Genomic DNA, 57,501 nt, shown 5'->3' with positions numbered 1-57,501 from the left:
GTCGGTTTCTAGCCAGTTTTGTACGGCGATCATGGCGAGTTTGATCAGGTCGGCGGCGGTGCCTTGCATTGGGGCGTTGATCGCTGCGCGTTCTGCGCCTTGGCGGCGGGGGCCGTTGGGGCTATTGATTTCTGCTAACCATAGGCGGCGGCCGAAGACGGTTTCTACATAGCCTTGAGCTTTGGCCTGGGTGCGTGTGTCGGCCATGTATTGGGCGACGCCTGGGTAGCGTTGGAAGTATTTGTCTATGTAGCTTTGGGCGGCGCTACGTTCTATACCTAAATTGCCTGCCAAGCCAAACGCGCTCATGCCATAGATCAGACCGAAGTTGATGACCTTGGCATAGCGACGCTGTTCGCTGGTGACTTCTGGCAGGGTGACGCCGAAGATTTCTGATGCGGTTGCGCGGTGTACATCTTCGCCAGCGGCAAAGGCATTCAGCAAGCTGGCGTCGCCGGAGATGTGCGCCATGATGCGGAGTTCGATTTGCGAATAATCGGCAGATACGATGTGGCTACCGGTCGGTGCGACGAAGGCTTCGCGGATGCGGCGGCCTTCGGCGGTACGGACTGGGATATTTTGCAAGTTGGGATCGTTGGATGCCAGACGGCCTGTGACTGCGACTGCTTGTGCGTAGTTGGTGTGGACGCGACCGGTGCTTGCGTTGACCATCTTTGGCAGCTTGTCGGTATAGGTCGATTTAAGTTTGGCGAGGCCGCGATATTCGAGCAACACTTTGGGTAGCGGATAATTTTCTGCCAGTTTTTGTAAGACTTCTTCGTCGGTCGACGGCGCACCGGAAGGCGTTTTTTTGACGACGGGTAGACCCAGTTTGACGAAGAAAATTTCACCTAATTGTTTGGGTGAATTTAGGTTGAAGGGTTGCTCTGCCAGCTCGTAGGCTTTTTGTTCCAGCTCAAGTAAGCGGATACCAATTTCATGTGATTGTGTGGCTAATAAATCTTTGTTGATGAGTACACCGTTGCGCTCGATTTTTTGCAACACGATCGAGGTCGGCAATTCGATCTCGTGATAAATGCGGGTGAGTTTGGCATCGGGTTCTATCTGTGGCCACATTGCCAGATGGAGTTGCAGCGTGATATCGGCATCTTCTGCCGCGTATTGTGTAGCGCGTTCCAGATCAACTTGATCGAAACAAATTTGCGATGCACCTTTGCCGCAGACTTCTTCAAAGCTGATGGTTTTTCTGCCTAGATGGCGCAAGGCCAGGCTGTCCATGTCATGCGATTTGTGCGATTCAAATACATACGATTCCAGCAGCGTGTCGTGTTGTATCCCTAGCAAATGAATGCCGTGATTAGCGAAGATATGGCTGTCGTATTTGAGGTTTTGGCCGACCTTGGGTTTGCTGGCATCTTCCAACCATGGCTTGAGTTTTGCCAGCACCACCTCGCGGCTGAGTTGCGCCGGCGCGCCGGGGTAGTTGTGTGCTAGCGGGATATAAGCGGCTAATCCCGGCTCGCAACATAAAGAGATGCCGACCATTTGCGCCGTCATCGGCTCTAGAGACGTAGTTTCGGTATCGACAGAGGTGAGGGCGGCTTGATTGATTTTTGCCAGCCATTGATCCAGCGCGGCTTCGGTCAGAATCATGTCGTACTGAGTTACTGCTGGCGCTGCCGGAATGTCAGCAGGGCTGGTGATTGAGGCTGTAGATGAGGCTGCAGAAGTCGCGTTGCTAGCCTCATGGCCAAACAAGCCCGCTTGTGCGTTGTTTGTATTGGATGCTGTTTTAAGTGGCGTTGTACCAGCAGTTGGATCGCCCGATAATTCACGCAGCCAGCTTTTAAAACCATAACGTGTGAAGAAGGCGAGCATGGCTTCTTTGCTCTCTTCTTTGGCAACTAGTGATTCGTCGATGGAAATATGCTGTGCCGACAAGTCGCAATCTGTTTTGACGGTGATCAAAACCCGGCCTTGCGGCAACCAGTCTAATGCCTGACGTAGGTTGTCGCCAACGACGCCTTTAATCTTATCGGCATTGGCGATAACGCCATCCAGGCTGTCGTATTCTGCCAGCCATTTGACGGCAGTTTTGGGACCGCATTTGGCGACACCTGGCACGTTATCGACGGTATCGCCAATCAAGGTAAGGTAGTCGATGATGCGGTTTGGCGGTACGCCAAACTTGGCGATGACACCAGCTTCATCGAGCTTCTCATTACTCATGGTGTTGATCAGTGTGACATTGGCGTTGACCAGTTGTGCCAGATCTTTATCGCCGGTCGAGACGATGGTGTTCATGCCGCGTGATGTTGCTTCTACCGCGAGGGTACCAATCACGTCGTCTGCTTCGACGCCTTCGACCATCAGTATCGGCCAGCCCATGGCGGTGACGGCTTCATGAATGGGAACAATTTGCAGGCGCAGGTCGTCGGGCATCGGTGCGCGTTGTGCTTTGTATTCTGGATAGAGGTCGTCGCGAAAGGTTTTACCTTTAGCATCAAACACGCAGGCGATGTAGGCGGCCGGATAATCGTAGCGTAATCGGCGTAACATATTGATCATGCCGTAGATCGCGCCTGTTGGTTCGCCTTGCGCATTGCGCAGATCGGGCATGGCATGGAAAGCGCGGTATAGGTAGCTGGACCCATCGACTAATAACAAGGTTTTTTGCATAAGGATAATGGTAATGAGTGACAGCGGAAAAAGGATATTGAAGTTGCGCCAAATGGTCAACGGCGAAAAAGCCACGGCGCTCAAAGCGCGCGAATCTTGGCATATGTTCACGATTATGGCAGAGTTTATTGAGTCTACCGAACGTCTCTCGGGCGTCGGTCCCGCCGTGACGATTTTTGGTTCTGCCAGAACGCCGGTTGAGCATACTGATTATTTGATGTGCGTCGATCTGGCGCGGCGTTTATCGGATGCAGGTTTTGCGGTGATTTCTGGCGGTGGTCCGGGGATTATGGAGGCGGCTAATAAAGGTGCCTTTGAGGGTACATCGTCATCGGTGGGCTTAAACATTGAGCTACCGCATGAGCAGAAAAATAACCCTTGGCAAAATATCTCGCTGACCTTCCGGCATTTTTTTGCACGCAAAGTCGCCTTTGTAAAATACGCCGATGCTTATGTGGTTTTTCCCGGTGGTTTTGGTACTTTGGATGAATTGACCGAGGTGCTGACATTGATCCAGACCGGCAAGACTCGGCATATTCCGGTGATTTTGGTCGGTAGTAGTTTTTGGCGTGGCTTACTGGATTGGATTAAAACCCAGCTAGTCGGCAATGGCACGATAGACGCAAGCGATTTAAATCTGGTGCAATTGATTGACGAGCCTGCCAATATCGTGGACGCGATTTTTGCGTTTTATGAGGCAAGAGATATCGAACCTTCGGACGAAGAGCGGCAGAAAATGCTGTATTTGTAGTGCTTGGTGTTAGATCGCTAACAGCATTAAACATGGCGGATGCGGTGTGCGTTGCGGGTTGCATTGCTGGCTGATATGTTGATTCGATAAAATATATACTCCATATTAGTATATTTAAGTGTCCATAGATTACTTGGTCTGTAAGGCATATTTATGAAAATAATGGGGGAGTATATTTATTTCAGACTGTTATTGGCAGCTTGGAGCTGACTAGTTAAGTGATCAGACTTGATTAGTGAGCCGAACTAAGCAGCCATTGCAGACAGTCGTTTAAATGCGGATTCGTATCGATCGTGGTTGCGCATATTGCTATCGTCGTTCTGAAATATTTCAGCGTCATCAGCCTGGGTATAAGCTTTGCGTCGACCTCCTGGTATTTTTGTCGCTGTAGCGCTCGCACTCAAATCGCGGTCGTGCTATCCCGCTGAACACCGCATGCCCTCTGCGTTTTTTGCGAAGTAGTAGTGGTCTAATGGAAAATCTGGGTTAAATCCTTGCCAGATAATCTGGATATAACTGTGAGTAGTTGCAGCCCTTTGCTACAATGGCAGCACGATTCCACAAGCCTGAAGTGACTATCATGAAAAAATTTTCCAAGCCATCTACGCTCGTTTTGTTTTGCTTAAGTGCAGTAATTTTGCCTTTTAGTGCAATGGCACAGACTAAGTCAGTCTCGTCAGCCCCGCCTTCCGCTGCATCAGTAGCATCTGCAGCAGTACCTTTAGAGCGCATTGAAGAAGCGCCAGATAGTGGTGTCAAACTGATTAAACCGGGACCAAAGGCCAGCACGCCAAGCAAGATCGTAGAAAAGCGTGCTGTGGGCGGTAAAGTGACAGAGGCTGAAGTGACTGCTGCAGGTAGTAATTACACCATCAAGGCTAATCCAGAAATTGGTAATGCACCCCGAGGCACAGTACAAGGCGATGCAAACCGTGGCGCGCAGTGGAAGGTAATGGAGTTCGGCGGCAAAAAAGAAGCAAAAGAAGTGGAAGAGATTCCGACTTTGGCTCCAGCGCCGAAAGTCTCTTCCCCACCGGTCTCTGCACCAGCGTCTTCAGCGGCGACAAGTTCAGCGACAAAAAAATAATTCATAACAGCCTCACTCTCTTTTCTTGATATGGCAGTATTTACATCGGTAAGTCTGGACGATCTTCGTCCGTGGATGACGCAATTCCCATTGGGGAACGCGTTATCAATTAAAGGCATCGCCTCCGGCATTGAAAACAGTAATTTTTTTATCAATACCGATGCAGGTGAATTTGTTCTGACGATTTTTGAAAATCTGAGTTTTGAACAACTGCCGTTTTACCTCAAGTTAATGCGCCATCTGGCAGATCGCGGTGTTTTGGTACCAGCGCCAATTGCAAATGATCAAGGGGAATTAGTCTCTTCCTTGCACGGCAAGCCAGCAGCAATTGTCAGCAAATTAGAAGGCAGTTCGCAAATGGCACCCGCCGCATCCCATTGCGCAGAAGTAGGTGCAATGCTGGCGCGTATGCATGTGGCGGCCAAAGATTTTGAAATACGCCAGCCTAATTTACGCGGTCTTGAATGGTGGAATCAGACTACCCCCGCGGTATTGCCGTTTTTATCTGAGACTAACCAGCATCTGTTGTGCGCAGAGATGCATTATCAAGAGACATTTGCCACTACCGCGATTTATAAAGCATTGCCGGGCGGACCTGTGCATGCAGACTTGTTTCGTAATAATGTGATGTTTGACGGTGAGCGGCTGACAGGTTTTTTTGATTTTTATTTCGCCGGTTGCGACACCTGGTTATTTGATGTCGCTGTAACGGTCAACGACTGGTGTATTGACGTAGCGACTGGTGAGCTGGATTTGCCCAGAGTCCATGCTCTGCTGACTGCCTACCATGCGGTGCGAGCATTTACTGCCGATGAGCAAATTGCCTGGCAGCCGATGCTACGCGCTGCGGCGCTGCGATTTTGGTTATCCCGATCTTATGATTTTTATTTGCCGCGTGATGCTGAAATGCTGACGCCGCATGACCCCGGCCATTTTGAGCGTATTCTTCGCCTACGCGAGGCGAATAACGCTCCTCCTTTACCGATCCCTGTACCCCTAGCCGCCACGTAACACAAACAATGAATCAGCCTAATGTAGAGTTATCCCCCAATTCCAATCCCGCGCCAATGATGGGATGGGCTTGGGTTAAAGCTGGATTTCAGCTTTTCCGTAAACAGCCTGTAGAAATGTTGACGCTGTTTTTTGCGTATATGTTTTTGACGATGGCAATTGGCCTGATTCCCTTCGTCGGGCAGTTTTTGCCGATGATACTGGTGCCGGTCTTTTCTATGAGTTTCTTACAAGCTTGTCGCCATATCGAAAACGGACAAAGAGTTCATCCTAATCTTTTACTGCTGGGTTTTCGTTCGCCTGCATTTTCTCGGTTGCTGACGCTAGGTTCTCTTTATCTGATCGCTGCGATGCTGGCAATCGGCGCATCGACTTTGGTTGACGATGGCGCATTCTGGAATTATTTGACGACCCAAAAACCGATAGACCCAAAAGACACTCAAAGTTTGCCGGATCCCGGTATGTTTTGGGGCATGCTGTGTTCTGCAGTGGTGTATATCCCTGCATTAATGGCATTTTGGTTCGCTGCGCCGCTGATCGTCTGGCAGGAAATGGGCTTGGGCAAGTCCGTGTTTTATAGCTTTTTTGCGGTACGCGGTGCTGGTAAGGCGTTCGTGATTTATGGATTGTCCTGGTTATTAATAGGGGTGATGTTGCCAACCGTATTGAGCTTAATCATCGTCCTTATCGTAGGCAAACCAATTTTAGGCGTGATTATTATGTTGCCGGTATCACTGATGTTGACAGTGGTGATGTACTGCTCATTTTATCCGACGTATATTTCGATTTTTGGCAGGCCGCAAGACAAACCAAGCACCGCCGTCGATCAGGTCACAGACGCTACCGCAAACACTCCGCCAAGGGAGCCAGCAGAGGGCGATTCTGCCGATCCTGATCATACCAAGCCTGGCGGAAATTAAAGCCTGACCGCTTATATACTAATGAAAACAAGGCACCCGGTTTAAGCCTCAAGCTGTACATGCTCTGGGGCTAAATCCAAATCCTCGATGATTTCATAAGTGTGTGTCATAGCCGCAGTTTTCTCTAACATGATCGAGGCAGAGCAATATTTTTCATGCGAGAGTTTAATCGCGCGTTCCACCAGGTTAGGTTTCAAGTTACGACCGCGAACGATAAAGTGGAAATTGATCTTAGTGAAAACCTTAGGCTCGGTTTCTGCCCGCTCTGCTTGTAATTTGACTTCGCAGCCACGTATATCTTGTTTGCTTTTGCGCAATATCAACACCACATCGTAAGCAGAGCAGCCGCCAGTCCCTAGCAACACCATTTCCATCGGGCGCGGTGCCAGATTGCGGCCGCCGCCATCGGGCGCGCCATCCATCATGACTGCATGGCCAGAGCCGGTTTCTGCTAAAAACGACATACCCGATAAGCCAGTCCAACGTACTGTTGCTTCCATGTGTTACCTCCAAAATATAGGTTTTACGCAAAACTATTCCGGCTACGTTGTAGTGACTAGTCATACTTGAGTACGGCCTCAGTCGCTACGCTTTACGGGAACAATTTTGCCTAAGCCCTAAAATAATATAACCAGGCCGCCATTGTAACGCAGCGCTAAGTTTGGGATTTCTCCGCAAAAATAGTAAAAAATGCTGCACATAATCATCACCCCAGTCCGATAATCAGAAATAAGTGCTTCTGCTATAAAAAACTTGTAAAAAAATGAGTTTAAAAGGCACTATTTTTAAAAAAATTACATAGATTATCTTGCACTGCACAATTTATTGTTCTATTATTGACTCATCGGTTATTTAAGTATTGCTTTTAAGTAACCACGCAATTGTCTCCTCTGCCTCCTTAGGTGGATTCAACCCGAAGCCAAGTCTTCGGGTTTTTTTTGTTCATTTTTTGCGCTTGTTTAATCAAGATATGGTCGATCTATTTGCTCATTTTTTAAACAGTGCTTGCACTAAGTCCTTGAAAATACTATAATTTCCGACTCTCTGTTAGCCCAAGAGGGAAGTTACAAGGGAGAGTCTGCCAATTAATTGTCGGCAGAACCACCAAAGTACCAAGAACACAGGGCGTTTTTAACTCTTACTAGGATTCATCATGAAAACCTTTTCCGCAAAAGCACACGAAGTGCAGCGCGACTGGTTCGTGATTGACGCGACGGACAAAATACTCGGACGTGTTGCCAGCGAAGTGGCACTCCGTTTGCGCGGCAAACACAAACCTGAATTTACTCCCCACGTTGACACGGGCGATTTCATCGTCGTAATCAATGCAGGTAAACTGCGTGTTACAGGTACTAAAGCTCTGAATAAGACTTACTACCGTCACACTGGCTACCCAGGCGGTATCTACGAAACTAATTTCCAGAAAATGCAAGCGCGTTTTCCAGGCCGTGCACTCGAGAAGGCAGTTAAAGGCATGTTGCCTAAAGGCCCACTCGGTTACGCGATGATCAAGAAGCTGAAAGTGTACGCTGAGGCAACTCATCCGCACACTGCGCAGCAACCTCAAGTACTCGACATCTAAGGATTAGCCATGATCGGTAATTACAACTACGGTACTGGCCGTCGCAAGAGCGCAGTTGCTCGCGTCTTCCTGAAAACCGGCAGCGGCAAGATCGTTGTGAACGGCAAGCCAGCGAACGAATACTTCTCTCGTGAAACAGGTCTGATGGTTATTCGTCAGCCTTTGGAATTGACTAACCATCTCGAAACTTTCGATATCATGGTCAACGTACACGGCGGCGGCGAGTCCGGCCAAGCTGGTGCGGTTCGTCACGGTATTACTCGTGCATTGATCGACTACGAAGCAACATTGAAGCCAGAGCTGTCAAAAGCTGGTTTCGTTACTCGTGATGCTCGTGAAGTTGAACGTAAAAAAGTCGGCTTGCGTAAAGCACGTCGCGCTAAGCAGTTCTCCAAGCGTTAATCTCGCGGACTCTGTTTCAAAAAGCCGTCAGGTTATCTACCTGGCGGCTTTTTTCATTTGGAACTGTATTAAGAGTCTAATTTATGTCAGAGTCTTATTTACAATTTTTTGTCAGTTCTACTGCTAAAATACGAACAAAATTTCTGTCGAGGAATATACGATGATCAAAATAGGTATAGTTGGTGGCACTGGTTACACTGGGGTAGAGCTGCTACGTTTGCTCGCAACTCACCCGCAGGCGCAAATCGTTGCAATCACTTCACGTAAGGAAGATGGATTGCCAGTGGCGGACATGTATCCGTCTCTACGTGGACATCTTGATATCGCATTTTCTTCCCCTGATAAAGCAAAATTAACTGAATGCGATGTGGTGTTTTTCGCGACGCCACACGGTGTCGCCATGGCACAAGCGCCTGAGTTGCTGGCTGCGGGTGTCAAAGTAATCGATCTGGCAGCGGATTTTCGCCTAAAAGATGTTAATCAGTTTGAAAAATGGTACGGCATTCCCCATAGCTGCACAGACGTGTTGACTGAGGCCGTGTATGGTTTGCCTGAGCTGAATCGTGCCGCGATCAAAACAGCACGTGTTATTGGTAATCCCGGCTGCTATCCAACAACCATGCAGCTCGGCTTTTATCCGCTGCTAAAGGCTGGTGTAATTGATGCAGGCAATCTGATTGCCGATTGCAAGTCCGGTGTCTCTGGAGCGGGTCGCAAAGCAGAAATCAGTTTGTTGTTTACTGAAGCGGGCGATAATTTCAAAGCGTATAGCGTGTCGGGTCATCGCCATCATCCAGAGACTGTCGAGCAACTGCAATATGTGACAGACGACAAAATTGGATTGCTATTTACGCCTCATCTGGTGCCAATGATACGTGGCATGCATTCGACTTTATATGGTCGGCTGAATAGGGAAATAAGTAATGAGCACTTGCAGGCATTATTTGTTGATGCCTATAAAGATGAACCTTTTGTGGATGTGATGCCATTTGCTAGCCATCCAGAGACCCGGTCTACCCGTGCATCAAATATGCTACGTTTGGCTTTGCATAGGCCAAATAACGGGAACACAGTGATCGTTTTGGTGGTGCAAGATAATCTGGTTAAGGGCTCAGCTGGTCAAGCTGTGCAATGTATGAATATTATGTTTGATCTGGATGAACGCACGGGCTTACAGCACGTCGCTGTTCTGCCTTAAGGCATGGCTAAGTCACGTTCTTCGTTACGACGTCTTAGCGCGTCGAAAATGACGATACGCCAAGACCAGCCTTGGACGATCAAAGCGGCGCTGATCGTTTTGATTCTTGGTTTAGGCGGTGCCGTTGCGCTGTGGACTTACGATTTAGGTCGCAGTTTTGCGTTTGGGCCGAAAATTAAACCAGAGCAGGTTGAGCAACTACATGTACAGATAGAACAGATCACCGCCGAACGCGACAAACTGGCTGCACAAGTAAACACGGTAGATAGTCAGCAAAATATTGAGAAATCTACGCAAAAGCAATTAACCGATCAGGTCAAAAATTTGACGGCAGAAAATCTGAAGCTAAAAGATGATTTGGCTTTTTTTGAAAGCCTGATGCCATCTGCTACTGGCGCAGAAGGCATTACTGTGCAGCGAGTTAAAGCAGAAATGGTTGCGCCAAATCAAATGCGTTATCGTATTTTGATTATGCAAGGCGGTAAAGGCGGGCGCGATTTTGTTGGTGACGTGCAGCTATCGCTATCTTTAGTACAGGCTGGCAAACCTGTTATGATGCAATTCCCCGATCCTAAAATGGGTGATGCTGGCAAATTAAAGTTATCGTTTAGATACTATCAGCGTTTAGAGGGTGTAGTTACTTTGCCAGAAGGCGCAACGGTAAAATCGCTACAAGCCAAAGTAATGGACAAAGGTCAAATACGCGCTCAGCAGTCGATTAATTTGTAAGGAGTTTATTCATGTTTAATCGCAAAAATAAAAATACGATTGATAGCCTGATTGGCGTTTCCACCAGCATCCAAGGCGATTTGCATTTCAAAGGCGGCCTGCGGATTGATGGTCATGTTACCGGTAACGTCATCGCTAATCCTGAAGAATCCAGCATGCTGGTCATTTCTGAGCAAGCTAAAATTGATGGCGAAGTCCGCGCCGGTCATGTCGTTGTGAATGGCGAAATCAACGGGCCTGTTTTTTCTTCAGAATTGATTGAGTTGCAACCTAAAGCCAGAATTTCAGGCGATGTGCATTATAAGGCGCTAGAAATGATGAACGGCGCTTTAGTCACTGGTAAATTGACACATGAACAAGCTAGCGAGCCCGTATTGAAATTAGCTTCCTCGCACAGCTAAGCTTTATTACAAGCAACCGCGTCACTGAAACATCTAACACCATATAGGTCTATAATAAAGACCTGTCAGAACAGTAGGAGCACGAAATGAATGCAGTAGCCGAAATGCCAGCACCAATTATTTTTAGTGAGAGTGCCGCCGCTAAAGTAGCACAATTGATTGAAGAAGAAGGTAATCCTGATCTGAAACTACGCGTGTTTGTCCAAGGTGGCGGATGCTCGGGTTTTCAGTACGGTTTTACTTTTGATGAAATCATCAATGAAGACGACACCGCAATGACTAAAAATGGCGTGCAGTTGTTGATCGACTCAATGAGCTACCAGTATCTGGTTGGTGCAGAGATCGATTACAAAGATGATTTAGAGGGCGCGCAATTTGTGATTAAAAACCCAAATGCGACAACAACCTGTGGTTGTGGATCTTCTTTCTCTGCATAATATTTGCGAGAGTTGGGATAAAAAAGGATGCTGCGGCGTCCTTTTTTTACGCCTGAAAATTATTCAGCGTAGCGCTTTGCAACAATTCATCACAACGAAGACGACTTTGATTACACTGAATTAAAAACGGAATAACCAAAAGGCCGTCGCTAAAAGCGAGTCGTTAAAAGGGAGCCACTATGACGCAGACAGCAATTGATGACGTGCAGCCAAAAAAAATACTGCCACAAACACTGCCGCAAGTAGCATCGCAATCTACCCAGGCGCATCAGCAGCGCCAGCTCGCTGTAGTCGCTGCATTGCGAAAGGTATTGCCAGAGCGTAGCGTGCTGTATCAGGAAGAAGATACCCGACCGTATGAGTGCGATGGCTTGGCGGCTTATCGTCAATTACCTATGGTCGTTAGCTTGCCTGAAAATGAGCAGCAAGTGATTGCGGTCTTAAATATTTGCCGCGAACTCAACGTCCCTATCGTGCCGCGCGGTGCCGGTACTGGCTTATCCGGTGGCGCGATGCCTATCGTTGATGGCGTGGTATTGTCTACCGCCAGACTAAACAAAATTATCAAGGTGGACGCGTATTCGCGCACGGCGGTAGTCCAGCCTGGCGTACGCAATCTTGCCATCTCAGAAGCCGTATCTAGTTTAGGTTTGTATTACGCACCTGATCCATCTTCCCAAATCGCCTGTACGATAGGTGGTAACGTTGCCGAAAATTCTGGCGGTGTGCATTGTCTCAAGTACGGCCTGACCGTTCACAATGTATTACGGGTTCGCGCAATCACCATTGACGGTGAGGTAATTGAGCTGGGTGGCGAATCATTAGATGCTCCAGGGCTTGATCTCCTCGCCGTATTCATAGGATCAGAAGGTATGCTCGGAGTTGTCACTGAGGTGACCGTTAAATTAGTGCCTAAGCCGCAAGCCGCGCGCGTCATCATGGCCTCGTTTGATGACGTAGTTAAAGGCGGTAACGCCGTCGCGAATGTGATTGCTGCCGGCATTATTCCTGCCGGATTAGAGATGATGGATAAGACCTCATCACGCATGGTAGAGCCGTTTGTAAAAGCAGGTTACGACGTTGACGCCGAGGCGATTTTATTATGCGAATCCGATGGCACCGATGATGAAGTAGAAGAAGAAATCCAGCGCATGTGCGAAGTGCTGGAAAACGCAGGTGCTACCGCCATCGCGGTCTCCCAAAGCGAAGCAGAGCGGCTTAAGTTCTGGTCGGGGCGTAAAAATGCCTTCCCTGCTGCTGGCCGGATTTCCCCTGATTATTACTGTATGGATGGCACGATTCCACGCAAAAATCTGTCCCAGGTATTACTTGGCATTGCGGCTATGGAACAAAAATATGGTTTGCGTTGCGCTAATGTATTCCATGCGGGTGATGGTAATTTGCATCCTTTGATTTTGTTCGATGCGAATAAGGAAGGGGAATTTCATCAGGCTGAATTATTCGGTGCGGAAATACTGGAATTATGCGTAGAAGTTGGCGGCACGATTACTGGTGAGCATGGTGTCGGCATAGAAAAAATCAACTCGATGTGCGTGCAGTTTTCTGCTGCAGAGTTAGATGCATTCCGTGCGGTAAAGCGCTCGTTTGATACTGCATTTTTGCTTAACCCGGATAAGGCAATTCCGACTTTGCGTCGCTGTGCTGAGTATGGTCGTATGCATGTCAAACGTGGACAATTGAAGTTCCCCGATTTGCCTCGATTTTAGACGTCCATATATTCTGCGCCTTCTGGCACGAAAATGGCTGGAGAGCCCCAGAACGTATGGACGACTGATTTTGGAAATGATTCTCTAAAAAATCCGGTATTCATATAAGCAACAAAAATAAAACATGAAAAACACGACGAACCAATATCGCTGATATGGAAAAAATTTTACAAGACTTTCGTGAACGAATTCAGGCGGCATCTGCGCACAAGACCGCGCTACGCATTCAGGGCGGTGCGAGTAAAAGCTGGTATGGGCAGCAAAGCGTCGGCGAGTTGCTTGATACCCGCGCTTACGCTGGCATCGTAGCCTATGAACCAACTGAGCTGGTCATCACGGCGCGTTGCGGTACTCCGCTGGCGCAGATCGAAGCAGCTTTGGATCAGCATCATCAAATGCTGGCATTCGAGCCGCCACGCTTCAATCAGCATGCGACCTTGGGTGGTATGCTGGCCGCGGGTTTATCCGGTCCGCGGCGGGCGACGGTCGGTGCGGTAAGGGATTTTGTGTTGGGTGCCAGCCTGATGGATGGTCGTGGCGAATTACTGCATTTTGGTGGCCAGGTGATGAAGAATGTCGCTGGCTATGACGTCTCGCGGTTGCTGGCGGGGTCGATGGGAACCTTGGGTTTGATTACCGATATCTCGATTAAGGTATTACCTAAACCGTTTGCCGAGACCACGCTGGTATTTGCTTTGTCAGAAGCCGAGGCACTGACTAGACTAAATCAATGGGGAGGACAGGCCTTGCCCATTTCCGCCAGCGCATGGCATGTTGGTCGTCTGATGTTACGTTTGTCTGGTGCTGAAGCGGCAATACGTTCCGCTAAAAAACAGCTTGGTGGTGAAGAGGTTAAGGACGCGGCAAGCTACTGGCATTCTTTACGCGAGCAGACACATGAATTTTTTGCACAGGATGATGAACATGGATTATGGCGCTTGTCATTGCCAAGCAGTGCAGCACCGTCGCAGTTGACTGGCAAATCCATGATCGAATGGGGCGGCGCGCAACGCTGGTTATTCACCGATGAAAACCCGCAGCACATACGCGATGCTGCCAGTCGCGCTGGTGGTCATGCGAGCTTATTCCGCGCTGGCGACAAGTCGGTTGGCGTATTCGCACCACTAACACCTGCGGTTGCCAAAATTCATCGCAATTTAAAAGCGGCGTTTGATCCGGCGGGGATATTTAATCCCGGACGCATGTACTCTGATCTGTAATTAGAAAAACTATGCAAACTAATCTCGCTGATTTTATCAAGAACACTCGCGAAGGCCAGGAAGCCGAAGAGATTTTGCGCAAGTGCGTTCACTGCGGTTTTTGTACCGCTACTTGCCCCACTTATCAATTGCTGGGAGACGAATTAGATGGCCCACGTGGACGCATTTATCTGATTAAGCAAGTATTGGAAGGTAAGCCCGCTACGGTAAAAACCCAGCAGCATCTGGATCGTTGTTTAACATGTCGCAATTGTGAATCGACTTGTCCATCTGGTGTGCAATACGGCCGGCTGATCGACATTGGTCGCAAGGTGGTTGAAGACCAAGTCCCACGACCAATGGCGCAACGCTTAATGCGTGCTGCACTCAAGCAGATACTGCCGCGACAATCTATTTTTAATCCAGCGATGAAGTTGGGACAGGCAGTACGTCCCTTATTGCCAAAAGTCTTACAGAATAAAGTGCCGGTCGCGCAAGCTTCAGGCAACTGGCCGCAAGCACAACATGTGCGCAAGATGCTGCTGCTGGATGGTTGCGTACAACCTGCGATGTCGCCTAACATCAATGCCGCTACTGCGCGCGTGTTGGATGCTTTAGGCGTACAACTGATCGTCGCAGCTAAGGCTGGCTGCTGCGGTGCCATTCGTTTTCACCTCAACGATCAGGATGGTGGTTTGGACGATATGCGTCGCAATATTGATGCATGGTGGACTTATGTAGAGCAGGGTGCAGAAGCTATTGTGATGACGGCATCGGGTTGTGGCGTCACCGTAAAGGACTACGGACATTTACTTGCACATGACAAGGCCTATGCAGAAAAAGCACGACGTGTTTCAGCAATGACGCGAGACTTAAGCGAAATTCTGCCAGAATTTGAAATTGAACTGGCGCGCAAACTTCAAGGAAAAATCACTCAACGTATTGTCTGGCATCCGCCTTGTACTTTGCAACATGGCCAGCAAATTCGCGGCAAGGTAGAGGGCTTGTTACGCAGCGCCGGAGTGGATGTAAAGCTATGTGCAGATAGCCACTTATGCTGTGGCTCCGCCGGGACTTATTCTGTATTGCAGCCAGAATTGTCGTATCAGTTGCGTGACAATAAATTACGCAATTTACAGGCGATGGGTGCTGAGATCATTTTGTCGGCCAATATCGGCTGCCTCACGCATTTGCAATCCGGTACCAGTACGCCTGTGCGGCATTGGGTGGAATTGCTGGACAGCGCTTTAAGCGATACTTTAAGCGAAATTAAGTAAGCGAATAATCATGATACAGACCTTCACTATTTTGCTGATTTTTCAGTGCTTAGGCGAAGGCTTTGTATATCTGACTGCGCTACCAATACCGGGGCCGGTGGTCGGTATGTTGTTGCTATTCTTTTTCCTGTTATTAAAAAAAGATTTGGCGCAAAAACTCGCACCTACGATTCAGGAATTCTTACGTCATCTTTCTCTATTATTTATTCCTGCCGGGGTTGGCATTATGGTGTACGGTCAGAGGGTATTAGATGAATGGTTGCCGCTGGTTTTGGCGCTGCTGATTAGTACGGCGCTCTCAATTATTGTGACGGCAGTTGTCGTGCGCTGGTTGCAAAAATGAGTGCCCATTTTAGTGAATTCAGTAATCTGTGGGTATATCTTGCAGCGTCCCCGTTATTAGGGTTGACTGCCACGCTATTGGCATACCAAGTTGCTTATAAATTGTATGAAAAAGCAAAGTTCAATCCGCTGGCTAATCCCGTTGCGATTGCAGTTATTTTATTGGTGTTTTTGCTGACGCTGACTCATACACCCTATAAGACGTATTTTAACGGCGCTCAGTTTGTTCATTTTTTGCTGGGGCCAGCGACTGTCGCGTTAGCAATTCCTTTGTATCAGCAGTTGGGTAAATTAAAGCGTGACTGGTTTGCTTTCCTCGCGGGTGCTTTGCTGGGGAGTGCGGCTGCGATTGTCAGCGCGATGTGCATAGCCTGGTTATTTGGTGCGTCAGTAGTAACGATACTGTCTATCGCACCCAAATCGGTGACGATGGCAATCGCGATGGGGATTGCAGAAAAAGTCGGTGGTTTGCCCTCGCTAACTGCCGTATTAGTGATGATTACCGGCATTCTGGGAGCAACGATGGCGCGTGGTTTACTGAATCTGCTAAAGATTAAGGACGAGAGCATCAGAGGATTCGCACTCGGCGTGAGTGCGCATGGAATCGGTACTGCCAGAGCGTTTCAGGTGAGTGAGCAAATGGGCGCATTTGCTGGTTTGGCGATGGGCATTTCCGGGCTACTTACTGCATTGATTTTGCCTTTTGCATTGCATCTCGCCAAACTCACCTGATCTGCTGTTTTACCTGCGCCGTTAGCGCCATTGGCGTCACTTGCGTCACTTATTCCGCTAGCAGTTTTTCTATATCCGCCACCAGTTCGGCAGGCGTTGTCAGCGGCGCATATCGGTTGAATACTTTACCGTCTTTTTTGATCAGAAATTTAGTGAAATTCCATTTGATCGCCTCACTACCCAGTAAGCCTGGTGCTTTCGATTTCAGGTATTGATATAGCGGATGAGCATCTTTGCCATTTACATCAATTTTGGCAAAAAGCGGAAAAGTCACGCCATAATTTTTTTCACAAAATGAACCAATCTCATCCGCTGTGCCAGGCTCCTGATGACCAAACTGATTACATGGAAAACCTAATACTTCTACGCCTTTATCTCTAAATTGCTGGTACACCGCTTCCAAGCCTTTGTACTGCGGAGTAAAGCCACAATTGCTGGCGGTATTTACAATAAGAAGAACTTTGCCTGCATATTGTTTTAGATCAACGGGTTGGCCTTGCAGATTATCTGCATTGAAGTCGAGTACGCTCATACGATTCCTAAATGTGAGGTTCCTGCAGTTAAATCGCGGTCTTTTGATTCTTTACCTCTCAACATAATCGCGAGACGTAGTTCATTGACCGAGTCAGCATTGCGCAAAGCATCTTCATACGTAATCAAATCTGCCTCATGTAAATCAAACAGAGATTGATCAAAGGTTTGCATGCCAAGCTCACGAGATTTTTTCATGATTTCTTTAATTTCATGCACGTTACCCTTGAAGATCAGGTCAGAAACCAGCGGTGAGTTCAGCATGATTTCGATCGCAGCAACACGGCCTTTTTTTCCGCGTAAAGGGATAAGTCGCTGAGAAATTACTGCTTTTAAGTTTAAGGACAAATCCATCAGCAATTGTGCACGACGTTCCTCCGGAAAGAAGTTGATGATACGGTCTAGCGCCTGATTCGAGCTATTGGCATGCAGAGTCGCAAGGCAAAGATGTCCAGTTTCTGCAAAAGCAATCGCAAAATCCATGGTCTCGCGATCACGGATCTCACCGATCTGTATCACGTCTGGTGCTTGACGCAATGAATTCTTCAGAGCAGCACCCCAGTCCTCGGTATCGATACCAATTTCACGCTGCGTAATAATGCAATTACCATGCGGGTGTACATATTCAATCGGATCTTCAATGGTAATGATATGGCCGTAGCTATTCGCATTGCGGTGCCCGAGCATAGCCGCCAGCGAAGTTGATTTACCTGAGCCAGTCGCACCAACCATGATGACCAAACCACGTTTGGTCATCGCCACATCTTTAAGATGTTCCGGTAAACCTAAGTCTTCTAACTTCGGAATTGCTGTCGTGATCGTACGTAAAACCAAGCCAACACGACCTTGTTGCATAAAAGCAGAAACGCGAAAACGACCCATGCCGGCAGGATTAATCGCGAAATTACATTCTTTGGTGGATTCAAATTCGGCAGCTTGCTTATCGTTCATGATCGAGCGTGCTAAATCAACCGTGTGGGCTGAAGTTAGTGGCTGATTTGATACCGGCGTCACTTTGCCATCGATTTTAAAGGCAGGTGGAAATTCTGCTGTGATAAATAAATCCGAGCCGTTCTTGCTTAGCATTAGCCTTAGCAAGTCGTGCATGAATTTGGTGGCCTGATCGCGTTCCATCTTGAGCGTCCTTATAGATACTTGTTTGCTGCAATTAACCTGGGAAATTATCCGGCGTTTTAGCTGCCGCTCGCGCAGTTCCTACAGAGATGACATTCCGTCTGACTAAATCTGTCAGATTTTGATCCAGCGTTTGCATGCCTAAATTACTGCCAGTTTGGATCGATGAATACATCTGTGCAATTTTCGCTTCGCGTATTAAATTACGGATCGCGGGTGTACCCAACATGATTTCGTGTGCTGCTACGCGACCGGAGCCATCCTTCGTTTTAAGCAGAGTTTGCGAGATAACGGCTTGCAGAGACTCCGACAACATAGAACGCACCATCTCTTTTTCTTCTGCCGGAAAAACGTCAACAATACGATCAATGGTTTTGGCCGCAGAGGAAGTATGCAGGGTTCCAAATACCAAGTGGCCGGTTTCAGCGGCGGTCAGTGCCAAACGGATAGTTTCCAGATCGCGCAACTCACCGACCAGAATCACGTCAGGATCTTCACGCAAAGCAGAGCGCAAGGCGTTGGTAAATGATTTTGTATGTGGCCCGACCTCACGTTGATTAATCAGACATTTTTTTGATTCATGCACAAATTCAATAGGATCTTCTACTGTCAGAATATGACCGTACTCATTTTCGTTGACATGATTCACCATTGCCGCCAGCGTCGTCGATTTGCCAGACCCGGTTGGGCCGGTGACTAAGACTAAACCACGCGGTTTTAAAGATAATTCTGTAAAAATACGCGGTGTATTTAACTGTTCCAGACTTAGAATTTTTGATGGAATAGTACGCATTACTGCTGCTGCACCGCGTTCTTGATTAAACGCATTAACCCGGAAGCGTGCCAGACCTGGGATGGAAAAAGAGAAATCGCATTCCAGTGTCTCTTCATATATCTTGCGCTGTGAGTCATTCATGATGTCATAGATCAAACCATGTACATCTTTATGATCAAGTGGTGGCAAATTAATACGCCTGACATCACCATGCACACGTATCATAGGTGGCAAGCCTGAAGAAAGGTGTAAATCGGATGCGTTATTCTTGACCGAGAATGCCAGTAGTTCTGAAATGTCCATTTATAATTCCGATAATTAAATGTGCGGTGAGACTTTGCTTGGGAGTGTACTAAGAATAATCTACTGAGAATAAATTAACCCTGAGTTGATACTGGATTGAGCCTGAGTTGACAGAAAAACGCGTTCTAGTCTTGTCGTGGTTCCATTCAGAGTTCTAACGTTCAGAGTTTCAATTCAACGAGCCTAAACAATCGCAATAACGATAGCACTGAACAATCAGAAAAGTGCTATTTTCGTTGCAAAATCATGTATCCCGATTATGTCCTTAATATCTGACAACTTGCAAGCCGTGCGTGCTGATTTGGCGGCGGTAGCAACTGCCGCTGGTCGCGATCCACAACAGATCACACTATTAGCGGTATCTAAAACTTTTGCTGCCGATGCAGTGATTGAAGCGGCGCATGCCGATCAGCATGCATTTGGTGAGAATTACGTACAAGAAGCGATAGATAAAATTGAAACGGTACGCAAACTTGCGCCAGATTTATTGCTTGAATGGCATTTTATTGGGCCTATCCAAAGTAATAAAACCCGTCAGATCGCAGAGTCGTTTGCTTGGGTTCATTCTGTAGATAGAGAAAAAATTGCCACACGACTGTCCGAGCAGCGTCCTGTCGGTATGCCGGATTTAAACATTTGTCTGCAAGTGAATATCAGCGGGGAGGCGAGTAAAAGTGGCGTGTTGCCAGACCAGGCTCTGGCACTGGCTTTACATATCGCTCAATTGCCTAGACTACGGTTGCGTGGCCTGATGGCAGTCCCAGAGCCGGCGACCACTGTAGAACAGCAAAGACAGCCTTTTTTGCAATTGCGCATGCTGCAAGACCAACTGAACACACATGGTCTGATGTTAGATACCCTCTCCATCGGGATGAGTGCAGATATGCATGCCGCAATCGCCGAAGGTAGCACCATGGTGCGGATAGGATCAGCTATTTTTGGGAATAGAAATTATGCAAAATAAATTAAAAATGATCTTTATTGGCGGCGGCAATATGGCAACCGCTTTAATTGGCGGCTTGTTACCTGATTTGACTACTCCCGCAAATGTGCATGTGATTGATACTTATCAGGCGTCCTTAGACAAATTGTCAGCGAGGTTCGGTGTAACGACAGGATTATCTCTTGAGGCTGGCAGTGCTATTGGTGTCATTGGTGATGCCAGCGCGCTGATTCAGCAAACGGATGTCATCATTTTGTCGGTTAAGCCACAACAATTACGTGAGGTCGCAGCTGCTCTCGCGCCGCATCTGTCGGGACAATTAGTTTTGTCAATTGCGGCTGGAATCCGTTCTAGCGATTTGTCACGCTGGCTTAACGATTATCCAAAAATCGTGCGCAGTATGCCCAATACCCCTGCACTGATTGGCAAAGGAATTACCGGTTTATTTGCAACTGCTGGCGTGTCTGACGAGCAAAAGCAGGCGGCAGAAGACATTATGAGTGCAGTCGGCTCTACTATTTGGCTGGATCAGGAACCCTTAATTGATGCCGTTACTGCGATGTCTGGTAGCGGCCCTGCTTACGTATTTTATTTTATTGAGGCGATGCAACAAGCGGGTGTCGAGCTAGGACTGACTAGCGCGCAAGCAACGCAATTGGCAATCTCCACCTTTGAGGGGGCGTCATTATTAGCGCTTAATTCCGATGAGCCAGTCTCGGTATTGCGCGAACGAGTGACCTCCAAAGGCGGCACAACGTATGCTGCTTTATCCAGTATGGAAAACAGTGGCGTAAAGGCGGCAATCATAGACGCAGTAAAAGCAGCCGCAGCGCGTGGTAAAGAGTTAGGAGATGAGCTGGGGTCGGAGTGAACTGCAGTGAACCGCATTGAATTGTAGTGAATTTTCAATCAGTAAACAAATTCAAGCATTCATCAATTCAATACAAACGAGCTGATAGATTATTGCCCGTCAGCGGTTTTTGACACAGAGTTTGGTTTAAGTCTTGACATCACCGTCGGTGCAATGCCTTGCCAGATTTCCCAAGCCATAAGCCCGGTTTTTAATAGCGACCAGATGCGCTTAGGCTTAATCAATAACGTCGCAGCAGTTAAACCTAAACTTATCAATGGATGTCGCTTGATTGTTTGACCAGCCTGAAATCCCAACTCAAGAAATTGCAGCGATTGTTTAAATTGGCGACTGTCCGCAATCAAAAGCTCACGCTGGACTTGAGTTTTAGCCAGCAAAGCTAATCGTCGTTGAGTTAAAAGTTTGGCTGCGTATGCCATGATTATTGATCACCTGCCTTGTTTGCATCCCTATTGTCCGCCTGGTGTCCTTGCAGCGCAGACACATCCTTACGCAGCTCGACTAAGGTATCTGCCAGCAAGCGGGGTCTATTACTCAGTGTGGTTTTTAACCACCAGCCAAGTCCAATCGCCGTGCCTGAAAATATGCCCAATAAAGATAGTAAAACGGTTAGGCGATAGCTGTCCCAGAACGACGCAATCAGCAATAAAATCAGCAATAAAACAGCGATCCCTGCACAAAATAATGCAACCAGTGACCACAGCAAATAGGAAGAAAAGCGCGTTAGCTCTTCTTCCACTTCTACTGAAATCAATTCTAGCCGTGTGTATAGAATGCCGATGACATTGGCTGATAGCCGCGCGATGGAATCAGTGATCGCCATAGCCTTACTTACGCGAGATCAATAGACCAATTAATAAACCAACGCCGGCGGCAATACCTGCTGACTGCCAGGGATTATCTTTGACATAGACGTCTGTCGCGTATGCCGCGTCTTTTGCTTTGGTGACGACCAGATCTTCGATACGCTCAATTTCTGCTTTCGCGTTTTTGATTGTATGTTCAATTTTGGCTTTAGCAGATTGGAAACCAGCGCTTCCTTGCTGCTCAGAATTTTTTAATAATTCTTCCGCGTCTTTAATAACTTGGGTCAGGTCATGCATCAATTTTTCTTTATGCTGTTCAGCTGAGCTCATGATATTTCCTCTCAAAAGTAGTGAAATTGAAAAACAAGTAAAGCCTGCATAAACTATTTAATACGGCTTTCACTGTAGTGCATAGTCGAGTGCGACACCAGCAAAAATAGCAGCGCCTAACCAGTTATTGTGACGAAACGCCTTAAAACAAGCCAGTCTTTCTCGTCGGCGTATCAGAGTGTAATGGTATAGGGCACATGCCACTGCCAGCGCCATACCCGCGACAAACCAGGTACCCAAACCTTGCTGCCAGCCTACCCATAATATGAGTAAAAAACTCAAGCAATAGCATAGCATTACCGCCAGCACGTCAAACCGGCCAAAGGTAATGGCAGAAGTGCGTATGCCTATTCTCAGATCATCATCTCTATCGACCATCGCATATTCTGTATCGTAAGCGACAGCCCAAAAAATATTCGCCAATAACAAAATCCAGGCAGTCACGGGTACGGTATTTTGTATCGCTGCAAATGCCATCGGTATTCCAAACCCAAAGGCAATCCCCAAATAGGCTTGAGGAATGGCAAAGAATCGCTTGAAATAAGGATAACTGCCAGCGATTAATACCGCTACTACAGACAATTGTTTAGTCAGCGTGTTTAACGGCAATATCAATAAAAACGAGATTAATGCCAGTATCACTGCAATCACTATCGCCTCCCATGAGGCAATTTTCCCGCTAGTGATTGGCCGTTCGGCAGTACGTTTGACATGCTTATCAAAGTCCCTGTCTGCAAAGTCATTGATCGCGCAGCCAGCAGAGCGCATCAGAGCGGTACCTAGACTAAATATCAATACCAGTTGCCAATTGGGTTTGCCATTGGAGGCGATCCACAAGGCGATTAAGGTTGGCCAAAGCAATAGCAAAATACCGATAGGTTTATCCAGGCGAACTAATTGGATGTACAGTAAAACTCGATTTGAAAGCGGGCGCATAAAATTGGATTTGGGGTAACCAACAAAAAAATTGGCATTTGATGGATAGATGATTTATTTCGTTTGATGGCAGAATTATAAGTGCTATCTGCGCACGCGATGGATGATAATGCTATCGTAGTACGGCTGTCACATTCCGGTCATAGAATGGGGGCATCTGACTAAAGAAAAGATTTGAGACAATCTGAGACAAATCCGGAGTTCACTTGCTTACAAAGCTGGCTCCAGATTTTTAAAAAAATTAAAAAGAAAGACAATGATGAAAATTAAATTCACATCCATTGTTCTCGCCATGCTCGCTATGGGGACAATATCCAATTCTGCTCACGCGCTGACTGAAATTAGCTGGTGGCATTCGATGACCGGCGCTCTAGGTGATCGGGTTAATGCGCTTTCGGAGCAATTCAATAAAAGCCAGTTAGATTATAAAGTCGTACCAGTCTACAAAGGTAGCTACGATGAGGCGATGGCTGCTGCTATTGCTGCATATCGCGCTGGCAACGCACCGAATATTTTGCAAGTATTTGAAGTCGGCACCGCTACCATGATGTATTCCAAAGGTGCGATCAAGCCGGTGACTGAGGTCATGAAATTAGCTGGCGAGCAATTTGACTCTTCTGTGTATATACCTGCGGTTGCCGGTTACTACACCACGCCAAAAGGTGAAATGGTGTCGTTCCCTTTCAATAGTTCGACGACAGTTTTTTACTACAACAAAGACATGTTCGCCAAAGCAGGGATGGATCCTAATAAAGCTCCGGCGACCTGGCAAGAAGTGGTTGCTGCTGCCGCCCGTTTAAAAGCAAATGGCGAAAAATGTGGTTTCACCACTGGCTGGCAAACTTGGGTACATCTGGAAAGTTTTTCTGCCTGGCACAACGTTGAGTTTGCTTCCAAAGGTAATGGTTTCGGTGGACTGGATGCCAGGCTGAAATTTAATGGTCCGTTACAGGTCAAGCATATTGAGAATATGGCGAACTGGGCCAAGCAAGGCTACTTCACTTACGCTGGTCGTAAGAACGAACCGGAGGCGAAGTTCTATTCAGGTGAGTGCGGCATGCTGACCTCATCTAGCTCGGCGTATGGCAATGTAGTCAAAAACGCTAAATTCAAATTTGCGGTTGCGCCACTTCCTTACTATTCTGATGCTGCGGGTGCGCCGCAAAATACCATTATTGGTGGCGCGTCCTTATGGACGATGAGCGGTAAAAAAATTGATGAATACAAAGCGGTTGCTAAGTTCTATAAATTTTTGTCGCAGCCAGAAGTGCAAGCCAAATGGCATCAGGAAACGGGTTACTTACCGATTACTAATGCCGCTTATGAACTGACGAAGAAGTCTGGTTTCTACGATAAAAATCCCGGCCCGAATATCGCCGTGCAACAGATGATCGTAAAAACCACAGACAAGTCACGCGGAATTCGCTTAGGTAACTTTGTGCAGATACGCACCATCATGGATGAAGAATTGGAATCCGTCTGGAGTGGGAAAAAGACGGCAAAAGAAGCCTTAGATAATGCCGTCGCGCGCGGCAATGAGTTGTTAGAGCGGTTTGAGAAGGCCAATAAATAAATGAGTGATCTATGGTCACAGATCATAGATCGTAGATCACTAGCAATTTGATGCACTCTAGAAATTGATTTTACTTATAGGTTGATCTTGGAAAAACGCGCCCGATTCCGCTCGGCATGGCTGCCTTACGCATTGGTAGCGCCACAAATTATTGTGACGCTACTGTTTTTTTTCTGGCCTGCGGTACAAGCTTTATATCAATCGGTATTGCTGCAAGATGCATTCGGCATGTCCACTCAATTTGTTTGGCTAGATAATTTTAAGACGCTGTTTGCTGATCCTAGTTATTTAGAGTCTTTCAAAACTACCGCACTGTTCTCGGTTCTCGTCGCCGTGTCCGGTTTAAGTATCTCCTTAGTCTTCGCGGTATTCGCAGACCGGGTTGTCAAAGGTGCTGCGATTTACAAAACTTTTTTGATCTGGCCGTATGCCGTGTCACCGGTAGTCGTCGGGGTGTTATGGATGTTTTTACTGAACCCGACTTTAGGTATTGTTGCCCATGCTTTGCGGCATGTTGGTATTGAGTGGAATAGTTTGCTGAACGGGCAACACGCGATGATTTTGATTGTGTTAGCCGCAGTCTGGAAGCAGATTAGTTATAACTTTTTATTTTTTCTGGCGGGTTTGCAATCGGTCCCCAAATCTTTGATTGAAGCAGCGGCAATTGACGGCGCAGGACCGGTAAAACGGTTCACTACGATTGTCTTTCCTTTGCTATCACCAACCTCATTTTTTCTACTGGTGGTGAATATTGTCTACGCGTTTTTTGATACCTTTGCGATTGTCGAAGCGACTACGCAGGGCGGCCCGAGTAAGGAGACAGAAATCTTGGTCTACCGCGTTTTTAACGATGGTTTTAAAGGCGGCGATCTTGGCAGTGCGGCGGCACAATCGGTGATTTTGATGACAATCGTGATTGTGTTGACGATCGTTCAGTTTAAATATGTAGAGAAGAAAGTACAGTATTCATAAGCGTTGTACTTTCCAGGACAAATAGCATACTGTCAGTGAGTATATTTAGTTGTCCATATAATCGTTGGACAATCAGCCATATTTTATAAAATAGTGGGGGAGTATATGAAAAATTCCTCTGCAGTGCTTGAAGTGAACCTTAATTACAACTGAAGTAAATCTGATTTGCCTCAACTATGTAGCGCGACCTGATTGCAGTCCCTTAAGTGAAAGTCAGTCCATGATAGAGCGTCGTCCAATATTGGATTTCATCAGTCACCTAGTTTTAATCATCGGTGTGCTGATTGTGGCTTTTCCCATCTATATTGCCGTAGTTGCCAGTACCCAGACCGCAGAACAAAGTGCGCTGGCACCGATGTCTTTGTTACCTGGTAATCAGTTCGTCCAGAATTTTTCTACGGTATTAAGTAGCGGCGCGTCCGGCAATGTTTCTACCAGTCCGGTGGCCAGAATGTTGTGGGTGAGCCTGGTATCTGCATTGATAATTGCGATCGGAAAAATAGCTATCTCTATGCTGTCAGCATTTGCGCTGGTGTATTTTCGTTTTCCTGGGAGAACCTGGTTTTTCTGGATGATTTTTGTAACCTTGATGTTGCCAGTAGAAGTAAGGATTTCTCCTACCTATAAAGTCGTCTCCGATTTATCCATGCTCAATTCTTACGCTGGTTTGACGATCCCTTTAATCGCTTCTGCTACGGCGACTTTTTTGTTCAGGCAATTCTTTCTGACGGTGCCTGAAGAGTTGGCAGAGGCGGCGCGTATCGACGGCGCCGGGCCATTACGTTTCTTTAAAGATGTGCTCTGGCCCTTATCGCGCACCAATGTGATTGCACTTTTTGTCATCATGTTTATTTATGGCTGGAACCAATATTTATGGCCTTTGTTAATCTCAACCGAACAAGGTATGTATCCGATCGGTATAGGTATTAAACAGATGATCGCTGGAGGCGACGCTGCGGTGGAATGGAATCTGGTCATGGCGACTTTATTGCTGGCGATGTTGCCTCCGGGATTGCTGATCGTGATCATGCAAAAATGGTTTGTCAAAGGCCTGGTTGATTCTGAGAAGTAAGCGCAACTTAGCTACAACTGAGCTACAACTCCGCTAAAGACTGCGCCGCCGACTGTATGTACGCAAAGCAAAGATTGCTATGCACCACACTCTCTCAAAACGGGATAAAAGAATCATCATGGCTCAAGTCCATTTAAAGAATGTCAAAAAAACGTATGGCAAGGCTGGTAAGGCCGTTGATGTGATTCATGGTGTGTCGATGGATATTGCTGATGGCGAATTCATTGTCATTGTCGGCCCATCAGGCTGCGGTAAATCGACTTTATTGCGCATGGTCGCCGGCTTGGAAGAGATTACTTCTGGCGAGGTAGTGATTGGGGATCGCGTCGTTAATCAGCTAGAACCCAAAGATAGAGATATCGCGATGGTGTTCCAAAACTATGCCTTGTATCCGCATATGACGGTGTACCAAAACATGGCGTATGGCTTGAAGATACGTCGGTTTTCTAAAGACGATATTGAGCTGCGGGTACAAAAGGCAGCAAAGATTTTGGAGCTGGGTGAGCTATTGCAGCGCACGCCGCGCCAGCTCTCTGGCGGCCAGCGTCAGCGCGTTGCTATGGGACGTGCAATTGTGCGTGAGCCAGCTGTTTTTTTGTTTGACGAGCCTTTATCCAATCTGGACGCCAAGCTACGGGTACAGATGCGCTTAGAAATCCAAAAACTCCATCGTACCTTGGGTACGACCAGTTTATATGTCACACATGATCAGGTCGAAGCAATGACTTTGGGGCAGCGCATGATAGTGATGAATGCTGGCAAGGCAGAGCAGATCGGCACGCCAGCCGAGGTCTATAGCAAACCGGCAACGACCTTTGTCGCCAGTTTTATCGGCTCGCCACCGATGAATTTATTGCGCGGCAAAGTTAGTGCGGATGGGCGGCAAATACAATTTGGCCAAGCCATTGTCAATTTGTCAGTCTTGAAGTCAGTTGCCGATCAGATCGCCAATCACGATCTGATCATGGGTGTACGTCCAGAGCATTTATTGATAGGCATGCCCGGTTTGCCGCTAGAAGTAGAACTGGTGGAATCCCTAGGCGCGGATTTGCTGGTACATGGAAATTGCGCCGGACAAGCGGTGGTGATTCGTACACCGGCGGGGACGCCGGTGGAGGCGGGGCAGCGCACGACGGCAGGTTTTACCGCCGATGTACTGCATTGGTTTGATCCAGTAACGAATCAGCGCCTGAGTTAGTCTTAACTTATTAGGCTTAACTTATTAGGCTTAACTGAGTTGGCATAACTGATAAAACTTATTCGGTGAGTCTTAATCAATTAAGCGTAAATTGATAGCTTCAGTATGTGGTACTTGTTTGAGAACTTAAGTCAAAACTACGAATTTACGCTTCGGCTTTTCATCGATATTTTTGTCTTTGATGATCGCAGCGGCAGCAGCGTCCACACCGGGTATTTGATGGATGCCGGTCTGGCTAGTTTGTCGCTTCGCTCCTATTACCATCCCAGAAAAAAAGGCGATTGTGATCAGCACACCGATGCCAACAACAGTTACCGCAGGGCTGGCAGCGAGAGAATATTTGGGCAGGGTATTCATCTGAGGATTCCTCCATTTTTGCTCGTCAGATGAGAGGCTGGCGATGTCGTCCGCCTCTCATCTATTACGTCTTTAAAGGCTCGTGTAGACGTCAGATTTAGAACTTGTAACCTACGCCGAGTGAGAACATATTTACCGCGCCTGTGTGGTCACTTTGGAGGCGGTCGTAGTCGGCATTTAAGCTGATATTTTTAGTGAGCGAGTAACGCGCACCTACACCAACCAATGGGGCAAAGCGATGTTGGTCTGACTCCACGGCACCTCCAAGCAGGAGGTAATTCGTAGAACTAGATTTGTCGTCGGTATAAGCGACACCTAAACGGCCATTGACGGAAAAATCATTGAAGTTGGCTTGCAACACATAAGACGCTCCCAGTCCCTTAGTGCTGGTTGATCTTCTAAGACTAGAAAAGGTTTCAGTGGCGCTACCTACTTTGTAATACATCAGCTCAACACCTTGAGACACATTCACGCCTTCAAACAAAGATGGCACTCCCATATAACCAGCGTAAATCTTACCGCTGGAACTTGCTTTGTTATCGCAACTAACTGAGCCTAAGCAGTCGTGGTCGTATTTGGCTTGAGCTGCAATGTTGAGGCCTGCATAAGCACCTGCTTCTGTTGTGGTCGTATCAGCAGCCATAGCGCTGGTTGTGGCTGTACCTAACAGTAAGCTGGCGATGCTGGCGAAAAAAATGGATTTTGCTTTGAACATGATTGCCTCGATAAATGAGTTTTTAGAAGTTTCCTATTGAGTTGCTATCGGTGTATTCGCTATCGCATCTCAGTCGGTCTTACTCCAAGCAGGTCTCGCGATGTTTGTCTTAAAACTCTCTTAAAACAGTGATGCTTGACCTCGGAGCGCAGTGTTGCAAACATTTTCCTGACGTACTAGCTAATTGTGCGAAGATGCAAAGTGCGATATCTTAGGTACTGTTTTGCGGTACTTTTTTAGTATTTTTGTTACCCTTTGAACTTTATAAGACTTACGCAAAATTGACCTGGCAAGGCCTAGCGATGCAGCCGGGCGGTTTTGCGTAAGTCCTACTTTAAAGAAGACATTTATGAGTTCTCCTGAATTGGTGTTGCAGGTTTTACGCCATGAACTGCGTGCAGCCGGCGTCACCTACAAAGTATTGGCTGAGCGTATAGGCATGAGCGAATCCAGTATGAAGCGGATGTTTGCGCAAAAAGACATGGCCTTGTCGCGTCTTGCCGCGATCTGTAAAGCGGCGGGGATTGCGCTAGAAGATGTATTGCGTCAGGCCGCTGATGTGACGCCGCATTCTGATAATTTGACTCTCGCACAAGAGAAGTCCTTGATGTCTGATCCCAAGTTATTACTGGTAGCGATCTGTTGTCTGGGTCATTGGACGCTGGAGCAGATTGTAGAAACCTACAATCTGTCTGAATCGGAATGCATCTTGCAACTGGTGGCTCTGGATCGTCTGGAATTGATAGAACTACGACCGCATAACCGCTATCGCTTAAATGTCTCTAACGCGTTTCACTGGCGGCCTGATGGCCCGGTACAGCAATATTTTCGGGAACATATTGTCAGCGATTTTTTTAATGGTCGCTTTGACGGACATGGTGAAACAGTGCTCTGTGTACCTGCCAGATTGTCTGTCGCCAGCGCGCAAGAAGTTGTACAAAAAATCCATCAGTTGGTGGCGGAAATGGCGCAATCACATCAAGATGATCGTCGTTTGCCAGCAGCGGCACGTGATGGGTTTACGCTGCTGTTGGGATTCCGCTCATGGGAATTTTCGGCATTGACAGTGCTGCGACGTCAGGAAACTACCGAGCATGTACCCAATATCACCAAACCGGCCCGAGGAAAAGATACAAACTAGAGCTGTCACCATGAGTTGCACCCGCACCAAAATACAAGGGACCAAAGCGGGTGTCCATTGCGATAAAAGCGCTACCTGCTCGTTTTAAATTACCAAAACGTAGTGGTTGTTCTGCCCCAAAACCGCCGCCTAATTCTGCCGAGAAGCCCAGTCGTATTGCACCACCCAACGTCGTTGGCATATTGCCTATGCGGCGTGCGATGACGGCGCGGCCTAGTAAAATCGTATTGCCGTCTAACGAATCAGCCGTGGTACCAGACAAGCGTAAAAATCCCCCCAATGAACTAGAGGCAAAGCCGCGTTGCGCATGCGACCATTCACCATACAGATGCCCCGCCCAATCACCGGTTTGGAACGCCGTCAGACCTGTCAGTGATGATCGCGCCAAAGAGGATTCGCCTATATCCTTGCTTGGCGAGCGTTCCCACAGTGCTGTTAATAAATTCCCCTGTGTCGGAAATGCCAGCGAGTCTAGCGTATCAATCCGTAGCTGAGCAAATTGGGTAGTGTCGTAACTACGTGCACCAGGCGCATTCACATCTTCCGGCAAAATTACATTGTATTTGCCAAAGCGACGACTCAGTCCAATTTGAATATCACCCCAATTATCTAATTCGCGCCCCAGCACCAGACTACTGCTGGTAGTACGTGCGCTCACACGATAAATTTTGCGACCTTGCTGGAATAAATCGATGCCAGATGCGCCAAATTCCAGCGACGGCGCCACATACCAGGGGGAGCCGGATGCCAGCGGTTGCCATAACTGTGTGCCGAACTGTCGCTGACTACCGATTTTTGCCACGGTACGCAGTTCAGCACCGTAGCTATTGAGTGAGGAGGCAATATGCATAAAGCTCAGCGCAAATTGATTATCGTCAGAAAAATCACTCGATAGTTCCAGTCCGACGCGCAGACGGTTGCGGCTAGAATTGGATTCAGTCGGCTTAATCACTACACTACGCTGCCCGTTATCGTCGGTGATTTCGGTCTCCACATTGTCGAGGTCGCCGCGACCATATAAGCGCGAGGTTGCCTGACGAATCTGATCCGGAGTAAGCGATTGTCCCTCGCGCAGACCGGATTGCGTGACCAGAGCTTTGGGGTTGATATAGCCGTGACTTTCTACCTCAATTTTAGCGATAGGTAGGGCTTGGGTGACATCGTCCGGCGTGGCGGTGGCAGCCAGACGTTGTTGATCAAGCAGGGAATATTGTTCGGCGCTCACGCTCAGATGTTGCAGCCGCGGCGCCATTTTGTTGGCAGCATCTTCCCCCGCTTTGATGGTTTTTTCGAACTGAGCGAAATCTAAAAAACTAATCCCCGATAAATCCGGTGCGATCAATACATCCTTGCTGCCCAATTCTTTAATTGAGCGTTGCACGTTTTGCTCGGTCAGAATTTGCAGCATCTGTTGCGCCACGCCGAAGGCACTACTGAGTTCGCTCTCTTTTGCCAGCGGAGTCCCGACATTGACTGCAATCACAATATCCGCACCCATGGCGCGAGCCAGTTCTACCGGAAGATTACGCACCAAACCGCCATCGACGACCAGCCTTTGGTTCAGTCGTACCGGTGCGAAAACACCAGGTAACGCCAGCGATGCCCGCATGCTTAAAAATAGCGGCGTGTCGCTAAGCTCGACTAAATCCCCCGTCAATAAATCCGAAGCAACCGTGCGGAACGGCAAGCCCAACTGGTTGATCGGACGGTCGCGCATACCTTGCGGTAACAAGCGGGTCAACGCTTGTTCCAGCGCAGCATTGCCTGCGGCGGCTGGCGGTAAAGATACGCCAGCTTTAGTGATGGCAAGCTCGATACGAGATGGCAGTAACTGATCTTCTTCTTTGCGCCGGAAATCCAGATCGTAGCGCGCTGGCCGATCTGCCAGTACGCGGTCCCAGGCGGTTTCACGTACTAATTGTTCCAGCTCGCTGACCGATCGTCCCGCCGCATAGGCACCACCGACTACCGCACCCATGCTGGTACCGACCACAATATCCACCGGCACCCGTTGCGCCCGCAATGCGCGCAACACGCCAATATGCGCAAAGCCACGCGCGCCGCCACCGGATAAAACTAAGGCAACTTTGGGACGTGCAGGCATGGCGGGAATACTGAGGGATAAATTTGTTGTTGCGCTCGTGTTCTTGTCCGTAGTTGCAGACACTGCAGTGGTTTGGGCCAAGACTGGATGCGAGCCGGATGCCAGCGCAAAAGCAGTGCACAGCCAAAGCACAGTCGTCGAGGAACGATGGATGAAAGTAGCGACTACAAGGGAGGGTGACATCATCAGTTATACCTTTAGCAAATAACCTGGCGAAAGAATGCTGGGAGTATAGCGTCAGACCTGAGTTAAAACGAAGAACTGCATTCCAGAAGGCTGACTTACCTTCGCCTGAGCCACGTCAGTATTGTTTGGTAATATTAATTAGTGAGTGGTCGGCACCAATTGACACTGCGGACTTTTTGAAAGGCGCTGGTAATTCTGGAAATGTTATTGTTCCGTTAGCCAATCCATAGTTCGGTGTTGGCGGAGAGCGGAATCGTTCTTATGGTGGAAAGACTTCAATCGAATATGGTTTTCGTACTAAGGGAGTAAGTATTTCACTAACTGGTTATGGCTGGGAAAGAAAAAAATAAATATGAACCAAGAAAAAAAACATTGGAGGAAGTCAACGATGAACGAGCGAAAATCCTGGAAACTGCTAGTTAAAGAAACCTTTACCAAAAGTCGTGGCGAAAGCTATGCTGAATCAACAAAAAATGAAAAAATATGGTATTAGGTATTTATATCGGTCATATGTCTGACAATACTGCTCATTTCTATTTTCTATTGAACTCGGTACAACGCACTTTTTTGTACGGTGTCAATAAAGCGAAGCCGCATTGCACCGAGCGGAATGCCGGCAAGTTGCATAATGACGCATAGGTTGCGGCCTTAATTTCGCGGATTTCGTAAGCTAGCAAGCGTAGCCCGGGCTTGTAGGTTGGCGCAGAACGAAGCGAAGCCTAACATTGACACAACAACGGTTAACACCTCGGATAATCACGTAAACCGCCCGCCACACTGATCGCGAAGCCGGGATCAGTTCTAACAATCACACACATGAATAGGCGTATCTATGATCTATTGCTAGGGCGCTTCATGCAGGGTGATCCTTTCATTTAGTACCTGTCGAATTTACAGAACTTCAACCGCTATAGGTATTGCTATAACAGCCCTATGACTTGGGCCGATTCAAGCGGCGATTTCGGTTGGGATTCTTTTTTTAAAGACACTGACTGCCCCTGCATTTAGTCCGCTCCAGGGAGTTTGGGGCGCGTATCATGAAGTGCATATCAATGGGGATTCTGCATATCAAATTAGCAGTATCTTAGTGTTGGTTGCACTGGTTATCCCACGCAATATATAGTCGGCAGCGATCGCGGGCTTTATCAGTGGCGCAATTGCTTCGGGGGATATTAAGGGCACTTTCACGGCAGGTTTGCTAAACAGATGGCGGGTCGAAATTCATTATTTTTATAACTTACCTACTGGCCAATATGTAAATCCCTTTATCAAAATGGGAGAATGGGGAAGCAGTGCTTTTAAAACATTGAAAAAAGAACGGGGAAAATGAATATAAATGATTTAGAGAGCAATTCGGACTCAATATCTGATAACAAACTTAGGGAAGTTATCGTACTGTTGATAGAGTCTGCGCGTGACTTCCCTGATGCATCTGTTGATCGGTTAGATGAGTTCATTCTTGCTGTGTCTTTTAAGATAAACGTTCCTTTGACGCGTGAGAATTTGGTGTGCTATATGGATAAATACGCCAAAGAGGAAGATTTATGGGTTCTAGTTTCTTTAGAGGGACTAGTTCGTGTATTTGATTTGATGGAGCTATATGGATATTCTCTTTCGTTAGTTATGAGCAAGGTTCGTGAAATTAGCCCGCATACGTGCGATTAGCATAAGGTAATCGCATGAATGGCAATCCCATAGATGATGACTAGACAAAAATCATGACAATCTCTGTCACGCGAGTATAAAAAAGCTGACATCTCGACTGATGTACGATTACGCTACGCATGCGAACTTATATACAGCGATCATATCTGCCCCGTAGTGTTGCAGGGCGCTTAAATACTCTTGTCGTCGCTAAATTTTGTTGATGCAATTTTGCGCAAATCTTGCGCTATTTGAATTGCCGCCAGTTTGCTGTAGGTTATGCAAAAAGCAAACGTACCTTCGTCTTTGATAAAAAATAATCTATTTATTGGTAGACTTCTTATTAGCAATTATCAGCAGTATCGTTGGGTGCACTGCGCTGGTGTTCGGAGGAATTTGGAGCATCAACTACAATAGGATTGACGGATCTGATTGCTCTAGGGAAAGATGTAATTGCTATTGGCGCTGGTCGAGGACCGTTAAACATAGATATGCTGCTTACTCACGATGCCGACGCTGATTTTTGAATGTTTTCAGAAAAACTACGGAGCAAATATACTATCTAAAATTAACTCTTCCGCGCAAGCTTATCTGACTTTTAGCGTTGGAGACGTTTCAGTATCATTACGCACTTTTGGCAGCAAGCCAAATGCTGCGATGCAGGTGGCGAACGGGTTGGGGTTTGGTATTGAGATAAGGTAATGACGACTATGCTGGACGAATTAAATACTGCCGATAGTGAATATTTTAGCGCAACGTTAGAATCATTTGGTGCGGGTGGGCACGTCGATTTTTTTTCTTTAACTCATGTTGGCAATGTAAATTGGAAATTTTTAAACCTTCCATATGGAACTGGTTTGGGAGAGGAAATTTTCGCGAAAATCGCAAATGTGGCGGCTACGTGTGAAGATAGTGAATTAATTATTTCAGATATTTTTAAGTCAACGCCGAAAAATAATCTTGTCGCTATTAAAGTTGAGTATGAAGATTTTACAAATCTAATATGCGGATCTCGGAAATACGATGTAAGTGATATCGCAATGGTTGGACGTTCAGGTAGGTGGCTTGCAATTTTAAGTTGTCATGTGGGTATTTTAGCTGCTAGTGAGGAGACTATGGTCGCTAGCGGCATATTGAGTTCCGATTTAACAGATTCCATTGTGGAAGCTAGAATTGAACGAATCTGACCTGTTGTGTAATACAGAGACTTAGGGTGCAATGCATTGGCGTCTCAACTAGGCGCTGAAACGATTTCCATCAACGCTGCACTGGTTAATCACTCCCTAGGCCTAGCTCTTCGCATGGATAGTTGGGGCATCCGTGCCGGAAAAAGTGGCTCTTTATACCGACACCATCACAAGGACGGTCAAATGACTTTCATTAGTCCCGCGAGTAGATTTCACCGTATTATTAAGAAGCTCGCTCGTAGTGTCGTAGGACAGGAGCATGATGTGCTGCCTGATTACAAGGCGCTAATTCAAACCAATGAATCTCTTATTGGCGTCTATTGTGCCGACGCCCGAATCGATGACCTCCTCTTCACTGATAAGGGGGTCATCTTTATGGACTATAAAAATTTCCTTGCAAGAAGAATCACTTATGCAGATATAGATGATGTTGATTTTCCCTTGCCAGTGTCAGATTCGGTCTTGCTGACGCTTCAATTGTCTGACTCGTCGCTCGTTAGTATTAAAGTCGTTGGTCAGCAGGGAAACTTCAGAGATGTTTTTGAGGTTGGGAGGTTCTTTATGCGTGTTGTTGAAGACGAGAGGGGAAAATCGATTTGACAAAAATTGAGCGCGCGCAGCTCCAATTTGTATCGCGTAATCGAATGGGTTTAATTTGTTCGAGGTATTGTTAAATAAAAATTCGTCATACAAGACAATATCGCATACTCCCAATGGAAATATAAGGAATATGCCTTAATGTCCAATAATTAATTGGACGTGTGAAATATACTTGCAGGGAGTATATTATTTCATCTATTTAATCACTTGTCTTTGCCTCTACTCTGGCTTGCATTGCGCTTCGGCCAGGCGTATTTTTTTTGCTGGATGTTGTACTGTTCCCTGATAGTCCAGCCAGCATTGCTGATCACGCAATACCAGCTTAAATACATTGACGGGTTCGACTACGCGGCCTTGCATCAATTGGCCTGACGACTCATAACGCGGAGTGCGTGCGAAAACAAACTGGCTGCTGTTGATCAAGGTGTCGTCTGCTAAATTGACTACAGAGATATCCACGTTTAAGGAGCTTGCTACCATTTGTCGCAACTGCTGCTGCACGCTAGTTTGTGCTGCAGCCGCTGATGTTAGATGAGCCGGCACCTCGGCAGAGGCGTTGATGGCCTGGCACGCCACCAACGATACGCCTACCAGCAAGCCACAACTGAATTTGTTTAACAAACGGAAATTGTGGCGGCTGCTTTTCATTTTTTGCCTGTGGTGTAGATCGCGATTTCTTTCGATATCGGACGGACTAATAGCATTGGACTAGACAGAGCTTGTCCCGGCAATTGAACGCCGCTGCTGGCGGCAGGGCAGACACGGTTGTTGCGGTAGCTTAAGGCGGCTGCTAGTTGCCCTTCTGCTGGATCGCCGATGGCATGGGTGAAATCATCGGCAACGCTGCAAGTCGGCGGGATGCCGTCAGCGTAGTCACCAAAGCCTTTGTTATTTACCCCTTTAAATTGAATCGCAAAATAAGTTGTGCCGCAATTCGGTGTCGGGTAAAAACCGTAAGGCTTGCCGCAAGTTTGTGCACCGATGACATCTACTTCAATATCAATCCCTTGCAGACTGTTGATTACCGATTCGCTGGCGGAACAGGTCCCGGCTGTGGTCAATACGCTGACTTTTTTCAGACCCAGATACGGCAAAGCTTGTCCCGATGTGGCCGAAAATCCCTGCGTAGTGGAATAAAACGGTGTTGGTGTCCCAGGCAAGTATTTATCGTTAAATTGAGTTTGCTCAAAGGTTTTACCCGCGGTGGCGGTCGGGCCTGCAATCATATAAGCCAGTTCACTGGCGATGTTTAAGTAGCCGCCGCCGTTATAGCGCAAGTCCAGCACCAGGTCGGTGATGCCCGCAGACTTAAGTTGATTGATTGCATTGATCAACTGCAATTCTGATACGGCATTATGGCTGTTGAAGGTCAGATAGCCAACATTGCCAGTCGCGGTGGCGATGGTTTTAACATTCTGAACGGGCGTGGTCGTAACATTGCTTGCCGCAAGGGTGACACTGATATTGCTAGCGGCGCGGCTGACCACGAATTGATGTGTTTCACCCGCGGTTGCCGGGAATAAGCCAGCGTTTAATGCGGCCACGCTGGCACTGTCTGAGCTGTTCAAAAAATCGACATTGTCAACAGAGAATAATTGATCGCCACGACGCAAGCCCGCATTGGCCGACGGTGAGCCTGACTCTACATAAGTAATAACCCATTTGCGTGGCTTAGTACCGCTAGGACTGGTTGCCCAATTGATGCCATAACCCAGTTCTACGCTCTGCTGGGATAGCGCATCCCATTCCGCGGACGTATAGGTAAAATGGAACTGATCTTTGGGTTTGCCGGAAGCGGTAATTGCATTGGTTTTAAGATCATTAAAATAAGCAATCGCTGAACTGTAATTATCTGGATTGAGCGTCGTTGGTACTTCTTTATACCAAAGATAAGTTTCATCAATCCAAGAACGCAACCAGGTTTTTTCGTTGGCGAGCGTTCCTTGTTTGTCGGGGTAGGGCGTGTTGCCGTTGAGTGGATCTAAACCGGTCCGCGGCGATTGGCACAGATTCTGAACAGTGCTCGATGCGACCAGCGTTGTCGTACCCGTTGCGGCAACTGCCGCAGTCGTAGCTGAGCCACCACCACCACCGCAGGCGGATAACATTGAAGTTACAGCGATAGTGAGTGCAAATAAATAGCGTGATTTCATCAGCATAAAATATCAGGTCAAGATAAAAGGATGGACGGGGATAATATCAGATTAACGCTGATGACAAAAGCTCACCAGACAATTCAGATAATATCTTGCCCGATTCTGCGGTAGAAAAACATCCCGGTTACAAATATTTATACTTCGCTGATAGCTATCCTGATTTGCGGCCATTTCGTATACTGAGGTGTCTCAGTCAGCCAGATTGACCAAAGAGTTGAGCACATGATCGCGCCAGACACCATTGATTTTTAGGTAGGATTTGGCCACGCCTTCCTGCTCAAAACCGAGTCTCTTCAGGAGGCTGGCACTGCGGATGTTTTCCGGCACATGATTTGCCATAATCCGGTGTAAGCCTTGCTGCTGAAACATATGCTGAATGCCTGCTTGCACGGCTTCCATCATGTAGCCTTGCCCTTCTGACTCTGCATCGATGGCATAGCCCAGATGACATGCCTGAAAAATGCCACGGACGATATTACTGAAGTTACAGGTGCCGATGATTTGCGAGGAGTTTTTTAAAAAAACGGCCAGCGCCAATGACTGACCTGTTTCGATATTTAAGCAACTACTGAATAAGCGTTGCTGACATTGTTCCAGTTCAAAAAAACTGTCGTCACGTGCCGGCTCCCAAGGGGCCAGATGTGTTCTATTTTTGAGCAGGTAGGTTTGTAACAGCGGCGCATCTTCGGGATTCAGAACGCGCAGTTGCAGCCGGGTTGTTGTGATAGCGGTGGTGAGCATTATCAGAGCCAAGACTTATAAAAATTTGAGTCCGGCGATTCCCGCTACGATCAACCCCATGCACATTAGTCGGGTTACCGTCGCAGCGTCGCCAAATAAAATAATGCCCATGATGACAGTACCGACTGCACCGATGCCGGTCCAGACCGCATAAGCAGTGCCTACTGGCAGCGTTTTCATTGCCAGAGAAAGCAGCCAGACGCTGGCAGCCATGGCGGTTACGGTGCCGACCGAAGGCCACAGGCGTGAAAAATTATCAGTGTATTTGAGGCCGATAGCCCATACAACTTCGAGTAAACCAGCGACGAATAAAATGAACCATGCCATAGGTAGTGTGTGATTAATGTATTGGGATTTTAATGGTGCTGCTGTACTGGTGGCGACGTTGTGAACGTCAGAATTACAACGTCAGACTTATAAAATCGCAGTTAATCAAGGGAAGACGACAAAACAATCAACGAAAAATCAGGCAAATACGCCAGATTTTATTGCGCGCTGGCGGCTTCGTCCAGCATCCTGACACCTGGCAAGTCGCAGGCCAATACCGCTTGGCGAATCGCTTCAATTGCCGCTTGACGGGTAAAGCTTTTGCGCCATGCAATGACAACGCGTCGCTCGGGAACCGGATCGCTAAATGGCAGATAGCGCAGCATGCCATCTTTGGTTTCCAGATCAGGTACCGAGGCCATCGGCAAGACAGTGATGCCAATGCCAGAGGCGACCATATGACGTATCGTTTCTAGCGAGGAGCCTTCAAAACTACGGGCAATTCCATCGCCAGCGGTAGAGAATCGCGACATTTCAGGACAGACTTCCAGCACTTGATCGCGGAAGCAATGACCGTTGCCTAGCAACAGCATCGTTTCGGATTTAAGTTCTGCAGTGGAGACTTCAGTGCGATCCGCCCAGATGTGATCACGTGGTGTCGCGACCACAAATGGTTCGTCATACAGGGCTTGCACCATCATGCCTTGATCTGGCAAGGGCAATGCCATGATGGCGGCATCCAGTTCACCCTGGCGTAACAACTCCATCAATTTGACAGTGAAATTTTCTTGCAGCACCAACGGCATTTGCGGTACTTGCTTGATCATCGTTTTGACCAGAGTTGGCAACAAGTAAGGGCCCACTGTGTAAATCACACCAAGACGGAAAGGACCCGCCAAAGGATCTTTGTTTTGTTTCGCGATTTCTTTAATGGCGGCAGTTTGTTCTAACACCCGTTCAGCTTGTGCCACGATTTGTGCGCCCAGTGGCGTGGTAGAAACCTCGGTACCACCACGCTCAAAAATGGTAACGCCCAGCTCTTCTTCGAGTTTTTTGATGGCAACTGACAAGGTCGGCTGCGCAACAAAGCAGGCTTCGGCAGCATGACCAAAGTGCTTTTGACGGGCAACTGCGACGATGTATTTTAATTCTGTGAGTGTCATGGCGCGGGGTCTATTAGCAATCTATTAGCAACTAAGTCGGGAGTGCGAATGAGTCTAAACGGGTACAGGGCTAGGCGCAAAGAGAGCAATAGTGCAAGCACTATAAGCGATTTGCAACAACGCCATGTACCCGTTTAGGCCATTCCCGAAGGGTTCAGTCCAAAGCGCACGATGAACCGCGTTGCATCTCTTGCTGAGGCTCCAGCCTCAGCAAGAGATGCGCCTTGCCATCCTGCGCTTTGGGCTGAACGCATCTCCCAATTTAGTTGCTAGTAGACCCCAGTGTGGCACAGACTTTTGCCAGCGTCAGCAAGTGCTTATCTTTGTTGTCGATGAAAAGATGGAAATGAGGGGAGTATTTTTAATTGTCTATATTTTTATTGGACAATTAGGCATTAATCTACCATACAGATAGGGAGTATAAATTTTTTCGACTTGTGTAAAAGGCAAAAAAATCTGTGGTTTTGGTGTGTATTTGCAAGCGATGCGGCGGTATCGACAGAAAAGTGCAGCCTTGAGTCTTGCATCAATCACGCAGCACTTTTCCATCGTTGGACATTTTTAGATCTGCTATGCCATTTTACTCATGGCTCGCGTTAGTTCATGGTGTCCTTGCGCCGTACCACTTTCCGGTACGATCTCGCCATCACGATTTTTGATATCGGCCAGTTGTGCCGCCAGACGTTCTGGGGCGTCGTCGCCGCGACCGATCCAGGCACCTTGTGTCATGGTGATATGGGCTGCTTCAAAGCTGCCAGCACCGGCACATAAAATCGTGCGCGTTGGTGCGTTTTCGGCTGCCAATACTAGCATCGCCGGCACAACATCAGACGGTTGCAGCGCTTGCAGCATGGCTTCAGGGAACAGGCTTTCTGTCATGCGGGTCGCTGCAGTTGGTGCCAGACTATTTACTCGGATGTCGTTTTTCGCACCTTCCAGCGACAGGGTTTGCATCAAACCAACCAGTGCCAGTTTGGCGGCGCTGTAGTTGGATTGTCCAAAATTGCCGTACAAACCTGAGGAGGATGTGGTCATCACGATACGACCATATTTCTGTTCGGTCATGATCGGCCAAACCGCTTTGCAGCAGTTGACTGCTCCCATCAGATGCACATCCATCACCAGTTTAAAATCGTCCAGCTCCATTTTGGCAAAACTCTTATCGCGCAAGATCCCTGCGTTATTGATCAGGATGTCGACCCGACCCCAGGTGTCCATCGCCTGTTTGACCATCGCTTGCACGGCGACAAAGTCCGTGACGGACGCGCCATTGGCAATCGCTTCGCCACCAGCCTTAGTGATTTCTTCCACCACGGCTAAAGCCGCAGCAGACGATCCGCCAGAGCCATCACGCGCGCCGCCTAAATCGTTGACGACTACTTTAGCGCCACGTTTGGCCAGCGCCAACGCATGCTCACGTCCGAGTCCACCACCTGCACCAGTTACGATAGCCACGCGGCCTTTAAAATCGATCGTCATTGTTTTGCCTTTAAGAATAAGGGTATAAAAATACAGAACTTTAAAAAAGTACGACTATTCTATTTTAATTTACAGCCTTAATATATAAGACTGACATATATAAGACTGACGCAAAAGAGAAAAACAGCGGATGATTGCCCATCCTCGAGTTCACTTCGCCAATTTTTTCTGCATCATGATGGCACCACCCATAGCGGGATCAAGTTCATAACCAGCGAAGCCGACGTTCTGATAAATACCTTTTGCCAGATGGTTGCCTTCTAATACCTCGAGTGTGATTTTGCAGCAGTGCAGTTCTTTGGCAATGTCTTCAATATGGGCGAGTAATTTTTTGGCAATCCCCATACCTCGATAATCCGGCAACACAGCGATGTCATGAATATTGAGCAGAGGCTTGCAGGCGAACGTGGAGAAACCCTCAATGCAGATACTAAAGCCTGCTGGTTGATTATCAACATAGGCCAGAATCGCTCGGATCGTACTCCGTTTTTGTAATTCTTGGATGAGGTTATTCTGAGTATATACAGATAGAGGTTCGCCGCCACCCATGGGATCTAGGGCATAGCTGTTGAGTAACATGACGAGGTCACCAGCGTGCTGTGGATTATTCAGATCGGCATTAATAATTGTGAGCATAGTCTTTGTCTTTTTGATGATGATTGAATGATGTTGTTGAGGACTTGCGCCTTTGGGGTGTGACTGAGAATGATCGCGGCAGAACAGGTCAGCTTTATACCCGTAAAAATTCTTCCTTGTATCCCAGCCAGCGCTGCAAATGCGCTTCGACTGTAGGCAAGTCGTTCGCAAGCAATTGGATCGCTAGTTCACGCGCTTTATCGACCAGCCATTGATCCGTCTCTAGGTTGGCAAAACGTAGCATGGCTTCGCCCGACTGCCTGGCACCGAGAAATTCGCCAGGGCCGCGTAATTCTAAATCCTTACGGGCGATTTCAAAGCCATCGGTACTTTCGCGCATGGTCATTAATCGTTGTTTGGCTGTACCACCCAGCGGGCCAAGATACAGCAGCAGGCAAACACTGGCGGCAGCGCCGCGCCCAACCCGACCGCGCAACTGGTGTAATTGCGATAGCCCAAAACGTTCAGCATGTTCAATCACCATCAGGCTGGCATTCGGGACATCGACACCGACTTCAATCACCGTTGTCGCGACCAGCACCTGCACCTCGTTGCGGGTGAAGGCATCCATTACGGATTGCTTTTCTAGTTGCTTCAGTCGCCCATGCACCAGACCTACGCGCAAATCAGGCAGTGCTGCGCTGAGCATCGCGTGGGTGTCGGTTGCAGTTTGTAATTGCAAGGTTTCTGATTCTTCAATCAGGGGACAAACCCAGTAAACCTGTTTGCCGTCTTGTGCCGCAGCATGCACCCTTTCTATCACTTCGTCACGACGGTTTTGGTCTACGACGCGGGTGACGATAGGAGTGCGTCCGGGCGGTAATTCATCAATCACTGATACTTCTAAATCGGCATAGTAAGTCATCGCCAGCGTACGCGGGATCGGCGTGGCCGACATCATCAATTGGTGCGGGACTCTGCCTGCCTCGCCTTTGTTGCGCAGGGTCAGTCGCTGTGCCACGCCAAAGCGGTGCTGCTCATCGACAATCACTAATCCCAGTTTAGAAAACTGCACCGCATCCTGAATCAGCGCATGCGTGCCGATCACTAATTGTGCCTCGCCAGAAGCGATCAGGGCTTGCGCTTTTTCTTTATCTTTCTTTTTCAGGCTGCCGGTGAGCCAGGCAGTTTTGACGCCCAGCGGTTCTAGCCAGGCGGCGATTTTTCTGAAATGTTGGTCTGCTAAAATCTCAGTCGGCGCCATCAAGGCGGCTTGATAACCGCTGTCAATCGCTTGTGCTGCTGCGAGCGCGGCGACGATGGTTTTACCGCTACCAACATCACCTTGCAACAAACGTTGCATGGGATAAGCTTGTTTTAAGTCGGAGCGAATTTCTGCCAGTACGCGCTCTTGTGCCGCAGTCAATGTAAAGGGTAAGGTCATCACGAAGGCGTTACATAATTCACCCACGGTAGGCAGTACCGTTGCTCCTTTAGCGCGGCGTGCCAACTGGGCGCGTTTCAGCGAGAGTTGCTGCGCCAACAGTTCATCAAACTTCATACGCTGCCAGGCGGGATGCTCGCGCTCGGTCAGGCTGTGCTGGTCGACATCGGGCGGTGGATTGTGTAGCAGACGTACCGAGCTTTCAAAGCTCTCTAAATACAATTCCTTCAACACTACGGGTGCAAGGGTATCTTGCCATTCCACCTTGGATAAAGCCGTCGCGATCCGTTTGCGCAGCATGGTTTGCGATACGCCTTCACCTGCCGGATACACCGGTGTCAACGCCGTTGGTAAGGGGGCGCCTTCATTCACCATTTTGTAGGCGGGATGTACCATCTCGGCACCAAAAAATCCATGCCGTAATTCGCCACGTGCCCGAATCCGCATACCGACCGCCATTTGTGAGATCTGGCTACCGTAAAAATTTAAAAAGCGCAGCACCACTTGCGATGTGTCATCGGCGATGGTCACAACCAGTTGCCGTCTTGGCCGGTATTGCACATCACAGGCGGTGACTAAGCCTTCCACCTGCACCATACTGCCACCCCGGAAACCCGCGTCACGCATGGCGGTGACTTCGGTTTCATCCTCATAGCGCATGGGCAAATGCAGCACAAAATCCATCTCAGACCGCAGACCCAGCCTGGCGAACTTGTCCTCCAGCTTGTTAGCAGGCGTTTTTTCTGGCGAAGCTTGTTTGGGCTGCTTAGCTACTTTCGCTGCTTTTATTATTGGGGCAGAGGGCATAGGGTAAAATGCTCGGTTTTGCAGTTGGCGGTTGGGCTTAGATCACAAGTTGTCTGGCGCCATTCTACTGTTTTTTTATACAGTGTCTAGCAGCTTTTTTTTAGGCGCACTATTTCGCTTATTAAGTGGTCTACTAAGTTGCCTACTAAGTGGCTTGTATTGTTGCTGGTATCGTTAGCTAGAATGTCTTCAATTTCTAAAAGAGAGTCTCTTAATCTCTTTTTCAATGAAAGACCTAGTCGGTGCGTGCTATTCCTGCCAATTGGGATGTCCAATGATTCTCAGTCTCGCAGGCCAATACCATGCCAGAAGCCGCAGAATCATTGGACATCCTGATTTCATTTTATTATTAATTTTTTAGAAGCACCATTTCTCCATGTACTCTTTAAGTGATTTTGATTTTGATTTGCCAGAAAACCTGATCGCGCAGACAGCCTTGCCGAATCGTTCTGCCTCGCGCTTGTTGCATGTTGATGGTGACGTATTGGTGGATCGCCATTTTGCTGACATCGTTGATCAATTGTCGGCGGGTGATTTGCTGGTGTTTAACGATACCCGCGTGCTAAAAGCGCGCTTCCACGGCGTGAAAGAAACGGGTGGCAAGGTCGAGATGCTGGTTGAACGCGTTGTTAGCAATACGGCCGACGAGCATATCGTTCATGTACAACTTCGGGCTTCAAAATCACCGCACGCAGGTAGCAAAATTCGCTTAGCAGACGCTTTTGATGTCGTCGTCGGTGAACGTGCTGGAGAATTTTTCACCTTACATTTTCCGGGTGATGTGTTCGAGCTGATTGAGCACTACGGTCGTTTGCCGTTGCCGCCCTATATCAATCATGAAGCCGATGATTTTGATGAGCACCGTTACCAAACGGTGTATTCGCGTGTGCCTGGCGCAGTGGCCGCGCCTACCGCCGGCTTGCATTTTGATCAGGCCTTACTAGATGCGGGCAGCGCCAAAGGTATTAACTTTGCGTATGTGACTTTGCACGTCGGCGCCGGGACTTTTCAGCCAGTACGTACCGAGGTGCTAGCCAACCACGCAATGCATAGTGAGTGGTACACCGTGCCGCAAGCGACGGTTGATGCAATATGCACTACTAAAGCGGCGGGTAAAGCTGTCGTCGCAGTGGGTACCACCAGCATGCGTGCATTGGAGTCCGCTTCGCAAACGGGCACTTTGTTGGCTGGTAGCGACGACACCAACTTGTTTATCACTCCTGGGTATGTGTTCAAAACAGTAGACAGGCTTATCACCAATTTCCATTTACCTAAATCAACCTTGCTGATGCTGGTATCTGCATTTGCAGGCTATGATCGTATTCGTGCCACCTACGCTCATGCGATTGCCAACGAGTATCGGTTTTTTAGTTATGGTGATGCGATGTTGCTGACTAATACCTCTGATCAGTAATAAGATACTTTACACATAGCGGCATCTAAATTACACCCAGGTCTCCGGTGCGCACGGCGCACCTTACAATTATTTTATATACAGGTCGGTAAATCCTTATGCTCGAATTCCAATTAATTAAAAAAGACAAAACCACCGCCGCCCGTCGTGGCCGTGTGACTGTCAACCACGGAGTGATCGAAACACCGATTTTTATGCCGGTGGGTACTTACGGTTCGGTCAAGGCGATGTCGCCGTTGGAATTGAAAGAAATCGATGCCCATATTATTTTGGGTAATACCTTCCATTTATGGCTGCGTCCTGGCCTGAGCGTTGTCAATAAGTTTGGCGGTTTGCATGATTTTATGGGTTGGGATAAACCGATTTTGACTGACTCCGGCGGCTTTCAGGTCTTCTCGCTTGGCGCTATGCGCAAGATCACGGAAGAGGGCGTGAAGTTTGCCTCACCGATCAGCGGCGAACGCTTATTTTTATCGCCAGAAATCTCGATGCAAATTCAACGCGCACTCAATTCCGATATCGTGATGCAGTTTGATGAATGCACACCGTATGAAATCGATGGCCGCCCTGCGACAGTAGAAGAAGCCGCCAAGTCCATGCGCATGTCCTTGCGTTGGGCGCAGCGTTCCAAGAACGAATTCGATCAGGGTGAAAATCCTAATGCGCTGTTCGGTATCGTGCAGGGCGGCATGTTTGAGCATCTGCGCGACGAGTCTTTGGCGGCTCTAAATGAATTTAATTTTGATGGTATTGCCATCGGTGGCCTATCCGTTGGCGAGCCAAAAGAAGATATGTTGAGAGTCTTGGCGCACGTAGGGCCGCGCTTGCCAGAGAACAAACCGCATTACTTGATGGGCGTCGGCACACCAGAAGATCTGGTCGCTGGCGTGGCAAACGGTATTGATATGTTCGACTGCGTTATGCCAACCCGCAATGCACGTAATGGTTGGATTTTTACCCGCTATGGTGACATCAAAATCAAGAACGCCCGCTATAAAGAAGAGAAAGCACCGCTGGACGAAACCTGTTCTTGCTATGCCTGTAAAAACTTCTCCCGCGCTTATTTGCATCACCTGCATCGCACAGGTGAAATCCTGGGTGCCCGTCTCAATACTATCCATAATTTGCATTACTACTTGGAACTGATGAAGGGTATTCGCCAGTCACTTGATGACGAGCGTTTTCCAGAGTTTGTTGCGCAGTTCCATGCAGACCGGGCACGCGGGGTTTAAGTCAATTCTATCAATTTAGGATTAGTGCGTTCCGATAACTTATCTCTTCATTTTTTAAAAAACAGACGTATGACGTTCAAACATTGGATTGCTCTTGGCCTCGCTTGTCTTGCCTTTTCGAATAGCGCCTATGCTGATACCAATAGCAGCGTTGCTGAGGGTGCCGAGAAAACTAAGGGCTTTCTATGGGAGATAAAGTCAGGCACCAAGACGGGATATTTATTTGGTTCCATCCATCTGGCCAAGCCCGATTTCTATCCCATGTCGCCAGCAGTCGAGACGGCGTATAAAAATGCAAAAATACTTGCGGTGGAAACCGATGTCACCGACATGGCTGCGCTCAAAAAAGTCATGCCTTTAACCATGTATGTCGCTCCAGACAAGCTGGAAAAACATTTGTCTGCGCAGACCTGGGCACAGTTATCTACTAGCTTTGGTCCGGCGGCAGAACAGATGCAACAACTTAAGCCGGGCATCGTTGCAACTGGCTTAATGATCGGCATGATGACAAGCACCGGCTACACCCCAGATGCAGGGATTGATTTGCATTTTTTAAAGCGAGCCAAAGCGGACGGTAAGTCTGTCTACCAACTGGAGACACTGGCTTTTCAAATGAAAGTATTGACTGACTTCAGCGATGCTGAGGGCGATGAAATGTTGTCCTATACGATTGCGAGTATGAAAGATGGCGACGCGATGAAGGATTCCGAAGCAATGGTGGCCGCCTGGAAAAGTGGTGACCTGCCTGCCTTAGAAAAAATCATGCAGTCATCCGCCGATAAAGACGCCAGCACTGCCAAGCTCATGAAGCGATTGCTGGATGATCGCAATATTGGTATGAGCGACAAAGTGATTAAGCTTATCAACGGCAATAAGCCAGTATTGATCGTCGTCGGCGCTGGTCATATGGTGGGTAAGAACAGCATTTTGGATTTATTGCAACAACGGGGTTTGCAGATACGCCGGTTGCAATAATTCAGTCAGTTCAATGCGTGATGGTTCGCTCTGATTTCGTTAATCGTTTAATATACTCCCCATTTATTTTTAGAAATATGCCTTATCGTCCAATGATTATATGGACGTCTTAAATATACACAATGGGAGTATGTTTATTATTTTGTAGCGTAAGTTCAAGAATAATTGCCTGTATCTGAATTATTCGCTGCTGATTGAGCAGAACGTTTATCAGTGCCTAGATTTATTTGCTGCTATTTAAGCTCAACCCCGACTTTAATCCCCAACATCAAGCGACTAAATCACGGTAAGCCGCTGCTCCAATGCTAGAATGTGGCGCTTTGTGATTGATGGCGAGCTCTTTAGGTGTGCTCTTTTATTTGGTGGTTTTGGCACCATTTGAGACGCTTATGCTGATTCATTTCCAATTTTATTGTCTTGCAGATAATTATTAAAATCTTACTGGAGTCTTAACGTGTTTATTTCCAATGCTTATGCGCAATCTTCCATTTTTAGTGGTGGCGGTGATTTGATGAGTTTCCTGCCCATCATTTTGATGTTTGTGGTGCTGTATTTTTTGATGATACGTCCGCAAATGAAGCGTCAAAAAGAACAAAAATCGATGATGGACGCTTTGGCGAAAAATGATGAAGTGGTCACAGCTGGCGGTGTGTTAGGCAAAGTGGTTAAAGTCACTGAGGCTTATGTCACGATAGAAATCGCTAACGGCACTGAAATTGTTGTGCAAAAAGTGGCTATCACTATGTTGTTGCCTAAAGGCACGATCAAAGCGATCTGATACCGTCATGACTCACGCAAAACCGCCCCAGACGCGTTGTAACTCCTAGCCGTACAAACGTACTGTCTTCGTCGCTACGCCTTGCTGGATCAATTTTGTGTAAGTCCTGACCGATTCAACGCAGCCTTTAATTTTGTGGCTGCGTTGCACATTCAGCCCAGTATTTAATTTAATCTGAACCGATATGAATCGCTATCCTCTCTGGAAATATCTTCTGATCATCGTCGCGCTGGTATTTGGCGCGTTGTACACAGTCCCAAATTTTTTTGGCAAGTCCCCGGCAATTCAAATCAATAGCGCCCGCGCAACTGTCAAGGTTGAAAGCGATATGCTGGGTCGCGTTGAGCAGGCGTTGAAAGCGCAAGGCATTGTCGCAACTAATCTTTCTTATCAAAATAATGGTACCCAAGGCTCCGTATTTGCTCGTTTTAAGGATACTGATATCCAGTTCAAAGCGAAGCCTGTATTAGAAAAAGCCTTAAATCCTGATGCTACAGACGCGCTATACAGTGTTAGCTTCAATTTGTTGAATGACACGCCAAAATGGCTGCAAAGTTTACATGCATTGCCGATGTCATTAGGGCTCGATTTGCAAGGAGGGGTGCATTTTTTGATGCAGGTCGATACCAAAAGCTTACTAAATAACCGTATTCAAGGATTGCAATCAACGATTCGTGTCACCTTGCGTGATAAAGAGGTTCGCCACTCAGGGATATCCCGCGACGGCGACCAAATCACGATTAAATTCCGTGATGCTGACACAATGACGAAAGCCAGAAACGTGTTGACTAGTGAGGTAAAAGATATCTTACTTGTTGACTCAAAGAGTGTTGATACTACTGATCTGAGTTTGCAGATCACCTATAAGCCAGAGGCGATGAAGGCAATGATTGCCGAAGGTGTTAAGCAAAATATTATCGCTTTATCCAAACGAGTTAATGAGTTGGGCGTTGCAGAACCAATTATTCAACAACAAGGTGTTGACCGTATTGTGATTGAATTACCTGGCGTACAAGATGTAGCTCGCGCGAAAGAAATCATTGGTCGTCAAGCTTTCTTGCAAGTCCGTCTGGTGGACGAGAGCGTGATTGGTCTTGTCGATGAAAACACTCCTGTGCCTTTTGGTTCCGAACTGTTTAAAGTCGGTCGTGGTGCGCCAGCAATTTTGTACAAAGATTCCGTGATTACCGGTGATTATATTTCTGGCGCTTCTGCCAGTTTTGATCAGCATCAGCAACCCTCCGTCAGTATTGATCTCAGTGGTGACGGTGGTCGCAAAATGCGCGAAGGTACTCGCGGTAAGATCGGTAAAAAAATGGCCATCGTTCTCTTTGAAAAAGAGAAGGGTGAGTTGTTGACGGTAGCAACAATTCAAGAAGAGTTGGGTTCCCGTTTCAATATTACCGGCATGGGTTCTACCGCCGCTTCAAGCGATCTAGCTTTGTTGTTGCGTGCCGGTTCTCTGGCTGCGCCGATGGACTTTATTGAGGAAAGCACGATAGGTCCGCAATTAGGTGCAGATAATATCCAAAAGGGTTTTAACTCCACGCTGTATGGTTTTATCGCGATTGCCGTTTTCATGATCGCTTACTACATGCTGTTTGGTGTATTCAGTGTGATGGCCTTGTCATTCAACTTGTTATTGCTGGTGGCGATACTCTCCTTGTTACAGGCCACATTAACGTTGCCAGGTATGGCGGCGATTGCGCTGGCACTGGGTATGGCGATTGACGCCAACGTCTTGATTAACGAGCGTATCCGTGAAGAGCTGCGTGCTGGTAATACACCTCAAGCTGCGATCTCGATTGGTTTTGATCGTGCTTGGGCGACGATTCTGGATTCCAATGTGACGACGTTAATAGTTGGTTTGGCCCTGCTGATTTTTGGATCGGGTCCGATTAAAGCGTTTGCGATTGTGCATTGTCTGGGGATTGCAACGTCGATGTTCTCAGCCGTGTTTGTTTCGCGTGGTGTGGTCAATCTGTGGTACGGACGTAAGAAGAAATTAACTTCTCTTGCGATCGGACAGATTTGGAAACCTGCAGACTAATCAATACCGCCGAAATAATAAGAATTTAGGGATTTATCATGGAATTATTCCGTATTAAAAAAGACATTCCTTTCATGCGTAATGCGCTGATATTCAATGTCATTTCTGCTTTGACCTTTGTCGCAGCCGTATTTTTCTTGCTGCATAAAAGCTTGAATTTTTCAGTTGAATTTACTGGCGGTACCGTCATGGAGGTGATGTATTCCAAGGCCGCCAATGTTGATGAAATCCGTAAGACCGTTGACAGCACTGGTTATCTGGATGCACCTGTTCAGACTTTTGGTCAGGCACAAACGATCGTAGTTCGTTTGCCTTTGCCAAAGAATGAAACTTTAGCTCAGCAAACAGATAAGGTATTTGGTGCTTTAAAAGCGCATGACGCTGACGTCAAGTTGCAACGAGTTGAGTTAGTCGGCGCGCAGGTCGGTGATGAGTTGACGCATGATGGTTTGATGGCTTTGCTATTTGTTATTTTGGGCGTAGTCGCGTATCTGGCGATTCGTTTTGAATGGAAATTTGCGGTCGCGGCGATTGTCGCCAACTTGCATGACGTGGTGATTATTTTGGGCTTCTTTGCCTTCTTCCAATGGGAATTTAATCTCTCTGTCTTGGCGGCGGTGTTGGCGGTGTTGGGTTATTCGGTGAATGAATCAGTGGTTATTTTTGATCGTATTCGTGAGAACTTCCGTAAGCAACGCAAGATGTCGGTGACAGAAGTGATTGACAATGCGATTACAAGCACGATCTCCCGTACCATTATTACTCACGGCTGTACGCAAATGATGGTGTTGTCCATGCTCTTCATCGGTGGTACGACGTTGCACTATTTTGCCATTGCATTAACGATTGGTATTTGCTTCGGTATTTACTCTTCGGTGTTTGTTGCAGCGGCGATTGCGATGTGGCTGGGGGTCAAACGTGAAGACTTGATTAAGCCGATCAAAGAGAAAGACGACACAGACGGCGCAGTAGTGTGATGAACCGCGTTGCTTGTAACGAAAAGTATTAAATAGTAAAGCCAGCTCTTGAGCTGGCTTTTTCTTTGATAGCATTACCATCTTTAAAATCTGGTCAAATTGGTTCAATTTTTCATGTGATAAAAATAGTAAACGCTGATGAATTGATGAAAGCAATTTTGCACTAAATGTACTGAATGTACGAACCCACTAGACCCATAGACTAATTAATTAATCAATCAACAAGCTGCTAAATTTTATTGGCTTTGTCCTACCCACCAGGTAAAAGAGTATGAGTAAATTAAAGACGATCGTTGCAGTGTTAGTTGTTGCTGGTTTGGCTACCGGTGGCTACTACAAATGGAGTGCCGCTAAAACCGATGCAGGTGACAAAGCCAGCAAAGCAGGTGCCGATAATAATCGTCCTATCAGTGTCTCGACCACCCTGGCGATCAAGCGTGATTACCCAGTGCAGCTCTCTGCCAACGGCGTTGTTACGGCGCTAAGCACCGTCGATATTCGTCCTCAAATTACCAGTACCGTTACCAAAGTGCATATTAAGGAAGGGCAGTTTGTCAAAGCAGGCGACTTGCTATTTACTCTGGATAGCCGTGCTGATGAAGTCAATCTGGCAAAGGCGCAGGCGCAACTGGATAAAGACCTTGCAACTCAGGCTGACAATCAGCGACAACTGGCGCGTAGCAAAGATTTACTCGATAAAAAATTCGTGTCGCAAAGTGTGGTCGATACCAGTCAGACTCAAGTAGACGCACAAGCTGCGGTAATTGCTTCTGATCGTGCCGCGGTGAATGCGGCCAAAGTAGCGCTGACCTATGATCGTATTGTTGCCCCAGCCGCAGGGCGTACGGGCGTGATCAGTGTCTATCCAGGTTCCTTAGTACAAGCTACCACCACGGTACCTGCACTGGTAACGATTACCCAGATGGACCCGATCACAATTAGCTTCCCGCTGCCACAAAGAAATTTGCAGGACGCACTGGATGCGATGAATCAAAAAGACGATCAGAAAAATCCGAATGCAGTCACTGCCCAATTGCCAGATCACCCGGAAAAATACCGTGGTCGTTTGCAGTTTGTGGATAACGTAGTAGATGCTTTATCCGGCACGATTAAAGCCAAAGCCGTGTTTGACAACCGTGATTTAAAGTTGTGGCCAGGCGCTTATGCGGATATCGGATTGAGTGTGCGTACGATTAAAGACGCTATCGTGATACCGATCGATGCCGTAGTCAATAATGCGCAAGGCAGCGCGGTCTATGTGGTTGATATTGATAATAAAGTGAGCTTGCGCCCGGTTAAAGTGGTGTACTCCGAAGCCCTGGATGCTGTCGTCACTGGAATCGAAGTCGGCGCTAAAGTAGTCTTGGATGGCAAACAAAATCTGCGTCCCGGCAATCTGATACGTGAGCGTGTAGCGGATAGCAAAACGACTAATCCTAAAATGGATACGAAGTCAGACACTAAGTCAGACACTAAGTCAGACACTAAGTCAGACACTAAGTCTGAAACTAAGTTAGACGCCAAGTCAGAAAAATCCGCTTCTCAAGCAGCGAGCGCATCATGAATTTGTCGGAGTTATTTATCCGCCGTCCTGTGATGACGGTATTGCTGAACTTGTCTATCGTTGTTGCGGGTGTTTTGGCATATCGGTTTATTCCGATTGCCGCTTTGCCGAGTTATGACACGCCAGTGATTAGCGTCAATGCAGTCTTGCCCGGTGCTAGTCCAGAAACCATGGCGACCTCGGTTGCGCTGCCACTAGAAAAACAATTTGCCACCATCCCCGGTTTGTCTGTCATCAGTTCCAGCAACACTTTAGGCACGACCTCACTGACTTTAGAGTTTGATCAAAATCGGAACATTGACGCCGCCTCGGTAGACGTGCAAGCTGCCTTGTTGCGCGCCCAACGCTCATTACCGGTAGAAATGACGACGCTGCCCTCTTACCGCAAAGTCAATCCTGCCGATGCACCGATTTTGATTTTGGCATTAACTTCGCCTTCGCTGAGTTTGTCGGAGTTAACCAACTATGCCGAGCATTTGATTTCTCCCAGCTTGTCCACGCTGGATGGCGTGGCGCAAGTGAATATTTTTGGTATCAAGCGTTACGCAGTACGGGTCAGGGTGATGCCTGATGCACTGGCTGCACGGAATATTTCGCTGGATGAGTTATCTGCCAGTATCAAGGCGGCAAACGCCAACACGCCCGTCGGCACTTTGGACGGCGATAAACAAACCTTAACCTTGTTAGCTAACCGCCAGTTACAAAGCGCAGCAGATTTTTCTAATCTGATCGTCAGCAATAAAGGCGGGCAAGTCGTTCGTTTGCATGATGTCGCCAAGATTGAAGACAGTTACGAAACCTTTAAATCATCGGCTAATTTTAATGGTGAAAGCTCCATCACTTTAGCGATTCAGCGTCAGACCGATGCCAACACCGTCAAAGTAGTTGATTCAATTAAAGCCGCGTTGCCGGGTTTTCAGGCGCAGTTACCAGCCTCAGTCAAAATCAATCAAGTGAATGATCGCTCGGTCTCTATCCGCGACGCATTGCATGATGTCAATCTGACTTTGATACTCACGATTTTTTTGGTCGTGATCGTGATTTTCTTGTTCTTACGTCGTTTAGTCGCGACGATTATTCCGACCCTGTCTTTGCCTGTTTCTTTGGTTGGTGCAATCAGTTTGCTGTGGGGTTTTGGCTATACGCTGGACAATATTTCTCTGTTGGGGCTGACCCTGGCTGTTGGGCTGGTAGTGGATGATGCGATTGTGATGTTGGAAAACATCATGCGCCATGTGGAGGCGGGTGAAGAACCCTTTAAAGCCGCATTGAAAGGATCGCGGGAAGTCGGTTTTACGATTATCTCGATTTCAACTTCACTGATTGCGGTCTTCATTCCTATCTTTTTTATGCCGGGCGTGATTGGTCAGTTGTTCCACGAGTTTGCGGTCATCGTATCGCTGGCAATCGTCGCTTCTGCGTTTGTCTCGTTAACGCTGGTGCCGATGCTGGCTAGTCGTTTTCTGAAAAGCGAACATGACATGAAAGAGCCGCCAAAACTGATCGGCGCTTTGCTGCATGTATTTGAAAACGGCTTTAACTCTTCTCTGAACGCATACTCGCGTGCTTTGGATGTGGCTTTGCGTCATCGCGGCCTGGTGCTGGTGGTTGCCTTAGTTACCTTTGCCGGAACCGCGTATTTGTTTGCGACGATCCCTAAAGGTTTTTTCCCGGAAGAAGATATCGGACAGATCAGCGTGCAAACCGAGGCCGCGGAGGATACGTCTTTTCCAGCGATGGTGATATTGCAGGGCCGAGCCGCAAAAATTATACGAGATGACCCCAATGTGCTGACGGTGGCATCGTTTAATGGTGGTAGTGGCTCGCAGAATACCGGGCGTATGTTCGTCAACTTAAAACCGCGTGATCAGCGCAAACCGATGAAGCTCGTGGTGGAAGGTTTGCGCCGCAAGTTAAGTGAAGTCGCAGGTATTGCTACCTTCTTGCGGCCTACACAAAATTTGCAACTGGGCGGGCGTCAAAGTAAGAGCCAGTACCAATATATTTTGCAAAGCGTTACTGCCGGGGAGTTGAGCGACTGGTCCATTAAGTTGCAGGACAAATTGCGTGGTGATCCTGTTTTTAAGGATGTCACAACCGATTCGCAACTCAAGGGTTTGCAGGCAGAACTCAAGATAGATAGAGACCGGGCCAATGCGCTGGGTGTGAATATGGACAGCGTCCGCTCCGGTTTATATAGTGCATTTGGTGAGCGCCAGGTATCGACCATGTACACCAGCGTGGATAGCTATCAGGTCATCATGGAGTTTGCCCCGGATCAGAAAAAAGATGAGAGTGCTTTAGACGGCATCTACATTCGTAGTAGTGGCGGCGGTCTGGTGCCTTTATCGAGTTTTGCGACGATCAAGCGTTCGGTTGGTCCGACCTCAATTAACCATGCCGGACAGTTGCAAGCGGTGACGATTTCTTTCAATCTTGCACCTGGCGCCGCTCTGGGTGTTGCCACGAAAAAAATTGAGCAATACCGTGATGAAATCAAATTACCCGCATCCATTATTGCCACCTACGGCGGTGATGCTGCGGTATTCAAAAATTCGCAATCAGGGCAGGTCGTATTGATCGTCGCCGCGCTATTGGTGATCTATGTCTTGCTGGGCGTGTTGTACGAAAGCTATATCCATCCGCTGACAATTCTCGCTGGCTTGCCATCTGCTGCCGTCGGTGCGCTATTGACGCTGCAGTTGTTTGGACAAGATCTGACGCTGATTGCGATGATCGGTATTTTGCTGCTGATTGGTATCGTAAAAAAGAACGCGATTATGATGATTGACTTCGCGCTGGACGCGCAACGCCATCATGGTATGACGCCGCCAGAAGCGATTCGTGAAGCCTGCGTACAGCGTTTCCGCCCGATTATGATGACCACCTTGGCCGCGCTGGTTGGCGCATTGCCGATTGCATTGGGCTTGGGTGCCGGTGCGGAATTACGTCAACCTTTGGGCTTGGCGGTAGTCGGCGGTTTGATTTTTTCGCAAGCGATTACCTTATTCATCACGCCTGTGATTTATCTGGCCTTGGATCGGTTTAGCGGTACTGGGCCGATTGTTGGCGATCATATTTGAGCCGTTGCACAGTCGAAAAAAATTGGTGATTTTGGGATGGGTTTTCAGCACAATTCAGCACAAAAAATACATAGTAGTCACCGGTTTTTTTGACGGAAATAAGGTGTAAGGAAAATACTCCCCCTCATTTTTAAGAAATATGCCTTATTTCCCAATGATTCTATGGACAATAAATTATACTATTGGGGAGTATATTATTTGACCTGATCGCTCAATGAGCAATCTTGGGGGATGGGCAGGTCACTCAAACCGGCATGCAAGCTGGCTTTAAACTTCCGTAGTTCCGCCTCTAGCATCACGAAATCCTGGTCGCTGTAAGCAGCAAAACTCCGCGCTCCGTTCTCCACCATTTGGGGAAATACTTCCTCAAATACGGCTTCTCCCGCCGGGCTCAATTTGACAAATAATTGACGCCGGTCCTGATCTCCACGCTCACGTATGACCAATCCCTTTTTCTCAAGGCGATCCAGCACACCCGTTAACGTGCCTTTAGTAATCAGAGTTTTGGTAGCGAGACTCTTGCAGCACATTCCAGGGGTATTGCCGAGGGTGGCAATGATGTCGAACTGAGAATGCGTTAATCCGAATTGACGTACGTAGTGGGTAGATATCTGTTCAAACGCCTGCATACACTCAGCGAGTAATCGTATGCTGCGTAGATAACGTTTTCCCATGGTGGCAAATTTTTGAGGTGAGATATGGTCAGGCAATACAGCCTGACCACATTAAAGCAAAGGCATCAGATCAAATTCTTTTAAATTCAATCTGATTTTTTTGACCTAATTAGTCTTTGACTGCTTCAACCTGGATCGACAATTTAACTTCTGGTGCGAAGCCATAAGCGATACCATAGTTCAGACCGAAATCAGTACGCTTGAATTCTGCTGATGCATCAGCACCGCAGACTTCTTTTTTCAACATAGGATGCATGATGCATTTGAACTTATTGATCGTCAAAGTCAGTGGCTTAGTTACGCCCATC

Annotated in this window: 55 protein-coding genes (2 of these 55 only partly in view); 33 read left to right on the top strand and 22 right to left on the bottom strand. The window is 47.6% G+C overall.

What is annotated here, in order from left to right:
• Window positions 1-2,640, bottom strand: the 5' portion of a protein-coding gene (gene polA / locus AAKU64_RS01760; RefSeq protein WP_354361199.1) for a DNA polymerase I. It extends 177 nt beyond the left edge of the window; the window shows 2,640 of its 2,817 coding nt (coding positions 1-2,640); it begins with the start codon at window positions 2,638-2,640; its stop codon lies off the left edge, out of view.
• Between the two features lie 13 nt (window positions 2,641-2,653).
• On the opposite strand from polA, the gene AAKU64_RS01755 reads away from it, so the two are divergent.
• The 4 genes from AAKU64_RS01755 (at window position 2,654) to AAKU64_RS01740 (ending at window position 6,409) form a co-directional block, all read left to right on the top strand.
• Window positions 2,654-3,391, top strand: a complete 738-nt coding sequence (locus tag AAKU64_RS01755; protein WP_354361197.1) for an LOG family protein — start codon at window positions 2,654-2,656, stop codon at window positions 3,389-3,391.
• Window positions 3,392-3,971: 580 nt separating this feature from the next.
• Window positions 3,972-4,478, top strand: coding sequence for a hypothetical protein (locus tag AAKU64_RS01750; RefSeq protein ID WP_354361195.1), 507 nt, complete (start codon window positions 3,972-3,974; stop codon window positions 4,476-4,478).
• 30 nt (window positions 4,479-4,508) lie between these two features.
• Entirely contained in the window at window positions 4,509-5,489 is a 981-nt protein-coding gene (locus AAKU64_RS01745; RefSeq protein ID WP_323492105.1) for a homoserine kinase, read from the top strand.
• A gap of 8 nt (window positions 5,490-5,497) precedes the next feature.
• Window positions 5,498-6,409: a BPSS1780 family membrane protein gene (locus tag AAKU64_RS01740; RefSeq protein ID WP_354361193.1), complete on the top strand. Its 912-nt coding sequence runs from the start codon at window positions 5,498-5,500 to the stop codon at window positions 6,407-6,409.
• Between the two features lie 41 nt (window positions 6,410-6,450).
• Here the strand turns inward: AAKU64_RS01740 and AAKU64_RS01735 are convergent, their stop codons facing one another.
• Window positions 6,451-6,909: an OsmC family protein gene (locus AAKU64_RS01735; protein WP_354361191.1), complete on the bottom strand. Its 459-nt coding sequence runs from the start codon at window positions 6,907-6,909 to the stop codon at window positions 6,451-6,453.
• A 653-nt stretch (window positions 6,910-7,562) separates the two neighbouring features.
• On the opposite strand from AAKU64_RS01735, the gene rplM reads away from it, so the two are divergent.
• The 11 genes from rplM (at window position 7,563) to AAKU64_RS01680 (ending at window position 16,435) form a co-directional block, all read left to right on the top strand.
• Window positions 7,563-7,991, top strand: a complete 429-nt coding sequence (rplM, locus tag AAKU64_RS01730) for a 50S ribosomal protein L13 (RefSeq protein ID WP_322119863.1) — start codon at window positions 7,563-7,565, stop codon at window positions 7,989-7,991.
• A 9-nt stretch (window positions 7,992-8,000) separates the two neighbouring features.
• Window positions 8,001-8,393 carry a 30S ribosomal protein S9 gene (gene rpsI, locus AAKU64_RS01725; protein ID WP_322119862.1) on the top strand — a complete coding sequence of 131 codons (393 nt, stop codon included), beginning with the start codon at window positions 8,001-8,003 and terminating at the stop codon, window positions 8,391-8,393.
• A gap of 160 nt (window positions 8,394-8,553) precedes the next feature.
• Entirely contained in the window at window positions 8,554-9,591 is a 1,038-nt protein-coding gene (gene argC, locus AAKU64_RS01720; protein WP_354361189.1) for an N-acetyl-gamma-glutamyl-phosphate reductase, read from the top strand.
• A gap of 48 nt (window positions 9,592-9,639) precedes the next feature.
• Complete coding sequence (locus tag AAKU64_RS01715) at window positions 9,640-10,320, top strand: DUF6776 family protein (RefSeq protein WP_322119860.1); 681 nt, start codon at window positions 9,640-9,642, stop codon at window positions 10,318-10,320.
• Between the two features lie 11 nt (window positions 10,321-10,331).
• Window positions 10,332-10,721, top strand: coding sequence for a bactofilin family protein (locus AAKU64_RS01710; protein ID WP_322119859.1), 390 nt, complete (start codon window positions 10,332-10,334; stop codon window positions 10,719-10,721).
• 86 nt (window positions 10,722-10,807) lie between these two features.
• Window positions 10,808-11,158, top strand: coding sequence for an iron-sulfur cluster insertion protein ErpA (erpA, locus tag AAKU64_RS01705; protein WP_322119858.1), 351 nt, complete (start codon window positions 10,808-10,810; stop codon window positions 11,156-11,158).
• A 179-nt stretch (window positions 11,159-11,337) separates the two neighbouring features.
• Window positions 11,338-12,885 (top strand): FAD-linked oxidase C-terminal domain-containing protein, encoded by a 1,548-nt coding sequence (locus tag AAKU64_RS01700; protein ID WP_354361187.1) that lies wholly within the window; start codon window positions 11,338-11,340, stop codon window positions 12,883-12,885.
• 155 nt (window positions 12,886-13,040) lie between these two features.
• Window positions 13,041-14,105 (top strand): glycolate oxidase subunit GlcE, encoded by a 1,065-nt coding sequence (glcE, locus tag AAKU64_RS01695; protein WP_354361185.1) that lies wholly within the window; start codon window positions 13,041-13,043, stop codon window positions 14,103-14,105.
• A gap of 11 nt (window positions 14,106-14,116) precedes the next feature.
• Window positions 14,117-15,361 (top strand): glycolate oxidase subunit GlcF, encoded by a 1,245-nt coding sequence (gene glcF / locus AAKU64_RS01690; protein WP_354361183.1) that lies wholly within the window; start codon window positions 14,117-14,119, stop codon window positions 15,359-15,361.
• A 10-nt stretch (window positions 15,362-15,371) separates the two neighbouring features.
• Window positions 15,372-15,704 carry a CidA/LrgA family protein gene (locus tag AAKU64_RS01685; protein ID WP_354361181.1) on the top strand — a complete coding sequence of 111 codons (333 nt, stop codon included), beginning with the start codon at window positions 15,372-15,374 and terminating at the stop codon, window positions 15,702-15,704.
• A complete protein-coding gene (locus AAKU64_RS01680) occupies window positions 15,701-16,435 on the top strand; it encodes an LrgB family protein (RefSeq protein WP_354361179.1) in 735 nt (244 codons plus the stop codon). The genes AAKU64_RS01685 and AAKU64_RS01680 overlap by 4 nt, the downstream gene beginning before the upstream one ends.
• 49 nt (window positions 16,436-16,484) lie before the next feature.
• On the opposite strand, the gene AAKU64_RS01675 is transcribed toward AAKU64_RS01680, so the two are convergent.
• From AAKU64_RS01675 to AAKU64_RS01665, 3 genes are read right to left on the bottom strand one after another with little or no spacing between them, the layout of a single operon-like run.
• The gene (locus tag AAKU64_RS01675; RefSeq protein WP_354361177.1) at window positions 16,485-16,967 is read right to left on the bottom strand and encodes a glutathione peroxidase; all 483 of its coding nucleotides are present in this window, start codon (window positions 16,965-16,967) and stop codon (window positions 16,485-16,487) included.
• On the bottom strand, window positions 16,964-18,100 hold the full coding sequence (locus AAKU64_RS01670) for a PilT/PilU family type 4a pilus ATPase (protein WP_354329525.1): 1,137 nt from the start codon (window positions 18,098-18,100) through the stop codon (window positions 16,964-16,966). Before AAKU64_RS01670 ends, AAKU64_RS01675 begins: the two co-directional genes overlap by 4 nt.
• A gap of 34 nt (window positions 18,101-18,134) precedes the next feature.
• Entirely contained in the window at window positions 18,135-19,178 is a 1,044-nt protein-coding gene (locus tag AAKU64_RS01665; RefSeq protein ID WP_354329523.1) for a type IV pilus twitching motility protein PilT, read from the bottom strand.
• Between the two features lie 259 nt (window positions 19,179-19,437).
• On the opposite strand from AAKU64_RS01665, the gene AAKU64_RS01660 reads away from it, so the two are divergent.
• On the top strand, window positions 19,438-20,142 hold the full coding sequence (locus AAKU64_RS01660) for a YggS family pyridoxal phosphate-dependent enzyme (protein WP_354361175.1): 705 nt from the start codon (window positions 19,438-19,440) through the stop codon (window positions 20,140-20,142).
• Window positions 20,132-20,992: a pyrroline-5-carboxylate reductase gene (gene proC, locus AAKU64_RS01655; RefSeq protein WP_354361173.1), complete on the top strand. Its 861-nt coding sequence runs from the start codon at window positions 20,132-20,134 to the stop codon at window positions 20,990-20,992. The genes AAKU64_RS01660 and proC overlap by 11 nt, the downstream gene beginning before the upstream one ends.
• Before the next feature lie 89 nt (window positions 20,993-21,081).
• Here the strand turns inward: proC and AAKU64_RS01650 are convergent, their stop codons facing one another.
• From AAKU64_RS01650 to ubiA, 4 genes are all read right to left on the bottom strand, one after another.
• Window positions 21,082-21,411: a YqjK family protein gene (locus tag AAKU64_RS01650; RefSeq protein WP_354361171.1), complete on the bottom strand. Its 330-nt coding sequence runs from the start codon at window positions 21,409-21,411 to the stop codon at window positions 21,082-21,084.
• 2 nt (window positions 21,412-21,413) lie between these two features.
• Complete coding sequence (locus tag AAKU64_RS01645) at window positions 21,414-21,815, bottom strand: phage holin family protein (RefSeq protein WP_354361169.1); 402 nt, start codon at window positions 21,813-21,815, stop codon at window positions 21,414-21,416.
• A 4-nt stretch (window positions 21,816-21,819) separates the two neighbouring features.
• Complete coding sequence (locus tag AAKU64_RS01640) at window positions 21,820-22,128, bottom strand: ElaB/YgaM/YqjD family protein (RefSeq protein ID WP_322119845.1); 309 nt, start codon at window positions 22,126-22,128, stop codon at window positions 21,820-21,822.
• A gap of 69 nt (window positions 22,129-22,197) precedes the next feature.
• A complete protein-coding gene (ubiA, locus tag AAKU64_RS01635; protein WP_354361167.1) occupies window positions 22,198-23,064 on the bottom strand; it encodes a 4-hydroxybenzoate octaprenyltransferase in 867 nt (288 codons plus the stop codon).
• Between the two features lie 259 nt (window positions 23,065-23,323).
• Between ubiA and ugpB the strand changes: the two genes are divergently transcribed.
• The 4 genes from ugpB (at window position 23,324) to AAKU64_RS01615 (ending at window position 27,879) form a co-directional block, all read left to right on the top strand.
• A complete protein-coding gene (gene ugpB / locus AAKU64_RS01630) occupies window positions 23,324-24,637 on the top strand; it encodes a sn-glycerol-3-phosphate ABC transporter substrate-binding protein UgpB (RefSeq protein ID WP_354361165.1) in 1,314 nt (437 codons plus the stop codon).
• 87 nt (window positions 24,638-24,724) lie between these two features.
• On the top strand, window positions 24,725-25,609 hold the full coding sequence (gene ugpA, locus AAKU64_RS01625) for a sn-glycerol-3-phosphate ABC transporter permease UgpA (RefSeq protein ID WP_354361163.1): 885 nt from the start codon (window positions 24,725-24,727) through the stop codon (window positions 25,607-25,609).
• A 220-nt stretch (window positions 25,610-25,829) separates the two neighbouring features.
• On the top strand, window positions 25,830-26,681 hold the full coding sequence (gene ugpE / locus AAKU64_RS01620) for a sn-glycerol-3-phosphate ABC transporter permease UgpE (protein ID WP_354361161.1): 852 nt from the start codon (window positions 25,830-25,832) through the stop codon (window positions 26,679-26,681).
• A gap of 118 nt (window positions 26,682-26,799) precedes the next feature.
• Window positions 26,800-27,879 (top strand): sn-glycerol-3-phosphate import ATP-binding protein UgpC, encoded by a 1,080-nt coding sequence (locus AAKU64_RS01615; RefSeq protein WP_354361159.1) that lies wholly within the window; start codon window positions 26,800-26,802, stop codon window positions 27,877-27,879.
• A 126-nt stretch (window positions 27,880-28,005) separates the two neighbouring features.
• On the opposite strand, the gene AAKU64_RS01610 is transcribed toward AAKU64_RS01615, so the two are convergent.
• A complete protein-coding gene (locus AAKU64_RS01610; RefSeq protein ID WP_354361157.1) occupies window positions 28,006-28,236 on the bottom strand; it encodes a hypothetical protein in 231 nt (76 codons plus the stop codon).
• A gap of 97 nt (window positions 28,237-28,333) precedes the next feature.
• Window positions 28,334-28,951, bottom strand: coding sequence for an outer membrane protein (locus AAKU64_RS01605; RefSeq protein WP_354361155.1), 618 nt, complete (start codon window positions 28,949-28,951; stop codon window positions 28,334-28,336).
• 349 nt (window positions 28,952-29,300) lie between these two features.
• Between AAKU64_RS01605 and AAKU64_RS01600 the strand changes: the two genes are divergently transcribed.
• Complete coding sequence (locus AAKU64_RS01600) at window positions 29,301-30,092, top strand: helix-turn-helix domain-containing protein (protein ID WP_354361153.1); 792 nt, start codon at window positions 29,301-29,303, stop codon at window positions 30,090-30,092.
• Here AAKU64_RS01600 and AAKU64_RS01595 read toward each other — a convergent pair.
• Window positions 30,058-32,379: a patatin-like phospholipase family protein gene (locus AAKU64_RS01595; RefSeq protein ID WP_354361151.1), complete on the bottom strand. Its 2,322-nt coding sequence runs from the start codon at window positions 32,377-32,379 to the stop codon at window positions 30,058-30,060. The genes AAKU64_RS01600 and AAKU64_RS01595 overlap by 35 nt on opposite strands.
• A 1,329-nt stretch (window positions 32,380-33,708) precedes the next feature.
• On the opposite strand from AAKU64_RS01595, the gene AAKU64_RS01590 reads away from it, so the two are divergent.
• The 3 genes from AAKU64_RS01590 to AAKU64_RS01580 all read left to right on the top strand — a co-directional run bounded on the left by AAKU64_RS01590 (window position 33,709) and on the right by AAKU64_RS01580 (window position 35,813).
• Window positions 33,709-34,047 (top strand): hypothetical protein, encoded by a 339-nt coding sequence (locus AAKU64_RS01590; protein WP_354361149.1) that lies wholly within the window; start codon window positions 33,709-33,711, stop codon window positions 34,045-34,047.
• A 689-nt stretch (window positions 34,048-34,736) separates the two neighbouring features.
• Entirely contained in the window at window positions 34,737-35,213 is a 477-nt protein-coding gene (locus tag AAKU64_RS01585) for a hypothetical protein (RefSeq protein WP_354361147.1), read from the top strand.
• A gap of 36 nt (window positions 35,214-35,249) precedes the next feature.
• Window positions 35,250-35,813, top strand: coding sequence for a hypothetical protein (locus AAKU64_RS01580; RefSeq protein WP_354361146.1), 564 nt, complete (start codon window positions 35,250-35,252; stop codon window positions 35,811-35,813).
• A gap of 219 nt (window positions 35,814-36,032) precedes the next feature.
• Here AAKU64_RS01580 and AAKU64_RS01575 read toward each other — a convergent pair whose 3' ends face one another.
• The 8 genes from AAKU64_RS01575 to recG all read right to left on the bottom strand — a co-directional run bounded on the left by AAKU64_RS01575 (window position 36,033) and on the right by recG (window position 44,446).
• A complete protein-coding gene (locus AAKU64_RS01575) occupies window positions 36,033-36,461 on the bottom strand; it encodes a hypothetical protein (RefSeq protein ID WP_354361144.1) in 429 nt (142 codons plus the stop codon).
• Window positions 36,458-37,972: a S41 family peptidase gene (locus tag AAKU64_RS01570; protein ID WP_354361142.1), complete on the bottom strand. Its 1,515-nt coding sequence runs from the start codon at window positions 37,970-37,972 to the stop codon at window positions 36,458-36,460. The genes AAKU64_RS01575 and AAKU64_RS01570 overlap by 4 nt, the downstream gene beginning before the upstream one ends.
• 186 nt (window positions 37,973-38,158) lie before the next feature.
• Window positions 38,159-38,710, bottom strand: coding sequence for a GNAT family N-acetyltransferase (locus AAKU64_RS01565; protein ID WP_354361140.1), 552 nt, complete (start codon window positions 38,708-38,710; stop codon window positions 38,159-38,161).
• A 15-nt stretch (window positions 38,711-38,725) separates the two neighbouring features.
• Window positions 38,726-39,037, bottom strand: a complete 312-nt coding sequence (sugE, locus tag AAKU64_RS01560) for a quaternary ammonium compound efflux SMR transporter SugE (RefSeq protein WP_354329494.1) — start codon at window positions 39,035-39,037, stop codon at window positions 38,726-38,728.
• A 158-nt stretch (window positions 39,038-39,195) separates the two neighbouring features.
• A complete protein-coding gene (locus AAKU64_RS01555) occupies window positions 39,196-40,140 on the bottom strand; it encodes a hydrogen peroxide-inducible genes activator (protein WP_354361138.1) in 945 nt (314 codons plus the stop codon).
• Window positions 40,141-40,710: 570 nt separating this feature from the next.
• A complete protein-coding gene (locus AAKU64_RS01550; protein ID WP_354361136.1) occupies window positions 40,711-41,619 on the bottom strand; it encodes an SDR family oxidoreductase in 909 nt (302 codons plus the stop codon).
• Between the two features lie 150 nt (window positions 41,620-41,769).
• Complete coding sequence (locus AAKU64_RS01545) at window positions 41,770-42,255, bottom strand: GNAT family N-acetyltransferase (RefSeq protein WP_354361134.1); 486 nt, start codon at window positions 42,253-42,255, stop codon at window positions 41,770-41,772.
• Window positions 42,256-42,349: 94 nt separating this feature from the next.
• The gene (gene recG, locus AAKU64_RS01540; protein ID WP_354361132.1) at window positions 42,350-44,446 is read right to left on the bottom strand and encodes an ATP-dependent DNA helicase RecG; all 2,097 of its coding nucleotides are present in this window, start codon (window positions 44,444-44,446) and stop codon (window positions 42,350-42,352) included.
• A 376-nt stretch (window positions 44,447-44,822) separates the two neighbouring features.
• Here recG and queA point away from each other — a divergent pair, with 376 nt between their 5' ends.
• The 8 genes from queA (at window position 44,823) to AAKU64_RS01500 (ending at window position 56,519) form a co-directional block, all read left to right on the top strand.
• Window positions 44,823-45,860 (top strand): tRNA preQ1(34) S-adenosylmethionine ribosyltransferase-isomerase QueA, encoded by a 1,038-nt coding sequence (queA, locus tag AAKU64_RS01535; protein ID WP_354361130.1) that lies wholly within the window; start codon window positions 44,823-44,825, stop codon window positions 45,858-45,860.
• A gap of 98 nt (window positions 45,861-45,958) precedes the next feature.
• On the top strand, window positions 45,959-47,092 hold the full coding sequence (tgt, locus tag AAKU64_RS01530; RefSeq protein ID WP_354329480.1) for a tRNA guanosine(34) transglycosylase Tgt: 1,134 nt from the start codon (window positions 45,959-45,961) through the stop codon (window positions 47,090-47,092).
• Window positions 47,093-47,161: 69 nt separating this feature from the next.
• Entirely contained in the window at window positions 47,162-48,067 is a 906-nt protein-coding gene (locus tag AAKU64_RS01525; protein ID WP_354361128.1) for a TraB/GumN family protein, read from the top strand.
• A 454-nt stretch (window positions 48,068-48,521) separates the two neighbouring features.
• Entirely contained in the window at window positions 48,522-48,845 is a 324-nt protein-coding gene (gene yajC, locus AAKU64_RS01520) for a preprotein translocase subunit YajC (protein ID WP_354361126.1), read from the top strand.
• Window positions 48,846-49,029: 184 nt separating this feature from the next.
• The gene (secD, locus tag AAKU64_RS01515; RefSeq protein WP_354361124.1) at window positions 49,030-50,895 is read left to right on the top strand and encodes a protein translocase subunit SecD; all 1,866 of its coding nucleotides are present in this window, start codon (window positions 49,030-49,032) and stop codon (window positions 50,893-50,895) included.
• A 38-nt stretch (window positions 50,896-50,933) separates the two neighbouring features.
• Window positions 50,934-51,872, top strand: a complete 939-nt coding sequence (secF, locus tag AAKU64_RS01510) for a protein translocase subunit SecF (RefSeq protein WP_354361122.1) — start codon at window positions 50,934-50,936, stop codon at window positions 51,870-51,872.
• 271 nt (window positions 51,873-52,143) lie between these two features.
• Window positions 52,144-53,436 carry an efflux RND transporter periplasmic adaptor subunit gene (locus tag AAKU64_RS01505; protein ID WP_354361120.1) on the top strand — a complete coding sequence of 431 codons (1,293 nt, stop codon included), beginning with the start codon at window positions 52,144-52,146 and terminating at the stop codon, window positions 53,434-53,436.
• Window positions 53,433-56,519 (top strand): efflux RND transporter permease subunit, encoded by a 3,087-nt coding sequence (locus tag AAKU64_RS01500; protein ID WP_354361118.1) that lies wholly within the window; start codon window positions 53,433-53,435, stop codon window positions 56,517-56,519. Before AAKU64_RS01505 ends, AAKU64_RS01500 begins: the two co-directional genes overlap by 4 nt.
• A 194-nt stretch (window positions 56,520-56,713) precedes the next feature.
• On the opposite strand, the gene AAKU64_RS01495 is transcribed toward AAKU64_RS01500, so the two are convergent.
• Together AAKU64_RS01495 and AAKU64_RS01490 are read right to left on the bottom strand one after the other, a co-directional pair.
• Window positions 56,714-57,193 (bottom strand): MarR family winged helix-turn-helix transcriptional regulator, encoded by a 480-nt coding sequence (locus AAKU64_RS01495; protein WP_354361116.1) that lies wholly within the window; start codon window positions 57,191-57,193, stop codon window positions 56,714-56,716.
• Window positions 57,194-57,302: 109 nt separating this feature from the next.
• A protein-coding gene (locus AAKU64_RS01490; RefSeq protein WP_354361114.1) for a YceI family protein crosses the window boundary here: on the bottom strand, window positions 57,303-57,501 show its final stretch. It continues 371 nt past the right edge of the window; 199 of the gene's 570 nt are visible here — the last part of the coding sequence; its start codon lies beyond the right edge, outside the window — the gene reads right to left on this strand; it ends in the stop codon at window positions 57,303-57,305.

Source organism: Undibacterium sp. GrIS 1.8, from assembly GCF_040544445.1.
Classification (GTDB): domain Bacteria; phylum Pseudomonadota; class Gammaproteobacteria; order Burkholderiales; family Burkholderiaceae_D; genus Undibacterium.
Note: the sequence above shows the minus strand (reverse complement) of the source record. Positions and strands in the feature narration are given on the sequence as shown.

Excerpts from the sequence above, each read along its gene's own strand:
- AAKU64_RS01755 (WP_354361197.1), top strand. The coding sequence starts at position 2,654 with ATGAGTGACAGCGGAAAAAGGATATTGAAGTTGCGCCAAATGGTCAAC.
- AAKU64_RS01750 (WP_354361195.1), top strand. The coding sequence starts at position 3,972 with ATGAAAAAATTTTCCAAGCCATCTACGCTCGTTTTGTTTTGCTTAAGT.
- AAKU64_RS01745 (WP_323492105.1), top strand. The coding sequence starts at position 4,509 with ATGGCAGTATTTACATCGGTAAGTCTGGACGATCTTCGTCCGTGGATG.
- AAKU64_RS01740 (WP_354361193.1), top strand. The coding sequence starts at position 5,498 with ATGAATCAGCCTAATGTAGAGTTATCCCCCAATTCCAATCCCGCGCCA.
- AAKU64_RS01735 (WP_354361191.1), bottom strand. The coding sequence starts at position 6,909 with ATGGAAGCAACAGTACGTTGGACTGGCTTATCGGGTATGTCGTTTTTA.
- rplM (WP_322119863.1), top strand. The coding sequence starts at position 7,563 with ATGAAAACCTTTTCCGCAAAAGCACACGAAGTGCAGCGCGACTGGTTC.
- rpsI (WP_322119862.1), top strand. The coding sequence starts at position 8,001 with ATGATCGGTAATTACAACTACGGTACTGGCCGTCGCAAGAGCGCAGTT.
- argC (WP_354361189.1), top strand. The coding sequence starts at position 8,554 with ATGATCAAAATAGGTATAGTTGGTGGCACTGGTTACACTGGGGTAGAG.
- AAKU64_RS01715 (WP_322119860.1), top strand. The coding sequence starts at position 9,640 with ATGACGATACGCCAAGACCAGCCTTGGACGATCAAAGCGGCGCTGATC.
- AAKU64_RS01710 (WP_322119859.1), top strand. The coding sequence starts at position 10,332 with ATGTTTAATCGCAAAAATAAAAATACGATTGATAGCCTGATTGGCGTT.
- erpA (WP_322119858.1), top strand. The coding sequence starts at position 10,808 with ATGAATGCAGTAGCCGAAATGCCAGCACCAATTATTTTTAGTGAGAGT.
- AAKU64_RS01700 (WP_354361187.1), top strand. The coding sequence starts at position 11,338 with ATGACGCAGACAGCAATTGATGACGTGCAGCCAAAAAAAATACTGCCA.
- glcE (WP_354361185.1), top strand. The coding sequence starts at position 13,041 with ATGGAAAAAATTTTACAAGACTTTCGTGAACGAATTCAGGCGGCATCT.
- glcF (WP_354361183.1), top strand. The coding sequence starts at position 14,117 with ATGCAAACTAATCTCGCTGATTTTATCAAGAACACTCGCGAAGGCCAG.
- AAKU64_RS01685 (WP_354361181.1), top strand. The coding sequence starts at position 15,372 with ATGATACAGACCTTCACTATTTTGCTGATTTTTCAGTGCTTAGGCGAA.
- AAKU64_RS01680 (WP_354361179.1), top strand. The coding sequence starts at position 15,701 with ATGAGTGCCCATTTTAGTGAATTCAGTAATCTGTGGGTATATCTTGCA.
- AAKU64_RS01675 (WP_354361177.1), bottom strand. The coding sequence starts at position 16,967 with ATGAGCGTACTCGACTTCAATGCAGATAATCTGCAAGGCCAACCCGTT.
- AAKU64_RS01670 (WP_354329525.1), bottom strand. The coding sequence starts at position 18,100 with ATGGAACGCGATCAGGCCACCAAATTCATGCACGACTTGCTAAGGCTA.
- AAKU64_RS01665 (WP_354329523.1), bottom strand. The coding sequence starts at position 19,178 with ATGGACATTTCAGAACTACTGGCATTCTCGGTCAAGAATAACGCATCC.
- AAKU64_RS01660 (WP_354361175.1), top strand. The coding sequence starts at position 19,438 with ATGTCCTTAATATCTGACAACTTGCAAGCCGTGCGTGCTGATTTGGCG.
- proC (WP_354361173.1), top strand. The coding sequence starts at position 20,132 with ATGCAAAATAAATTAAAAATGATCTTTATTGGCGGCGGCAATATGGCA.
- AAKU64_RS01650 (WP_354361171.1), bottom strand. The coding sequence starts at position 21,411 with ATGGCATACGCAGCCAAACTTTTAACTCAACGACGATTAGCTTTGCTG.
- AAKU64_RS01645 (WP_354361169.1), bottom strand. The coding sequence starts at position 21,815 with ATGGCGATCACTGATTCCATCGCGCGGCTATCAGCCAATGTCATCGGC.
- AAKU64_RS01640 (WP_322119845.1), bottom strand. The coding sequence starts at position 22,128 with ATGAGCTCAGCTGAACAGCATAAAGAAAAATTGATGCATGACCTGACC.
- ubiA (WP_354361167.1), bottom strand. The coding sequence starts at position 23,064 with ATGCGCCCGCTTTCAAATCGAGTTTTACTGTACATCCAATTAGTTCGC.
- ugpB (WP_354361165.1), top strand. The coding sequence starts at position 23,324 with ATGAAAATTAAATTCACATCCATTGTTCTCGCCATGCTCGCTATGGGG.
- ugpE (WP_354361161.1), top strand. The coding sequence starts at position 25,830 with ATGATAGAGCGTCGTCCAATATTGGATTTCATCAGTCACCTAGTTTTA.
- AAKU64_RS01615 (WP_354361159.1), top strand. The coding sequence starts at position 26,800 with ATGGCTCAAGTCCATTTAAAGAATGTCAAAAAAACGTATGGCAAGGCT.
- AAKU64_RS01610 (WP_354361157.1), bottom strand. The coding sequence starts at position 28,236 with ATGAATACCCTGCCCAAATATTCTCTCGCTGCCAGCCCTGCGGTAACT.
- AAKU64_RS01605 (WP_354361155.1), bottom strand. The coding sequence starts at position 28,951 with ATGTTCAAAGCAAAATCCATTTTTTTCGCCAGCATCGCCAGCTTACTG.
- AAKU64_RS01600 (WP_354361153.1), top strand. The coding sequence starts at position 29,301 with ATGAGTTCTCCTGAATTGGTGTTGCAGGTTTTACGCCATGAACTGCGT.
- AAKU64_RS01595 (WP_354361151.1), bottom strand. The coding sequence starts at position 32,379 with ATGTCACCCTCCCTTGTAGTCGCTACTTTCATCCATCGTTCCTCGACG.
- AAKU64_RS01590 (WP_354361149.1), top strand. The coding sequence starts at position 33,709 with ATGAATATAAATGATTTAGAGAGCAATTCGGACTCAATATCTGATAAC.
- AAKU64_RS01585 (WP_354361147.1), top strand. The coding sequence starts at position 34,737 with ATGCTGGACGAATTAAATACTGCCGATAGTGAATATTTTAGCGCAACG.
- AAKU64_RS01575 (WP_354361144.1), bottom strand. The coding sequence starts at position 36,461 with ATGAAAAGCAGCCGCCACAATTTCCGTTTGTTAAACAAATTCAGTTGT.
- AAKU64_RS01570 (WP_354361142.1), bottom strand. The coding sequence starts at position 37,972 with ATGCTGATGAAATCACGCTATTTATTTGCACTCACTATCGCTGTAACT.
- AAKU64_RS01565 (WP_354361140.1), bottom strand. The coding sequence starts at position 38,710 with ATGCTCACCACCGCTATCACAACAACCCGGCTGCAACTGCGCGTTCTG.
- sugE (WP_354329494.1), bottom strand. The coding sequence starts at position 39,037 with ATGGCATGGTTCATTTTATTCGTCGCTGGTTTACTCGAAGTTGTATGG.
- AAKU64_RS01555 (WP_354361138.1), bottom strand. The coding sequence starts at position 40,140 with ATGACACTCACAGAATTAAAATACATCGTCGCAGTTGCCCGTCAAAAG.
- AAKU64_RS01550 (WP_354361136.1), bottom strand. The coding sequence starts at position 41,619 with ATGACGATCGATTTTAAAGGCCGCGTGGCTATCGTAACTGGTGCAGGT.
- AAKU64_RS01545 (WP_354361134.1), bottom strand. The coding sequence starts at position 42,255 with ATGCTCACAATTATTAATGCCGATCTGAATAATCCACAGCACGCTGGT.
- recG (WP_354361132.1), bottom strand. The coding sequence starts at position 44,446 with ATGCCCTCTGCCCCAATAATAAAAGCAGCGAAAGTAGCTAAGCAGCCC.
- queA (WP_354361130.1), top strand. The coding sequence starts at position 44,823 with ATGTACTCTTTAAGTGATTTTGATTTTGATTTGCCAGAAAACCTGATC.
- tgt (WP_354329480.1), top strand. The coding sequence starts at position 45,959 with ATGCTCGAATTCCAATTAATTAAAAAAGACAAAACCACCGCCGCCCGT.
- AAKU64_RS01525 (WP_354361128.1), top strand. The coding sequence starts at position 47,162 with ATGACGTTCAAACATTGGATTGCTCTTGGCCTCGCTTGTCTTGCCTTT.
- secD (WP_354361124.1), top strand. The coding sequence starts at position 49,030 with ATGAATCGCTATCCTCTCTGGAAATATCTTCTGATCATCGTCGCGCTG.
- secF (WP_354361122.1), top strand. The coding sequence starts at position 50,934 with ATGGAATTATTCCGTATTAAAAAAGACATTCCTTTCATGCGTAATGCG.
- AAKU64_RS01505 (WP_354361120.1), top strand. The coding sequence starts at position 52,144 with ATGAGTAAATTAAAGACGATCGTTGCAGTGTTAGTTGTTGCTGGTTTG.
- AAKU64_RS01500 (WP_354361118.1), top strand. The coding sequence starts at position 53,433 with ATGAATTTGTCGGAGTTATTTATCCGCCGTCCTGTGATGACGGTATTG.
- AAKU64_RS01495 (WP_354361116.1), bottom strand. The coding sequence starts at position 57,193 with ATGGGAAAACGTTATCTACGCAGCATACGATTACTCGCTGAGTGTATG.